Origin of the sequence: Actinoplanes auranticolor (assembly GCF_018332655.1) — a bacterium.
GTDB classification, from domain to species: Bacteria; Actinomycetota; Actinomycetes; order Mycobacteriales; family Micromonosporaceae; genus Actinoplanes; species Actinoplanes auranticolor.
This window is the reverse complement of record NZ_BOQL01000038.1, coordinates 1-56,216: the sequence shown is the minus strand read 5'-3', so window position 1 is coordinate 56,216 and position 56,216 is coordinate 1. Positions and strand designations below refer to the sequence as shown.

Here is a 56,216-nt window from a genome sequence, read left to right as displayed (position 1 = left end):
ACGCATCTTGCCCGGGACACCTCCGGAGCCCTCCGGACCGCACCTCGGACATCGGGAGTGGTGATGACGCCGAGCACGACCTATGACGTCTGCGATACCCCGCCTCAGCTGCTGAACAACCGGCACTACTGGCTCGGCTACGGTCACCTGTATCGGTTGGACGACCCCGACGTGACCATGTATCGCAGTGGTGTCGCACACCCGCTGCTCAACGGCGTTCTGCGCGTCGCCCGGGGCGGCTTCGCGCGGGCGAGGTCGCTGGCCGCGTCGTTCGGTGACCTGCCGTCGACGTGGTGGATCGGCGAGGACAGCTATCCGGGGCTCGCCGACGACCTGGTGGCCGCGGGCGGCACACAGGTCGCCACGATGCCGGTGATGGCCGCCCGGGTGGACGCCGTGCCGGACCAGCGCGCGGTGCCGGGCCTCACCATCGAGACGGTGCCGGCCGCCGGCCTGCGGGAATGGGTCAGCACGTACGCCCCGTCGATGGGTGTCGCCCCCGACCAGCAAGAGGCGAGCCTGGCCATGGAGGCCGGGCACGCCGAGACACCGGCGCACCTCGTCCGGTTCGCCGGCCGTGTCGACGGCGAGGTCGTCGGCACCAGCGCGTTGCTGGACCGGGCCGGGGTGGGCGGCATCTATCTCGTCAGTACCACCGAGGCCCACCGGCGCCGGGGAATCGGTGCAGCCCTGACCGCTGCCGCCGTCGCCGAGGCGGGCAGGCGGAACCTGCCGATGGTGACGCTGCAGGCCAGCCGGCTGGGGGAGCCGGTCTACCGGCGGATGGGCTTCACGACCGTCGCGCACTACCGGCTCTTCACGCTCTGAGTCCTCCGGTGTGACCGTCGGACGGCGAAGCCGGCGCTCCTGTTCAAGGAGGCGGTCCTGTCGGACATTTCTGCGGGAAGGTCCTGCCGTGTCGGGAGTACCGGCAGGACCGGAAAGGAACGGCAGTGGAGCAGACCCGGATCGCCGTCTGCGGTGACATCCCCCTGAGCCGGGCGGGGCTGGTCACCTATCTCGACGCACAGTCCGGCTTCGCGGTCCTGCCGGACGGCCGGCTCCACGAGGCCCAGGTGATCGTGGTCAGCGCGGAACGGCTCACCACCGGCGTCGTCGCACGGCTGCGGGAGGCGGCTCGAAAGATCGGCGTACCGGTCGTCCTGCTCGTCGACGAACTCAGCGAGGCTGAACTGCTCCTCGCGGTGGAGTGCCGGGTGGTCACCGTCCTGCCCCTGCGCTCGGTCACCGCCGAGCTGCTGGCGCGCAGCGTCCAGGTCGCGGTCGCCGGGGGAGGCATGATGCCGCCGAAGCTGCTCGGCGACCTGGTGCGGCATGTCCGGCATCTGCGGCAGGAGCCTTCGGGGCCGTACGGTCTGGGCGCCGCCGGACTGACACCTCGCGAGATCGACGTGCTCCGCCTGCTCGCGGAAGGCTTCGACACCGGCGACATCGCCAGCAAACTGTGCTACTCGGAGCGCACCGTGAAGAAAGTCGTCTCCGCTGTGACCAGGCGTTTCGATCTGCGCAACCGGCCACACGCCGTGGCGTTCGCGTTGCGGGCCGGTGTGATCTGAGCGGCGATTTCGTACCGTCGTCGCCCGGAGTGATCGTCCGATGGGGGCTGTCGTCCCGGCTGCCGCGTCTCCCAAGTCTTGAGTGATCCGCGTCAACACCTGTGAGGGACCAGCAGTGAGCAAGAGGGTCGCGCTGACGGTGGCTTTCAGGGCAATGCTGAGCACTCAAGGTGGTGCCGCGTCCACCGGTGCATGAAGCTTCATCCATGGACGTCATACAGTCGAGCAGCCGCCCTGGCGCATCGCAGGCCCTCTTGAACAGCCACACTCTGGGGAGTTCCTGTGCCTGACATCCCGCAGCCGATCGACTCCGGACAATCCGGACGCCGCTACTTGATCCGCGGCGGGGCCGTGATGTCGATGGACCCGGCCGTCGGCAACTTCGACGTCGCCGACGTGCTGGTCGAGGGCAGCAGAATCGCTGCGGTCGGCCCGGGTCTCGACGTACCGGACGCGGACGTCATCGACGCTCGCGGGCGCGTGGTCATGCCCGGTTTCGTGGACACTCACCACCATCTGTTCGAGACCGGGCTGCGTGCGTTCCTGCCCAACGGACTGCTGTTCAACGACGGTTCCGGCTCACCCAGTGCCGATCCGTCCTACATGGACCACATCATCGGCCGCTTCGCCCCGGCGTACCGGCCGCAAGACGTGCACATCAACATGCTCTACGGTCGGCTGGCCCAGCTCGACGCCGGAGTCACGACAGTGCTCGACACGTCGCAGATCCACCACACCCCAGAGCACAGTGACGCCGCATTCCAGGCGCTTACCGACGCCGGCGCGCGAGCCGCCTTCGGCTACTGGCCGGGCGACGGCCGCCCCGAGTCGCGGTTCCCGCAGGACGTCCACCGTCTCCGGGAGCAGTACTTCTCCTCGGACGACCAACTGGTGACCATGGTGATGGGCGGCGAGATCGCCTACGGTCACGAAGCCATCACCGCCACCTGGACGATCGCCCGGGACCTGGACCTGCTCATCGCCGCGCACGCATTCTCGATGATGATGCGGTCGACACTGGAGGACCTCGCCCGCGGTGGCGGTGGCACCGGCGCCGACCTCGGCTTCGGCCCGGACGTGCTGCTCATTCACATGACCGACGTGACCGACACGGTGTGGCCCGCGGTCCGCGACGCGGGTACCAGGGTGTCGCTCGCCGTCCCGATCGAGATGGCCATGCGGCACGGCACACCACCGCTGCTGACGATGCAGAAGTTCGGCCTCGAGCCGTCGCTCAGCTCCGATGTCGAGACCACGATGGCCGCCGACCCGTTCACGTTGATGCGCTCCACCATGACGCTGCAGCGCATGCTGGTCAATCAGATGGTCTTCGACCAGGGTGATCTCACGCCGCAAAATTTCTGGCCGACGCCGGTGTCGGGCACTCCGGAGTTGCTCCTCGACCGCGACGTGCTGCGTTTCGCCACCGTCAACGGCGCCGAGCATCTGCGTCTGGGCGGCCGCACCGGCTCACTCACGCCCGGAAAGGAGGCGGACATCGTGCTCCTGGACGGGACCGCGCTGAACACCGCGCCGATGAACAGCGTGCCCGGGGCCGTGGTGACGCTGATGGACCGCACCAACGTGGAGACCGTGATCGTGGGCGGCAAGATTCGCAAGTGGAAGGGGACGCTGCTCGACGTGGACCTGTCCCGCCTCCGTGGCGATCTTGAGGCGTCCCGCGACCACCTCTTCGAAGCCGCAGGAGTTAAACGCACCCTCTTCCCCTAGCCTGTGCATCCACGTCTGCCGGGTCTTCGCGGCCCTACGGTGGAAGCATGGCCCCCACACGGATCCGTCTCGTCGGCGCTCATGAGATCCGCATCCGCCTCGGCGAAACCAAGTCGGTGAAGACCTACGCTGCGGGCGCCTCGATCGCGGACATGACTCGATCGGCTGCGCCACTACGTCCAGCGGGTCACGCCGTCCTGCCTGTTGTGCCAGTCGTTGAGGTACTTCGGATCAGCCTGCTGTCTTGCTGCACCCGGATGAAGTCGTCATGGCTCGATGCGGCGAGCCGCCGCATCGAACGAGCGACGCAGGAGCGGGTCCCGATCCGTTGTGGATGTCGCACCTCACCAGCTTGGGCAGTCAAGTGGCCCTCCAGGCGGCCGCAGCGGTGTGCCGGACGGTCATGCAGCGCCGTCATGCAGGCGTGCCTGGCCGCTTGGTGACTACGAGGCTTGCAAGTAGGCCAGGTGCAGCCCCTTGCCGACCGCCACGGTCTCCGCGGCGAAGCGTCCGTCCGCAGCGATCAGGCGCAGAACACCGGCCACCTCGTCCGGATGGGAAAGCACGTTGTCGATGGCCAGCAAGCCGCCCGGGCGCAGGACACGGGCGGGGTGTGGCCACCAGCGTGTGTACTCGACGCGTTCGGCGTCCAGGAACAGCAGGTCGACGCTGGCGTTCGCGCGGCCGACCAAGAAGCGTCCGCCGTCTGCGATCTCTCGCTGGACGCTCACCGCCGCCCGGTCGAGGTTCTCCACGACGCCCGGCCATTCCTCGACGTCGACGGTGGTCACGTGCCCGCCGGTGTCCCGGGCGGCGGCGGCCAGCCAGATTGCGGAATATCCGTTCGATGTGCCGATCTCGACGATGTCGCGGGCGCGGGCGATCCGCAGGACCAGCGTGAGCAGGGCGGCGGTCGCCGGCTCCAGGTTCCGCAGGCGGCGCCGCCGGTCCGGCTCGGCCGTGTCGTGCGCACGGCCCTGCTCGAACAGTTCGGACAGCAGGGTGCGAAGCCGGTCATCCACGTCTCGCATTGTCGCAGAGCGACCCGTGGAGCGCGGCGGGCGCGGCCGTCCGGCCTCAGCGTCCCTGGCCGAGCTTGACGCCGTAGCGGTGCTGGGCCAGCCGGTATTCCTCCAGACGCGGACCATCTCGTCGTCCGTCTCCTCCTGGGTCGACCGGATCGGCGTGCCAGCCGGGGATCGCCGGATGGCCAGGATGGTGGCGGTCCCGGCCAGCACGATGGAACCGGTGCTCAGCTGGGTGAGCGCGGCCAGGATGAGCCAGGTCCACCGGTCGGCTTGTTCCGGGGTGCGAAGTTTCGGGGTGGTCCAGCCCAGGCTCTGTTTGGCGAAGCGGAACGTGTGCTCAATGTCGAACCGGCGCAGATAGGCCCGCCAGACCCGGTTCAGGTCCAGGCTCGCCGGGTCGTCGCCGTGCCACCACAGCCACACCGTCTTCGGTTCCCGGTCACGGCGGCCGGGCAGCCGGGACACGCGCAGCCGGATCAACGTGCCCTCAACATTGGACAAGGCTCCGCCGGGTTCGCGGTAGGTGCGCTGTTTGGGGTGCAGCTGGTGCCAGGCGGCCACCGTCACCTGGCCGTAGACGTCGTCGGTGATCTCGAGGGCGGCATCCGGCCGCGGCCAGGTCGACGGATCCGCGCAGGCGACCTTGGCGCCGTGCCGGCGCGGCGCACTTCTACGGCATGCGATCTGGCGTGGTGGGCACTGATTAGAGGCTGCTTCCCATTGAAGGGTGGAGTTGGCCGTGCCGGTGTGGAGTAGGCCGTGGGGGTTGGCGCCGCGTCGGGCGGGTAACGGTCAGGCCCATGCCTGATCTGTTCGCCACGCCGTGGCCGTTGGGGACCAGTGTCGCGGTGTTCGCCATCGCCGGAATCTTGACGGTCGTGGCGAGTATTCGTCTGGTCGGGCTGGGTGACACCCTGGCCGATCGCACCGGCTGGGGTGAGGCGTTGTTCGGGGCGGTGTTCTTCGGGCTTGCCACGTCGCTGTCCGGCATCGTCATGACGGCGGTGACCGCCGCCGCGGAGCAGCCTCAGCTGGCCTACAGCAACGCTGTGGGCGGCATCGCCGCGCAGACCACCGCTCTGGTGGTCGCTGACGCCTTCTATCGCAGGGTGAATCTGGAACACGCGTCGGCGTCGCTGTCGAACCTGCTGTTCGGCTGCCTGCTGATCGCCCTGCTCGCGCTGGCGTTGCTGGCGACCTTCACACCGGACGTCACCGTCGCCGGTATCCATCCCGTGTCGCTGGTGATGGTCGGCTGTTACCTCGGCGGGATCAGTCTGGTGCGCCGCTCGGATGCCACCCCGATGTGGAATGCCGTCGACACCAGCGAGACCCGCACAGACGTCCCGCAACAGCAGGATCCGCTGGAGCGGCACTCCACACGGGCGCTGTGGGCTCAGTTCACCGGAGTCGGTGTCGCGGTCGCTGCGGCCGGCTGGGCGGTAGGCACCGCCGCCGAGGGCATCGTCGAGGTCACTGGTCTGCGCGCCGGGTTCGTCGGTGGTGTGCTGATGGGTCTGGTCAACGCCCTGCCGGAGACGGTTACGGCGGTCGCGGCCGTGCGCCGCGGCGCGCTGACCCTGGCGGTGGCGGCAATCCTCGGCGGCAACTGCCTGGATGCGCTGAACTTGGTCATCGGTGACGTCGCCTTCGGCGGGGGGTCGCTGTATCACGCGGCCGGAGCCGACGAGCTGTTCGTCACCGCGGCCGGGCTGTTCATGACCGCCGTGGTGTTGTCCGGGATGCTGGTGCGCCAGTCCCGGGGCTGGGGCCGCCTGGGCTTCGAAGGGGTCCTGCTGCTGGGCAGTTATGCCGCCATCGTCGCTGTCCTGGCCACCTGAGCTGCGATGCGGGCGGCCGGGTCCGGCGGCGCAGGCGTTGGACTGTGACGGTCTCATGACAATGCACCCGAACGGCGGCCTGGCGCGTTTGACGTATGCAGAGAGTCGGGCAAGGGAGGGGCGACAACGGACGCGGATACTCGAGGAGCAGACAGCGTGGAAATCTCCGGCATCATCACCGCCCTCATCATTGGTCTGATCATCGGCGCACTGGGTCGACTCGTCGTCCCCGGCAAGCAGAACATCCCGATCTGGCTGACCCTGGTCATCGGTGTGGTCGCCGCGTTCCTCGGGACCTTGATCGCCGCTGCCGTCGGCGTTGCCGAGACTCCCGGCATCGACTGGATCGAACTGGCCCTGCAGATCGGCCTCGCTGCGGCCGGCGTGGCGATCGTTGCCGGCGCCAAGGGCCGCAGCCGGGTCCGATAGCGCGACGGCACCTCATCCCGCGTACCGCGCTCGGTCGACTCGGCAGGTGCTCCGGCCGGCGGCACCCTGAGCGGTCCCGCCGGCGGGAGCCCGTGACGGGTCTACGAAGGCGCGGCTCAGCTGACCAACGAGATTGGGCGTACGAAGGCGGCAGCGGACGGCAGCACCCGAGCGGTGGTGACCGCGCTGGGGGCCGAACCTGGGCATCGCGGTGAGCAAGTTCGTGGGTGCTCGATGCCGGGTCGACCGCTTCGCCGGCGACCTGGGCGGTCACGCCGGTCATCTGCTCGGCACCCGACCACGACGACGACGCCGGCCCGCCGATCGGCGGGCCGGCGTCGTCGCAGCCGCCTCAGTACCGCGGCCGTCTCAAGGGGACAGCAGGAGTCTGAGCTGCTGGGCAGTGGCTACCAGGTGTCGGCGCGGCGTAGGCGTCTTGGGCAGCGGTCGGGGTCGTACAGGAGCCGGTAGGGAGGGGTGGCCCAGGCGCGGGTGAAGGCGGACAGCGATTCGGGGTCAGCCCACGACCCTCACGCAGCAGGTCCGCCGACCGGGTCACCACGGTGACGACGTCCGGGTGGGGGCAGCTCCAGCGTCAACTTCATGTCCGGGCACAGGGCGCCGACGAGCCGCCCCCGACCGGCTCACCAGCGAAGCCGCCGGACCAGAACAGCAATCGACGGTACGACGACAGCGACGAACAACCATCCCCCGACCACGTCACTGGGCCAGTGCACAACCAACGCGACCCGGCTGATCCCGACCGCGAGCGCCCACCCGGCGGCGACCGCGACCAGCAGGACCCGGGCCCATTGCGCACGCAGCAGCGGCCAGCAGATCAGCACCGCGACCAACGCGGCGGTCGCCGACGCCGTGGTGTGCCCGGACGGGAACGACCAGCCCGACGACGGGGCGAGCCGGTCGGCGGGACGTGGCCGGTCGATGCTGGTGAGCACGAGCCATCGCAGGCCGGCGGTGCCCAGCATGGCCACGACCAGCATGAGCGCCTGCCACCACCGGTGCCGCCAGATCAGCAGCAGGGTGGCGACTGCCGCGACCGGGGTGATGGTGGTGGTGTTGGCGGTCCAGGTCACCGCGTACATGACCGACCGCCAGGCCGGATGCGCGAGCGCCGCGTCGTAGGCGCCGGCGCTGACCCAGGCGTCGAACTGGACCAGCGGGCCGAAACGCTGGACCACCGCCAGGGTCAATAGCAGGAAAGCGGCGGCGGCCCCGGCCACCAGCCACCAGATCGGGCCACCGGCGGGCCGGCGCAGCGGGACGACGCCGACCTGGTGCGGGGCTGGGGCTGGTGCTGGTGGATCGTGGCGCACGGTCACCCTCTCCTGCTCGCTACTTCTTTTGGCGGCTTTGCGTTCCATCCCGGCGATGACGCGGTCGATGACGGTTTCGCGTTCGAACTCTGAGCCGATAGCCAATGTTCGGTGTTGGCCCCTCCCAGTCGTTGGCGCTTCGCGCTGGCAAGGTTCTGCTACCGGGCCCCGCAGCAGACCCGCCGCGTCCCCTCTTCGACCTCGGCGCCGGCCACGCCGGTCTCGCCGGAACACCGCCAGCCGAGACCAGGGGTCTTCGCGTCCTGCTCGCGCACCGCGGCAGCGCCGCCCGGCGGCACCGCCCACACGACGGCGTGGTGCGCGATGGCAACGTTCTCCGGTGCGAATCGGGTCCCGGTCAGGAACACCGTCTTGGTCAGACCCGGATCGATCATCTGGCACCGGTACACGTCCGAGCCGCCGTCCTCCGGCAGCGCGGGCGTGTAGGCCTCGGCCATCCTCATGTCGAGGAACCGCTCGCCCGCGTGCGCGCTGTGCGGGCCGGCCGCGGCAGGCCCCGCACTGTTGTCGGAGTGCGACCCGCAGGCAGCGACAGGGAGCGCCTCGCCAGCGCCCTGGTGGCCGCCCCGAGCTTCAACCGCCCGGGCGGCGCTTTCCTGACGGTGCTGCATCGACTGCCATCATGAGCCTCCTACACGCGGGTTACCTCGCTTAGCTGACGCCGACTTCATACCGAGCGAATCTGAGACGACCCTTAAAAAGCTCCTAACACGATCTCCTGAAACCCTGGTAAATAAGGGGTTCGGATGGTCAGTCTCATGGTCGAGCTCGATGAGAGATGCTCGGGTCCGGCGTGGTGGAGTGACACGAGGAAGGGCCTTCGGTGCGAGCAAGGGTGACTAGCCAGAGCTCGAACTCCGAAGGCCCAACCCTGTCTGTGTACCTTCCCGCCGGGACGGCTGCATCGACCACCCCGGCCACCCTCGTTGACCACCTACCATCGGCCAGGCCCCGGCACTACCCGTCCGACACCAGCGACGCCGAATGGGCCGTGCTCGCCCCGCACATACCCGCCGAGGCCGTCGCCCGGTCCGGCCGCGGCTACGACGCCGGGAAGAAAGTGAACGGCCGCAAACGGCATATCGCGGTCGATACGTGCGGGCTGCTGCTCGCCGTCCTGGTCACCGCCGCCGGCGTGCAGGACCGCGACGGCGTCCGGCCGTCCATGGGTTCGGTCGGTGACTCGTACGACAACGCGCTGATGGAGAGCTTCTGGTCGACGCCGAAGATCGAACTGGTCTACCGCACGAGCTGGCGGACCGCGACGAGGCTGAGAACGCGATCTTCGGATACGTCGACGGCTGGTACAACACCCGCCGCATCCAGAGAGAACTCGGCTACCTGAGCCCCGACGAAGACGAGACCGCTGGCACGCCCGGACCGAAACAGATAACCTCACCACTGCCTCGACCGGAAGCAGGTAGCCACCGCTCCGTGGAAGCGGGGGGAACTCAGGCCGACGGGAGTCGTCGGCAGGCCGTGTGACCTATCCCGCGCGTACGTAGCCTCAAGTCGAAGTCTCGGCCGTCGATGGCAGCGACGTGATGCTTCTTCGTGGGCGGCCGTTGTGGCAGCGGTGGCTTCTGTGCGGCGGCGTGGTCGGCGCTGTGTATCTGGCTCTCCCGTCGAACAATCCGTGGGCGTGGGGGCTCTACAACGTGTTCGGGTTCGCCGCGGCGGTCGCCATCGTGGTCGGGGTCCGCCGCAACCGACCGCGCCGGGCCGGACCGTGGTACTGGTTCGCCGCGGCGCTGGCCCTTTGGGCGGCCGGCGACGTCGTCTACCAGGTGCAGTACTTCGTCTGGGACTGGCAGACCTTCCCGGCCCCGGCCGACGCGCTGTACCTGCTGGCTTACCCGATGTTCGCGACCGGCGCCTTTCAGCTCATCAAGGGCCGCATCTCCGGTCGTGACCGGGCCGGCCTGCTCGACGCGGCCATCGTCTCCACCAGCCTGTCGCTGTTGTGCTGGTCGTTCCTGATGCGGCCGATCGCCGCCGACGAGTCCCTCAGCGTGATCGAGCGGCTGGCCTCCCTCGCCTACCCGGCGGGAGACCTGTTGCTGCTGATCATGGTGGTGCGGCTGATCACCACGCCGGGTGCCCGGACCGCCAGCTACCGCCTGGTGATCGCGGCGCTCGCCGCCGAGTTGGTCAGCGACATCGGCTACGCGGTGGTGAACCTGTTCGCCACCTACAGCGACGGCATTCTCGACGCCGGCTGGATCGGCATGTATCTGCTCTTCGGCGCCGCGGCCCTGAACCCGTCGATGCGGGCACTGTCGGAGATCGCACCGGACCGGGCGGAAAGGTTCACCACGGGGCGTCTCACCCTGCTGGCGGTCGCTTCGCTGCTGGCCCCGCTGGTCCTGACGGTGCAGGGTCTGACCACACCGGCCAACATCGACTGGCCGGCCATCGCGCTCAGTTCGGTCGTGCTGTTCCTGCTGGTACTCGCCCGGATGGCCGGCCTGATCTCCCGCGTCCAGGACCAGGCGGCCCAGCTGCGCGCGTTGGCCCACAACGACGCGCTCACCGGGGTGCCGAATCGCCGAGCCTGGGACCTCGAGCTCAGCCGGGAGATGGCCAAGGCGGTCCGCAGCGGTGAGCCGGTCGTCGTCGCCCTCATGGACATCGACCACTTCAAGCGGTTCAACGACGCCCACGGCCACCCGGCCGGCGACCGGCTGCTCAAGGAGGCCGCGGCCGCCTGGCGCGACCAGCTGCGTACCGCGGACCTGCTGGCCCGCTACGGCGGCGAGGAGTTCGGGGTGGTGCTGGTCGGCCAGTCCCTGGAGACGGCGATCGCCGTTCTCGACCGGATGCGTGCGGTCACCCCCCACGGCCAGAGTTTCTCAGCCGGTGTCGCGCTGTGGGACGGCCGGGAAATCCCCGAGCAGTTCGTCGCCCGGGCGGACGAGGCGCTGTACCGGTCGAAGCACGCGGGCCGCAACCGGGTCACCGCCGCCGCGCCAGTAGCGACAGCACGAGCCAGTTGAGCCTGATGGTGGCGGCAACGTGCGGCAGGTCGTGCACCCGGACGGTGGGTAGCGCCCGGCGTCCGCGGCGAGGCGGCGCAGCTGGTCGAGCACGTACTGCGGCCGCAGTGGTTGCCCGTCGGGCCGGGCGAAGACCAGGTTGAGGTTCTCGTACTGACCGGGCGCGGCGCTGGCGCAGGCCGATCTTCGCCGCGCTCGACGCCTGTCACGACGGCGTTCGCGACTGTTGACGGCGGCTCAGCGGGGCAGATCGCGGGTCAGGACCTTGCCCGTCGCGTTGCGTGGCAAGGACGGGAGAAACACCACGTCGCGCGGTACGCAGAAGCGGGCCAGGTGACGGCGCACATGGTCGCGGACCTGCTCCGGACCGAGGATCTCACCCGGCTGCGGCACCAGGTACGCGGCCAGCCGCTCGCCGTACCGGGCGTCGGGCACGCCGATCACCGCCACCTCACGAATCTGGGGGAGGCCGGCGAGCAGGTTCTCCACTTCGGCGGGGAAGACGTTCTCGCCGCCGGACACGATCATGTCGTCCTCGCGGCCGTCGACGAAGACCCGCCCGGCCGCGTCGAGGTGGCCGAGGTCGCCGGTGGCCAGCAGGCCGTGGTGCCGTTCCCGGGAGGTGCCGTTGGAGTAGCCGTCGAAGAGCATTTCGTTGCCGACGAAGAGCCGCCCGACCGTGCCGGTGGGTAGCGGCCGGCCGGCCTCGTCGAGCACCACAGTCCGGGTGCCGTGCGGCGGCCGGCCCGCCGTGTTCGGCGCTGCCCGCAGGTCGGCCGGGGTAGCGATGGATGCCCAGGACACCTCGGTGGAGCCGTACACGTTGTAGAGGACGCCGCCGTACCGGTCCATGAACCGGGTGGCCAACCCGCCGGGCAGCGCGGATCCGCTGACGGCGACCACCCGCAGCGGCGGGCGGCGGCCGGCCGGGACCTGCTCCATCAGCTGCTGCAGCATCACCGGGACGGCGATCATGGCGGTGCACTGTTCCCGCACCATCGCGGCCGACACGGCGACCGGCTCGAAGCGGCGGCGCAGCACGACGGTGGCCCGCAGCGCCAGCGCGATCTGCAGGCCGGCGTACCCCCAGGTGTGGAACAGCGGCGCGGCGATCAGCACGCGGTCGCCGGCGCGCAGCGGGATCCGGTCGATCATCGAGCACAGCGGGCCGAACCCGCCGGGCGTACGCCGCAGGGCGCCCTTGGGCACGCCGGTGGTGCCGGAGGTCAGCACGATCGTCCGTCCGGCGTGCTCCGGTGGGGTCAGCTCACCGGGCGGGGCCTCGTTGATCAGTTCGTCGAGCCGCGCCGCGCCGATGCCGTCGAGGCCCTTCGGCAGCTCGAACTCGTCGTCGTGGATCAGCGCCCGCAGCTGCTGCTCCCGGGCGACGGTGCTGAGCTGAGGTCCGGACAGCCCGGTGTTGATCAGCACCGCGTCGGCGCCGAGCGAGGTGACCGCGACCAGGGTCTCGATCATGGCGGCGGAGTTGCGGCAGAGCACTCCGACCCGGTCGCCGGGCTCGACGCGGACCGTGCCGCGCAGGGCGCGGGCCAGCCGCCCGGCCCGCTCGAGCAGGTCGCGGTAGGTCACCGCGCGGCGCTCGTCGACGACGGCGACCCGTTCCGGGTCGCGGGCGGCGGCCTGCCGGAGCTCGCCGGCGAGGCCGAAGCCCCACCGGCGCAATGCGGTGAGCTGCCTGATCAGGTCGGCCGGTGGGCCGGGACGGAGCAGCCCGCGCCGGGCCAGGGTGGCGAGGACGAACGGGACGGCCATACCGGTGCACCTCCAGGGACGGGTCAGCGGATCGGCATCCCGGAGATCGCGCGGGAGATGACCAGCCGTTGGATCTCGGAGGTGCCTTCGAAGATGGTGTAGATCTTGGCGTCGCGGTACATCCGTTCGACCGGGTGGTCGCGCAGGTAGCCGGCGCCGCCGAGGATCTGCACCGCCTTCTCGGTCGTGGCGACGGCCACCTCGCCGGCCTTCAGCTTGGACATCGAGCCCTCTCCGGCGGTGAACGGCCGGTCGTTGCGGCCCATCCACGCGGCCCGCCAGACCAGCAGCCGGGCGGCGTCGATCTCCATCTTCATGTCCGCCAGGGCGAACGCGATCGCCTGGTTCTCGATGATCGGCCGGCCGAACTGCACCCGGTCCTTGGCGTAGCCGAGCGCGTACTCGTAGGCGGCGCGGGCGATGCCGATCGCCTGGGCGCCGACCGCTGGGCGGGACAGCTCGAACGTGCGCATGGCGGCCTGCCGGCTGGCCCGCTGTCCCGAGCGGGCGCGGGCCAGGCGCTCGTCGAGGGCCTCCTTGCCGCCGAGCAGGCAGCTGCCGGGCACCCGGACGTCGTCCAGAAAGACGTCCGCGGTGTGCGAGGCCCGCAGACCGAGCTTCTTGAGTTTCTTCGTCCCGACCAAGCCGGGCGTGCCGGGCGGGACGATGAACGCGGCCTGGCCGCGCGAGCCGAGCTCCGGGTCGATCGAGGCGGTGACCACGTGGATGTCGGCGATGCCGCCGTTGGTGGCGTACGCCTTCTGCCCGTTGAGGACCCACTCGTCCTTGGCCTGGTCGTAGACGGCCCGGGTGCGTATCGCGGCGACGTCCGAGCCGGCCTCGGGCTCGGTGGTGCAGAACGCGCCGACCTTCGGGTCGGCGGCGTCGCCGAAGCACTGCGGGACCCACTCGACGAGCTGTTCGGGAGTGCCGGAGCCGTAGATCGCCGCGACCGCCAGCGAGGTGCCGGAAATCGCCATGCCGATCCCGCCGTCACCCCAGAACAGCTCCTCGTTGGCCAGCGGCAGCGACAGCCCGGTCGGATCGGACCACATGTTGATCAGAAACTCGAAGCCGTAGAGACCGATCTTGGCCGCCTCCTGGATTACCGGCCACGGGGTCTCCTCGCGTTCGTCCCACTCGGAGGCGGCCGGGCGGACGACGCCTTCGGCGAAGCCGTGCACCCACTCGCGCAGATCACGCTGCTCCTCGTTCAGATCGAGCCAGAACTCCACGGCAGATCAGCCTTTCCTCGGAGAAACCTACTGGCGCGTTAAGTTACGGCGGGGATGCGTAGTCTGACAAGGGTGTCGACCACTCGCACCTTCAAGCGACTACCCCGTGAGATCCGTGAGCAGCAGGTGCTCGACGCCGCGGTGCGGGTCTTCTCCCACCACGGCTTCCACACCGCGTCGATGGACGAGATCGCTGAGGTCGCCGGCGTCTCCAAGCCCATGGTCTACGCCTACCTGGGCACCAAGGAAGAACTGTTCATCGCCTGCCTGCGCCGGGAGGCCACCCGGCTGATGGAGGCGATCGCCGACGTGGTCGACCCCACCCTCGGCCTGAGCGACCAGCTGTGGTCGGGCCTGCGGGCGTTCTTCGCGTTCGTCGGCGCACACCGCGACGGCTGGGCCGTGCTCTACCGGCAGGCCCGCGGGCAGGAGCCGTTCGCCGCCGAACTGGCCGCCATGCGCCGGCGCATCGTCGACGTGATCGCTGACATGCTGGACCGGGCCGTGCGGGCCGAGGGGCGCCAGATCCACGGCATTGATCTCGAGGTCAGCGCGTACGCCCTGGTCGGTGCCGGGGAATCGCTCGCTGACTGGCTGGCCGATCACCCGGACGCCGACCCGGACAAGACCGCCGGCCGGCTGATGAACGTCGCCTGGCTGGGCGCCGCGCAGCTGCTCCGCGGCGATGTCTGGGCCCCGGGCGGTTCCGAGCCGCCGGTCACGTCCCGGGACGCGGCGTGACCCCGGCGACCGAGCCGGTCAGGTGGGGGCGGCCGGAGTCCGCCGCACGCAGGGCGAAGTCCCAGCCGCCGCCGGCGGTTCGCGCCGCGGCGAAGTCGACCGCCGCCGGCAGCAGGACGGGCAACTTGAAGGCGACATCCACGCTGTAGGCCGGCGGCAGCCGCCCGTCGAGGGCGGCGAGACATCGTGCCTTGGTCCACATCCCGTGCGCGATCGGGCGGGGGAAGCCGAACAGGCGCGCGCCCAGCCGCGAGGTGTGGATCGGGTTGTGGTCGCCGGAGACGGCGGCGTAGTCGCGACCCGCCCGGACCGGGACCCGCCAGCGCGCGGTGGCGGCCGGCCCGGGTGGTCGGTCGCCCCGGCTGCCGCCGCCCTCGCCCGGTCGATCTTTGCGGAGGTACGTGGAGACGCCGCGCCACACCTCCTGCCCGTCGACAGTCGCCGAGCTGATGACGTCGAACTGCTGTCCCCGGCCGTGCGGGCGGAGGTCGGCCGCCCGCACGGACAGGTCGAGCCGGCTCCCGGCGTCGATCGGCCGGCGCACCGTGATCCGGTTCGCGACGTGCACCAGGCCGGCGAGCGGGAACGGGAAGTCCGGAGCGGACATCAGCCGCATCGCGAGCGGCCCGGCCAGCACGTGCGGATAGGTGGCCGGCAGCGCGTCGGCGAGTCGGAAGCCGCAGACCCGGTCGTAGCGAACGAGATGCTCGGGGTCGATGACCGCCTCGCGGCGGATCACCATACGGTCGGGCAGCGCGGTGCCGCGGCGGCGGGGGAGCAGGCCAAGAGCGATCCGGGCGTACGAGGGTCCGGGCCGCCCGGTCAGATCAACCACCATCTCAAGCTCCCACCAGGCTCTGGCCGCAGACTCTGACCACGGTGCCGGTGACCGTGCCGGAGCCGGGCGAGGCAAGCCAGGCGATGGTCTCCGCCACGTCGATCGGCAGGCCGCCCTGCGCCATGCTGTTCATCCGCCGGCCGGCCTCGCGCAGCAGCACCGGCATCCGGGCGGTCATCGCGGTCTCGATGAAGCCGGGCGCGACCGCGTTGATGGTGATCCCCCGACCGGCCAGGTCCGGGGCGCACGACTGCACCAGGCCGATCAGGCCCGCCTTGGCGGTGGCGTAGTTGGTCTGGCCCCGGTTGCCGGCGATCCCGGCGATCGAGGCCACGCCGACGATCCGGCCACCGTCACCGATCAGCCCGCGCTCCACCAGGACGTCGTTGATCCGCTCCGGGCCGGCCAGGTTCACGTCGAGCACCGAGTCCCACCGGGCGGCGTCCATCCGGGCAATCGTCTTGTCGCGGGTGATCCCGGCGTTGTGCACCACGACGTCGACCCCGCCGGTCAGGTGGGCGGCCAGTCGCTCCCCGGAGTCCGGCGCGGTCAGGTCCAGTTGCAGGGCCCGGCCGCGTACCTCGTTGGCCACGTCGGCCAGAGCGTCGCCGGCGGCCGGCACGTCCAGCGCGATCACCTCGGCGCCGTCGCGGGCCAGCACCCGCGCGGTGGCCGCTCCGATGCCCCGGGCCGCTCCCGTGACCAGGGCGGCCTTGCCGGCCAGCGGCCGGTCCCAGTCGGCCGGCGCGGTCGCCGGGCCGGCGCCGACCCGGATCACCTGACCCGAGACGTACGCCGAACGCCCGCTGAGCAGGAAGCGCAGTGTCGACTCGATGGCCTCCTCGCCGCCCGGTGCCACGTAGACGAGCTGCGCGGTGACACCGCGACCGAACTCCTTGCCGATGCTGCGGACCAGCCCTTCCAGCGCACGCTGCGCGGTCGCCTCCCGTGCCGGGCCGCACAGCTCGGGCGCGGTGCCCAGCACCACCACCCGGCCGGAGCCGAGCACCGAGCGGGCCGCCGGGTGGAAGAAGTCGTAGAGCGCCCGTAGCCCGGCCGAGTCGAGGATCCCGGTAGCGTCGAAGATCAGCGCGCCGTGGCGGGTGCCGCCCGCAATGGCGCCGCGCACGTCGGTGCCGGCCCGGTCGAGCAGGTCGCGGACCGGGCAGCCCAGCCGCCCGCCGGGCGCCGCACCCAGCAGCACCGGTCCAGGCGCGAGGGGAGCACCCGGGTCGTGGCGGCGCAACCGGGGCGGATCGGGAAGCCCCAGCCGCCGCACCACGGTTCGGCCCAGGCCGGTGTTCGTGAAGCTCGCGTATGTGTCACCCATGCGAGTAACCTACTCGCCAGTAGATTACTGACAAGCTCCCGGAGGAGTGCCGTGCAGAACACGCGCCGCGTCGCCGTCCTGGGTGGGAACCGGATCCCGTTCGCCCGGTCCGGCAGCCGCTACGCCCACGCCACCAACCAGGACATGCTGACCGCCGCCCTGGACGGGCTGGTCGCCCGGTTCGGGCTGGCCGGGCAGCGGGTCGGCGAGGTGGTCGCCGGCGCGGTGCTCAAGCACTCCCGCGACTTCAACCTCACCCGCGAGGTCGTCCTCGGCTCCCAGCTCGACCCGCACACCCCGGCGTACGACATCCAGCAGGCCTGCGGCACCGGGCTGGAAGCCGTCATCCTGGTCGCCAACAAGATCGCGTTGGGTCAGCTGGAGGTCGGTATCGCCGGCGGGGTGGACACCACCTCGGACGCGCCGCTGCAGCTCAACGAGGACATGCGGCGGGCGCTGCTGGAGCTCAACCGGGCCCGCAGCCTCGGCGCCCGGCTCCGAGCCGCCGCCAAGCTCCGTCCCCACCAGGCCTTCCGCCCGGAGATTCCGCGCAACGCCGAGCCGCGCACCGGGCTGTCGATGGGCGAGCACGCCGCCCTCACCGCGTTGCGCTGGAACGTCGACCGCGAGTCGCAGGACGCCCTGACCCTCGCCTCGCACCAGCGCCTCGCCGCCGCGTACGACCGGGGCTTCTTCGACGACCTGGTCACGCCGTACCTGGGGCTGACCCGGGATCAGAACCTGCGCCCGGACACCGACCTGGACCGGCTCGCCGCGCTCAAGCCGGTCTTCGGCGCCCGCGGGGCCACCATGACCGCGGGCAATTCGTCGCCCCTGACCGACGGTGCGTCCACCGTGCTGCTGGCCTGCGAGGAATGGGCGCAGGCGCACTCGCTGCCGGTGCTGGCCTACTTCACCGACTGCGAGACCGCCGCCGTCGACTTCGTGCACGGCGACGAGGGACTGCTGATGGCACCCACGTACGCCGTACCCAGGATGCTCGCCCGTCATGGCCTGACCCTGCAGGACTTCGACTTCTACGAGATCCACGAGGCGTTCGCCTCGCAGGTGCTGGCCACGCTGGCCGCCTGGGAGTCGCCCGAGTTCAGCAAAGAACGGCTGGGCCTGGACGCTCCGCTCGGCTCGATCGACCGGGACCGGCTCAACGTCAACGGCTCATCGCTGGCGGCCGGCCACCCGTTCGCCGCGACCGGCGGCCGGATCGTGGCGAACCTGGCCAAGCTGCTCGCCGAGAAGGGCTCCGGCCGTGGCCTGATCTCGATCTGCGCCGCCGGCGGCCAGGGCCTGGTCGCCATCCTGGAACGCTGACCTCGCCCAGCGGGGTCAGCCGCAGCTGGAGGTCCGCGCCTCCCCGTTGAAGGTGTCGATGTTCTCCACCTTCCAGGATCCGTCCTGGCGCACCGCGTTGACGGCGAACATCGCGCCCGCGGTGGAGGTCTGTTTCGTGGCGGTGCTGGTGTCGCTCTGGGTGGCGAAGACGAGCACTCGCGCCCGGTTGCCGGTCAACATCTGCACCCCGCTGTTGGTGACCGTGACCGTGACGACCAGCCGCTGCTGGGGCGCATGTTGCCGGACCACCGCGAACAGCTGGTCGTACTGGCAGACAGCCTTACCGGTCAGCAGGCTCCGGGCCGCCTGCTGGGTCTTGTCGAGGTCGTTGTAGTTGTACGAGAAGAGCGTGTTGACCGCGGTGACGACCTGACCGTTCGCCTCGCTGGTGGCGGCGTTGTCGGTCAGCGCGATGTTGGTGCCCGCCGCGGCGCGCACCTGGTGTGCCTGCTGGGCGAACCACGCGGCCAGTCCACTCAGGACCACAGCGCACGCGCCGAGCACCAAGACCTGTGTCCTGGGCCGCCGAAGGGCAGATTGTGCAGCCGGGGGCTCCGGTTGCGTCGCCGAGGACTCCGGTTGCGCGGGTGGGGGTTCCGGTGGCGGGGTGGGATCGGTGAGCGGCCGGCGTCGCACCATCCGCCGGGAAACGGTCCGCCGAGGTGGGCGGGTGGGTGTCGGCATGCGTGCTGGTTCCTTCCGTACGCGGGCTCAGGCCGCGGAAACCGGTACTTGTCCGATGGAGCTGAGCTTCCAGGTCGACCCGGTCCGCGTGAGCTGGCCCGCCAGCCGTTCCCGCTTGGTGGTCGGCTTGCCGGTCGCCGGGGTCACCGTCAACTCGATGGCCACGATGACGCTCGCCTTGCCGGCACGCTCGTCCAGCTCGGTCACCGCGCCGTCGAGGATCTTCGCCGTGGTGATGGTCTTCGCCTTCTGGATCTGCGTGAGGAAGTTCTGGCGGCCCTGGTTGAGCTGATCGCGCAGGGTGCCGGTGGTGGAGTCGATCCAGAGATTGATGCCGCTCCCAGCCGTGCGGTAATCCAGCGTGTTGAGATTCTGGATCGCCTGCTCGGCGGCGCGCAGCACCTCGTCGCGGGTCTGCGAATACCGCAGCGAGTCGTCGTGCGCCGCCGACCACCACGACCAGCCCGTCCACCCGGCGGCGCCGGCGGCGACCAGAGCGAGGACGAGAGCCAGCACCACCAGCAGGTGGCGGGGACGCGTCTCGCGGGTAACGGTCATTTGACAACCCCGTTGGCCCGCTCGTGCAGCCGGCGGGCCCGCAGCACCAGTTCCATGGCGAAGCGGGAGTCGGGATCGTCGAGCTGCTCGCCGAGACTCTGCTCAAGCTGACGCATGCGGTAGCGGACGGTCTGCGGATGCACGCGCAGTCGCTCGGCGATCTTGGATGCCGAGCCGCGCGCGTCCAGCCAGGCCTCGAGCGTCTCGACCAACCGGTCCCGGCGGTGGGGGGTCATCTCCCGTACCGCAGCGAACTCGCGGTCGGCGAGCTGCTCGACGAGCGCCCAGTCGGAGAACAGCAGCATCTCGCAGAGATGTTCCTCGCACAGAATCACCGGCCCGGTATCGATCGCGCCGGACTCGGCCAGCGCAAGCGCCTGCCGGGCCCAGCGCAGAGAGTCCGCTGCCGCGCTCAGCCGCACCGTGGGACCGATGGCCAAGCGACTGCCGGGGAACTCCGCGACCAGGCGGGTCCGGCGGTCCGCCGAAGGCCGACCGGGCACGAGCAGGTATGGCTCGACGCAGTCCAGGTCGGACAACACGTCGTCCGTGGGCGGCGTCGCATCCCGGTTGCGGAGGCACACCGCGATCATGGTGACTTCGTCGGGCACCGTCCAGCCGGCCAGGTTGGCCAGGTCCTTCACCGCGCTCTCGGGGGCGGGCGGGGACTCCAGGATCAGCCGAAGCAGCCGACGGCGCCATTGGTTCAGCGCGTCGGCGTTGCGTGCCTTCGCCTCCATGTACCCCTCGACGGACAGCGTGGCCAACTGGTCGATGTAGCCGAGCAGCGTGTCGGCGAGCTGGAACATGATCGACGACAGCAGGCCTTCCCGTCGGCCCACCTTCACGGCCCGTTGCCAGGCCAGCCGGGCGCCGACCCGGTATGCCGCCTGAAGGCTGTCCAGGCTGCGGTCCTCGTTCGCCTCGTACCGGCCGAGCCGCCGGAACACCCCGTCCCAGCCTTCGTGGGACGCGGACGGGTCCGCGATCTGGTCGATGAAGGACTCGAGCGCGTGCTCGACGCCCAGCCGCATGGCCTGGCCGTACGGGCCGTCCATGGGGCGGGCGTACTCGGGAATGGTCTCGCGGATCTCGGTGATGATCTCGGTGGCCAGGCTCGGCAGTTCGGCCCGCATGATGACGGCCAGGTGGCGGGGGAACACCTCCGGCGGCTTCGCCCGGCTGCTCCTCGTGGCGTGGCTGTCGGCCTGCAGTGGACGGGTCATCGACGTCTGCCCCTTTCCGACACCAGGCGGCCGGTTCGACGTGGCATCGAACATAGTCCATGTCGGTCGACTTGGCGCAAGTTGCCCTCTATACCGGTCATAGCTAGCAAATCCGACAGGCCGCTCCGGACCCCGTCCCGGGGCTGAATTGCGCGTGCCGTGACAATCCGCGTCGGCACTTCGTGCTGGAAGTGATAAGAAACGGCGGCCCGCCGGGCACTCGAGCAATTCATCGGCGTCTCTGCTTGTGGCCCTTTGTAACCCGTCAGTAACATACCGCCGAGGCCGACTCCGAGCTACTGACGGCCCGATATCCCAGGTCCTGCCGACGGCGCCGGGCGGACTCGGGAAGGGGCCGGCGGAGCGGGCTACAGCGAGGCCGGCGACCATTCGGTCGCGGGCATTTCCCCAGGAGAGTGCCAATGCGCGTACGGAAAGCAAGTGTTCTCCTCGTCGCGGCGATGGCCGCGTCGGCAGTCGGCGTCAGCGCCTCACCAGCCGCCGCCGCAGCCGACATCAACGCCACCTATCCGATCAACGGCGTCAGCCACATCAACTCCAACGACTCCGACCTGCCGCTGGGTCCGGGCAGCCTGCACGCGACCGTCGACCTGGACAGCGGCGCACTCACCGCCGGCGTCTCCCTGCCCCCGGCCACCGGGAACTTCAAGGAACTCGGCATCATCCCGGTGAGCGCGACGGTCGAGCTCACCGAGGCGGAGCCGACCACCGGGTCGCTGAACCTCGACACCGGCGCGATGCAGAGCACGTCGCACATCACCCTGCGGGTGACTCGCCTCACCATCGCCGGCCTGCCCGCTCCGGTCGGCAGCCGCTGCCGGACCGTCCGGCCGGCCGAGATCCCCTTGGCCTCGCAGTCCGGGTTCAGCGTGCTGCGGGGTGGCGTCGTGTCCGGGACGTACACCATCCCGCCGTTCGAGCACTGCCTGCTCAACACCGGGCTGATCAACCTGACCATCCCGGGGCCGGGTAACACGCTCACCCTGACCCTCGGCCCGGCCGTCCTCGGCTGAGCCGGCAGTGCATCCCCCACTGAGGAGGTAAAGATGAGAATGCGCACCCGCGTGGCCCGCATCCTGTTCTCGAGTGCCGCTGCGACCAGCGCGGCGGTCCTGATCGGCGCCGGCGCGGTCCACGCCGCCGACACCGCGGCCACCATCACCGTCACCAACCCGGCGGCGGGCGGCTCGTACAGCGCCGTCACCTCGCACAGCTCGTTCCTGGATCTCAACACCGGCATCTCGCTGACCTGTACCAGCGGTGGCGGCCAGAACTACGGCTCGCAGGCCACCGGCGCGCTGCCCAGCCAGTCGGGCGTCGCGCTGCCGGCCACCTTCGCCACCGGCGTCGGGAGTCTGCTGTTCAACACCGCCGGCGGCTGCACCAGCCTGCTCGGCTCGGTGACCTCGATCGCGACGGACACGCCGTACGAGATCGTCATCCAGAACTACCCGGGCGTGAAGTCCGACGGCGTCACCCCGGCGAACGGTGACGGCTACATCCACATCAAGAACGTCAACGTGTCGATGCCGGCCTGCTCGTTCACCGTCTCGGGTGACGCGCCGGTGTACTACGACAACGCCACCCAGTCGCTGAACGTCACCCCGGACATCGCGCCGGAGTACGGCACCTCCACCACCGGCGACGTCACGTTGCCGCACGGGCCGTTGACGATCAGCAACGTCAGTGGCTGCCTCGGTGAGGTGAACAACGGTGACATCGGCGCCTACTACGCCACCGCTGACGCTGAGAACCCGTTCGGCAACGACACGCCGTACGTGCTCGACTCTGCCCTGCAGATCACCTCGCCGTAGTCGGGATCGGAACCACCGCCGCGTCCCGGTCGCCCCGGCGACCAGGGCGCGGCCCCACCGAACGGGGGAATTCCGTGCCGGGTAAACGCATCCGCTGGCTGACCCGCGCGGCCATAGTCGCGGTGCTGCTCGCGGCGGCGGGCACGCTGACCTCCGCCGCGCCGGCCAGCAATCACCGGGCCGGTCGCGCCGCTCCGGCCGGTCCGCTCACGGCGGCCCGGGCCGCGCCACCCACCCCGCCCGCCTGCAGCGCGTTCCAGGTGCCGGGCCAGATCCAGCAGCTGGGCTGCGCGTACGTGGTCGGCTACTCCAACGTCACCAAGCTGGACGGCGCCGCTCTGCTCGGCTCACCCGACCCCGCCCTGGCCAGCGTGGTCATCACCGCGAACCGGAGCTTCTGCGTGCCGTCCACCATCCCGATCGGCCTGTGCGTCATCCGCGGCGGCGTCCGGCACACCGTCACCGACTACCAGTTCATGCTGGAGCCGAACGGCATCACCCCGGGCCTGTCCGAGGGGGAGTTCCCACCGGCCACCGCGACGTTCCTGACGTTCGGTTTCGTGCCGGTCAGCGCCACCATGCACCTCAGCCTGCTCGCTCCGATCACCGGCTCGGCGGAGACCACGCAGGCGAACGGCCAGCACACCCTCGTCTCGACCACGCTGTCCGGCCGGATCTCTATCCGGCTCACCGACGTCAAGGTGAACGGCGTGCCGCTCGCCGCGGGCGCGGACTGCCACACGACCGAGCCGGAGACCGACAACTTCACCCTCGTCGGATCGGGTGACAACAGCACCATCCCGCCGACCGGCTACACCGTCGCCCGCGGCGGACCGCTTACCGGTACGACCACCATCCTCGCGTTCACCGGCTGCCGGGGCGCCGACGGGGAGGATCTGAACCCGTTGTTCACCGCGCCGCTGTCGGGGCCGAACAACTACGTCAAGATGATCCAGGGGAACCTCTGCTCCCCGGAGACCGCCGGCGCCAACGGATGTCCGCCCGAGATACCGGCACCGCAACGATGACGCCTTTATCGTCGATTGACAATCTTGCCATTGGCTCTTGTCTATCTGTGACAAGTTTGGCCGGGCAAAAGCCGTCCGGCGGGTGTCGTCTTGTGCCGTGATGTTGCCGGAAGTAACGTGCCGGCAAGAACGTACTGCCGAGTAACCTTCCTCCCCGATAGGCCGGAGACTGCAATGGGCATCGAAGTGGAGGCCGACGGTCTGACGAAGTCCTTCGGTCGGCACACGGTGTGGCGAGACGTCTCATTGACCCTGCCTGCCGGCGAGATCTCGGTCATGCTCGGTCCTTCCGGCACCGGAAAGACGGTCTTCCTCAAAACCCTCGTCGGCCTGGTCCGGCCCGAGCGCGGCCGGGTCGTGATCAACGGCGTGGACATCGTCTCCTGCCGGGAGCGCCAGCTCTACCGCACCCGGCGGCTGATGGGGGTGATGTTCCAGGACGGCGCGCTGTTCGGCTCGATGAACCTGTACGACAACATCGCCTTCCCACTGCGCGAACACACCCGCCGCAACGAACGGCAGATCCGGTCCATCGTCGAGGAGAAGATGGCGATGGTCGGCCTGAGTGGAGCCGAGTCCAAGCTGCCCGGCGAGATCTCCGGGGGTATGCGCAAGCGCGCCGGCCTGGCCCGCGCGCTGGTCCTCGATCCCGAGTTCATCCTGTGCGACGAACCCGACTCCGGACTGGATCCGGTGCGCACCGCGTACCTGTCACAGCTGCTGATCGACCTCAACGCGCAGATCGACGCGACCATCCTGATCGTCACCCACAACATTCAGATGGCTCGGACCGTGCCGGACAACATCGGCATGCTGTACCGCCGGCAACTGGTCACCTTCGGCCCTCGCGAGGTGCTGCTCACCAGCGACGAACCGGTGGTCGCTCAGTTTCTCAACGGCCGGCGCAGCGGTCCCATCGGTATGTCCGAGGAGAAGGACGCGGCGGCCACCGCCGCGGAGGCGATGACTGAACCCGACCTGGACGATGTCCGCGGCGTCGTACCGCAGCTGACGCCCACTCCGGGCCAGCCGTACCGGCAGGCGGCCGCGCGTCGGCAGGAGCGGGTGATGCGGATCCTGCACCAGCTACCACCCGCGGCCCAGCAAGGCATCCTGGCCGGCCGCCATGAGGTGTCCCATGAACGCACTGGCTGAAACCGGCCGGGTGTTCACGCTGGCGGCTCAGGTCGCCCGCATGTCGTTCACCACCCGGCCACAGGTCCGCGAGACCGTCGAGCAGTTCTGGTTCATCGCCAGCGTGACGATCCTCCCGGCGGCGCTGGTCTCGATCCCGTTCGGCGCGGTCATCGCCCTGCAGGTCGGTTCGCTGACCCGGCAGCTGGGTGCCGAGTCGTTCACCGGGGCGGCCAGTGTGCTGGCCATCGTTCAGCAGGCCAGTCCACTGGTCACCGCGCTGCTCGTGGCCGGCGCCGGTGGCTCGGCCATCTGCGCCGACCTGGGCGCTCGCACCATCCGGGAGGAGATGGATGCGATGGAGGTGATGGGCATCTCGCCGGTCCAGCGCCTGGTCGTGCCCCGGGTGCACGCCGCCATGGGCGTCGCCGTGCTGCTCAACGGGCTGGTCTCCACCGTCGGTGTCGTCGGCGGGTACTTCTTCAACGTCATCATGCAGAACGGCACGCCGGGGGCGTACCTGGCCAGCTTCTCCGCCCTGGCGCACCTGCCCGACCTGTGGGTCAGCGAGATCAAGGCGCTCATCTTCGGCTTCATCGCCGGGGTGGTCGCGGCCAACCGGGGAATCTCCGCCAAGGGTGGCCCCAAGGGGGTGGGTGACGCGGTGAACCAGTCCGTCGTACTGGCCTTCCTCCTGCTGTTCTTCGTCAACCTGGTGATCACGGCCATCTACCTGCGCGTCGTACCGCCGAAGGGCGCATGAGGTGACACACGCATCGGGCGCGCGGGGACCGTCGTTGGTGGACCGCGCTATGTCCCCTGTGGACACGCTCGGTGACTCACTCGTCTTCTACGTACGGGTCGCGCTGTGGGTGCCTCGCGCGCTGTTCCGGTATTCGAAGGAAATCCTGCGTCTACTGGCCGAGGTCGCCTTCGGCAGCGGCGGTCTGGGCGTGATCGGTGGCACGGTCGGCGTGATGGTCGCGATGACCATGTTCACGGGCACCGTCGTCGGACTTCAGGGGTACGCCGCGATGGATCAGATCGGCACCTCTGCCTTCACCGGCTTCATCTCGGCGTATTTCAACACCCGGGAGATCGCGCCCCTGGTGGCCGGTCTGGCCCTGTCCGCCACGGTCGGCGCCGGCTTCACCGCCCAGCTCGGGGCGATGCGCATCTCCGAAGAGGTGGACGCGCTGGAGGTGATGGGTGTCCCCAGCCTGCCCTACCTGGTCACCACCCGGATGCTGGCCGGATTCATCGCCATCATCCCGCTGTACGGCATGGGGCTGATCAGCTCGTATGCCGCCTCCCGGTGGACGACCATCCTGTTCAACGGGCAGTCCGCCGGCACCTACGACCACTACTTCGCGCTGTTCCTCCCGCCGCAGGACGTCCTGTGGTCGATCGGCAAGGTGCTCGTCTTCAGCGTGCTGGTGATCCTGACCCACTGCTACTACGGCTACCGGGCGAGCGGTGGCCCGGCCGGCGTGGGAGTCGCCGTGGGTCGCGCCGTCCGCAATGCCATCGTGCTGATCAGCCTGACCGACTTCTTCCTCAGCCTGGCGATCTGGGGAGCCACCACGACGGTGAAGGTGACCGGCTGATGATCAAGCTGAGCCGCCGCCTGGCCGGGTTCGCGTTCCTCGCGGTCGTCGTGCTGCTGGTGTGGCTTGTCGTCGCCCGCTATCAGGGGCGGTTCACCCCAGCGGCCATGGTCTTCGTGGAGACCACCAGCGCCGGCAACAACATGCACCCCCGTGCCGAGGTGAAGGCGCGCGGCGTCGTGGTGGGCGAGGTCCGCCGGATCACGTCGACCGGCGACGGCGCCCGGCTGGAGCTGGCGCTGCGGCCCGACCAGTTCCCGCTGCTGCCGGCCGACGTCTCGGCCCAGCTGCTGCCGACCACACTGTTCGGCGAGCGGTACGTCGCCCTGGTCCTGCCCAGCCGGCCCGGCCCGGCCCGGCTGGCCGAGCACGCGGTCATCCCGCAGGACCGCTCGGCCAACGCGATCGAGCTGGAGCGGGTCCTCGCGGACCTGCTGCCCCTGTTGCAGGCGGTGCAGCCGCACAAGTTGTCCGTGACGCTCACCGCCATCGCCCAGGCGCTGGACGGCCGTGGCGCCCAGCTCGGTACGACGCTGCGTGACCTCAACGCCTACCTGACGGAGCTGGAACCTTCGCTGCCACGGCTGAACGAGAACATCAGCCGGCTGGTGGAGGTGGTGAACAGCTACGCGGACGCGGCACCCGACCTGACTGATGCGCTGACCCACCTGAGCGTCACCAGCCGGACCCTGGTCGAGCAGCAGAACAATCTCCGCACGCTGTTCGCCTCGGTGACCTCGGCCGGAGGTGACCTGAACTCGTTCCTGGCGGACAACCGGGACACCGTCATCCGGCTGTCCGCCAACAGCCGGCCGACGTTGGCCGTGCTGGCCAAGTACGCGCCGGAGTTTCCGTGTGTCCTGCAACAGCTCTCCGACACGGCGTCTGACATGGACAAGGCCCTCGGGAAGGGTACGTCGGAGCCGGGGCTGCACGTGAGGCTGCACGTCACCCCGTCGCGTGGGGCGTACCTGCCCGGGAAGGACGAACCCGCGTACCAGGACAAGAGCGGGCCCGCCTGCTATCCCACGCCGTACACGCCGACCATGTCCCGCCCGGACAGCCTGGCCAACGCCCCGCAAGAGAGCGCGTACCTCAACGAACTGATGGCCGCCTCGCTCGGCGTCGCACCGCGGTCGCTGCCACCCTGGAGCAGCCTGCTGGTCGGCCCGGTCTTCCGCGGCAAGGAGGTGACGCTGACACCATGACGAAGAGCATCGCCGGCCCGGCCATCAAGGGCACCGTGTTCGCCGTCGTCACCGTGATCACCACGGCCATTCTGGGTCTGAGCATCGCCAACACCAGCGTCGGCGAGACCCGGACCTACCGCGCCCAGTTCACCGATGCGACCGGCCTGTCCGACGGCGATGACATCCGCATCGCCGGGGTACGGGTCGGCCAGGTGACCGGCATCCGGGTGGTCGACCGCCGGGTGGCCGAGGTGCGGTTCACCGTCGACGCCACGCGTACCCTGCCGGCCTCGGTGACCGCCACCATCAAATACCGCAACCTGGTCGGGCAGCGCTACATCACGCTGGCCCAGGGCGTGGGCCCCGTCGGTGAGATCCTGGCGCCCGACCAGACCATCCCGCTCGGGCGCACCACGCCGGCGCTGGACCTCACCGCGCTGTTCAACGGCTTCCGACCGCTGTTCCAGGCGCTGGCCCCCGAGGACGTCAACCAGCTGGCCAACGAGGTCGTCCAGGTCCTGCAGGGAGAAGACACCACCGTCGACAGTCTGCTGGCCCACACGGCGTCACTGACCTCCACCCTGGCCGCCAAGGACGAGGTGATCGGCCAGGTCATCGACAACCTCAACGCGGTCCTGAAGACCGTCAACGCGCGCGGCGACAAGCTCTCCACACTGATCAGCACCCTCCAGGAGCTGGTCTCCGGGCTGGCCCAGGACCGGAAACCCATCGGCCAGGCGATCGACGCGATCGGCGATCTCACCACCACCACGGCCGGCCTGCTCCGAAGCGGACGGGAGCCGCTGCGTCAGGACATCGTGTCGCTCGGCAAGGTCTCGGCCACCCTGTCGGAGGGCTCCGAGCTGGACACGTTCCTTCAGCGCCTGCCGGTGAAGATGGAGAACATCGGCCGGACCGCCTCGTACGGCTCGTGGCTCAACTTCTATCTCTGCTCAGCGACGGTCAGCGGGGTCTCCACGTCGGACGGTAGTCCACCGCCGACCGGGCTCCCGGTGACCGAGGCGAGGTGCCGATGAGCCGCCCCAGCCGCCATCCCGTCCTCGCCGGCGTACTCGGCCTGGCCCTGGCCGCCGCGCTCGCGGTGCTCGCGTTCAACGCCGACAACCTCCCGATCATCGGAGGCGGCACCACGTACACCGCCGACTTCACCGAGGCGGCCGGACTGCGCACAGGCAACGAAGTGCGGGTCGCCGGAGTGAAGGTGGGCACCGTTACCCGCGTGGCGCTGCACGGCGGCGTGGTGCGGGTCGGCTTCCGGGTCAAGGACACCTGGGTCGGCGACACCAGCACCGTGGCCATCCGGATCAAGACCCTGCTCGGCGACAAGGTGCTCGCTCTCGACCCGCTCGGCGGGGCATCGCAGAACCCGCGGACCACCATCCCGGTCAGCCGGACGACCTCGCCGTTCGACGTCACCGAGGCGTTCGGGCAGCTGTCGGACACCGTCAGCCAGATCGACACGGACGCGCTGGCCCGCAGCTTCGACACGATGGCGCAGACCTTCCGCAACACGCCCGACTCGGTGAAGGGGGCGCTGCGGGGACTGTCCGACCTCTCGCGCACCATCTCCTCCCGCGACACGCAACTGGCCCAGCTGCTGACGGCGACCAAGCAGATCACGGGGCGGCTGGCCGACGACAACGCACAGTTCCAGGCGCTGCTGGCCGACGGCAACCTGCTGCTGGCCGAGGTCCAGCGGCGGCGCGACGCGATCGGCGCGCTGCTGACCGGCACTCAGCAACTGGCCGTGCAGATCTCCGGGCTGGTCGCCGACAACACCGCGACCCTGGGCCCGACGCTGGCGGCTCTGGACCGGGTCACCGACGTGTTGCAGCGCAACCAGGACAACCTCACCCGGGCACTCGCCCTGGCCGGCCCGTACTACCGGATGGTGGGCAACGCCATCGGCAACGGTCGCTGGTTCGACGCGTACCTGTGCGGCCTCGTGCCCGACTCGTACCTGCCGGCCGGCACCGCGCCGTCGAGCGGATGTGTGCCGCCGAGGACAGGGAGCACGCGATGAGTCCGACGTCGTACCGGGCGGGTCGTATCCTCGCCGCTGGTCTCGCGGTGCTGGTCGCCTTCACCGGCTCGCTGGCCTGGCTCGTGATGCGCGACTTCGGCACCAAGCACATCGTCGCGTACTTCGGCGAGGCGGTCGGCGTGTACGCCGGCTCGGACGTGCGGGTGCTCGGCGTACCGGTCGGTGCCATCACCTCGGTCAGTCCGCAGGGCATGCGGGTACGGGTGGGGATCACGATCGACCGCGATGTCGAGGTGCCGGCCGGCGCGCTGGCCGCGGTTGTCGCGCCCAGCATCGTCAGCGACCGGTACGTCCAGCTCAGCCCGGCCTACACCGGCGGGGCGAAGATGGCCGACGGCGACGAGATACCGGTCGAGCGCACCGCCACGCCGGTCGAGCTCGACCAGCTCTACGAGAGCCTCAACCGACTGGCCACGGCGCTGGGACCGAACGGCGCGAACCGCGCCGGCGCCCTGTCCGAGCTCCTGGAGACAGGCGCCGCCAACCTGGACGGCAACGGTAGAGCACTGGGAAGCAGCATCGCCGACCTCGGCAAGGCAACCCGTACGCTTTCGGGTTCTCAGGGAGACCTGTTCGACACCATCGCCAACCTCGAGCGCTTCACGGCCATGCTCAGGGACAACGACGGCCAGGTACGCAAGGCGGAGACCCAGCTGCGCGACGTGGCCGGCTTCCTCGCCGACGACCGGCAGGAACTCGCCGCTGCGCTCCGCGAACTCGCGACCGCCCTGCTCCAGGTGCGCGACTTCATCCGGGACAACCGCAGCCGGATCACATCGAATGTCGACAAGCTGGCCTCGATCACCGACACCCTGCTCCGGCAGCGCACCTCGCTCGAAGAGGCACTGGACGTGGCGCCGCTGGCGCTCACCAACGTGCTCGGCGCCTACAACCCGGCCACCGGGTCCTTCGAGGGAAGGGGAAACCTGCGAGAGCTCGGTCCGGACCAGCCACCCGTAGCGGTGCCGTCCACGACGGCGCCCGCCCTGCCCCTACCCCCGGTGGGCACCGTCCAAGGCACTCCGGGAGGCCGCTGATGAATCGTTGGCCCCGCTTGCTCGTCCTGCCCGCCGTGGTGATGCTGCTCTTCGGCTGCGGCCCGGGCGCCTTGTCCGGCGCTTCCGACCTGCCGCTGCCCGGCGGCGCCGATCTCGGCCCGCACCCGTACCGGGTCGTCGCCGACTTCGCCGATGTCCTCGATCTGGTGCCCCACGCGGCGGTACGGGTGAACAACGTGCCGGTCGGGCGGGTGGCGAAGGTCGAGCTGCCCGACGGGAGCTGGACCGCGCGGGTCACCATGCTCGTCAACGGATCCGTCCGCCTGCCGGCCAACGCCGTGGCCCGCCTGCACCAGTCCAGCCTGCTGGGCGAGAAGTACATTCAGCTGGCCGCACCCGCCGACGGCTCCGGCGCCGGGACGCTGAGCGACGGCGCCGAGATCCCGTTGGCCCGGACGAACCGCAACCCGGAGGTGGAGGAGGTCCTCGGTGCCCTCTCCATGCTCCTGAACGGCGGCGGGATCGCCCAGCTGCGCACCATCACCGTGGAGCTGAACAACGCGCTGGACGGCAACGAGCCGGAGATCAAGGCGCTGCTCAAGAACATCGACACGCTCATGTCCAGTCTGGACGGCAGTCGAGCGGACATCACCGCCGCGATCGACGCCCTCAACCGCTTCGCGGGCGCGCTGGCCCAGCGAGACCAACAGATCGGCGCCATTCTGGACGACCTCGCCCCAGGGTTGCGGGTGCTGGAACAGCAGCGCGGTGAGCTCGTCGCGATGCTGCAGTCGCTCGACTCCCTGTCCCACACGGCGGTCGACACCATCGAGCGGAGCCAGGCCGACCTCGTGGCCGACCTGAAGTTGCTGGACCCGGTGCTGCGGCAGCTCAGCAACGCCGGGCAGGCCCTGCCGCAGGCGCTGCAGATCTTGTTGACCTACCCGTTCACCGACGCCACCCTCGACACGATCAAGGGTGACTACCTCAACGTGTATCTGTCACTGGTCGCTGCGCCCGGCACGACCGTGATCCCGCCGCTGACGCCCGGCGACGCCATCGCTGCCGCAGCGCGGAAGGTTCAGGGCCGCCACCCGCCGGCCTCGACCACGCCGAGCACACCGGGAGCCAGCGCTCCACCACTCCCGCTGCCCATCGTCAGTTCGACTCCGCCGTGGGGGCCTACGCCCTCGACGGCGACCTCACCTTCGCAGATCGGCCCACCCTTGCAGGCAGGTCCGCCCTCGGCGTCCGCACCGGAATCGCCGCCGGCCGGTTCCTCGCCACCCAGTGCCTCGACGCCCGAGCCCTCGACGCCCGAGCCCTCGACACCTTCGGCCTCGTCGGAACCATCCGCAGGAGGTGCCGGCTGATGCTCACGCTCGGTGCGAAGCTCAAGATCGTCCTTTTCGCCGTCCTCGGTGTGCTCGTGGTCGGCTTCATCGGGCTGCGCTATGCCGACCTGGGCCGCTATGTCGGTCACAGCGGCTACTACGTGGTCCACCTCGAACTGGGCGAGTCCGGCGGCATCTTCACCAATGCCGAGGTGACCTACCGGGGGGTGACGGTCGGACGCGTCGGCGCCATGCGGCTGACCGCCGACGGCATCGAGACCGACCTCAAGATCGATGATTCCGCGCCACGCGTCCCGGCCGCGGTGCAGGCCGTGGTGGCCAACCGGTCGGCGGTGGGAGAACAGTACGTCGACCTGCGCCCGAAGAGCGACGGCGGACCGTACCTGGCCGCCGGAGCGCGCATCGAGCGCGCCGACACCCGGCTTCCGCTGCCGGTCACCACGATGCTGACCTCGGCGGCGGGCCTGGCCGCCTCCGTACCCAAGGACGACCTGCGCACCGTGGTGGACGAGCTGGACCGGGCACTGGCCGGCCAGGGCGGAAACCTGCAGATCCTGCTGGACACCGCCGGGGACCTGACCCGGGCCGCGTCGGACAACATCGGTCCCACGACTCAGCTTCTCGAGAACGGTCAGGTGGTGCTCCGGACGCAGCAGGAGTCGAGCGATGCGCTGCGCTCGTTCAGTCATGACCTGAACCTGCTCGCCACCCAACTGGACAGCTCCGACCCGGACCTGCGGCGCCTCATTCTCGCCGCCCCCGCGGCCGCGGACCAGGTGAGCGGGATGCTGAACGACACCGATCCGGGCCTCGGCGTGCTGCTGAGTAATCTGCTCACCACCTCGGACATCGCGCTGGTCCGCCGCGACGGGCTGGAGCAGGCACTGGTGACGCTGCCGGCCGTGGCGGCGGCCGGATCGACGGCCATCACCGCGGACGGTATCGACATGGGGCTGGTCACCACGTTCTTCAAGCCGCCGCCATGCGTCAGTGGGTACGGCGCAACGAAGTACCGCAACGGTCTCGACATGACGCCCGCCCCCAAGCTGAACACCGCGGCGTACTGCTCGCTGCCGCCCAGCACCGGCGTCGGCGTGCGCGGCTCGGCGAACGCGCCGCGGGGCAAGGGATAGGCGCCGGGCGACCATCCACTGGCGTGCCCTCAAGTTTGTTCTTTCACCCGTGGCGGTCGGTGGGAACCCTGGTCGACCATGGAAACAGCCCTTGGTCGATGGTCCTCTTGTCGAGGGAAGAAACATCAATACCGTGTAGATGTTTCCCCGCGCGGCTCTGTTGCGTGGACTGATTGGATGATCGGGCAGGGTTGCCCGATGAAGTCCGCGGCTCGGTCGTACAGAATCTGCGCCGCGGCCACTACGAACTCGAAGTCGACGCCCGCCCGACACTGAGGATCGCCGCGGCGTTCACCGAACTCGCCCAAGGGATCTGACACCTGCCGGGCTCCCCATACGGCCACACCGAGGACCGTGACGCCCCTCCCGTCGGTGCGGCGATGACCCGGCCCCGGCGGGCGTTCACTGAAGCACGCTGGGTCAGCGCCTGCCCAGTTCCGCACGTCCGGGGACATGCGGCCGGAACGCCCCCGCGCGCGGTGTGACGCGTCGGCGGTCCGGCCCTTCGTGCGCCTGTGCCGCCGCTACCGCACCACGTCGTACGGGCTGAACCGGTCACCGCGGGCGAGCCTCCAGGACCGGATCTCGGGGTAGCGGCCGACGCGGTCGCCGTTGCCCCAGATCTTGGTCGGCGCGCTGCTACCGCCGTCGAACCGCGGCCAGCCGGGGCGGCCGGTGTGGGCGAAACGAGTCCACGCCTCGCGCACCTCGGTGCCCAGCCTGAGGTCCTCGGCTGTGGGCGGCTCGGCGAAGACGAGGCTGTAGGTTCCCGGCACCCAGTTGCCGAAGATCAGGGGCACGTCCATGCCGTGCAGCGAGCCGCGAATGCCGCCCACCCCGACCACTTCGTGGACGAACTCGTAGAAGTAGGTGCGTCCGCCCGCCCGGGCGTGCGCGGTCGCCAGTGCCATGTGCGGCATGCGGAAGGTCCAGTCCGACTGGACCATCTCGTACAACTGCTCGTCACCCTTGCCGGGGAACGCGTTCCGGTACGCGGCGGGATCGCCGTGCGGCGCGAACATCTGGAGGGCCTGTTCGAGTTCGGCTGGCCCGATCCGGCCCGTGCGGCCGGCCAGCGCTATGAGCAGACGACTCTCGTCCCGGGTGTGCCCGAAGATCACCTCGACGTCGCGCCCGGCGCCGGTGGCCAGCGCCTGGTAGGGATCGTGGGGCAGGACCACGCCGTCGACGACCGGGCCGTACACGCCTCCGATCGCGGCGATCTGTCCCCAGCGGTCGACGAACGACGGCATCCGAGCCTGTACCCGCGCGCCGTGCTCGACCAGGCTCTGCGCCGGGACACGGGCCAGCTCTGTGCGGCTGAAGCCCACTCCGGCGGAGGAGGCGACCTCATTGCCGATCTCGTAGGCCAGCCGTGGCGCGAGGTAGGGACGCGGCATGCTCTGCACGACAGCCCGGTGGAACAGGCCCCTGGCCGAGGGCATCGCGAGCAGCGCGGCCACGCAACCCGCTCCGGACGACTCGCCGAAGACGGTGACCCGACGGGAATCACCGCCGAAGCCGCCGATGTTGTCGCGGACCCAGCGCAGGAGTGCCACCTGGTCGAGCAGGCCGCGGTTGGCGGGAGCGCCCGGAATGTGGGTGAAACCGTCCACTCCGGTGCGGTAGTTGAACGTCACCACGGCCACCCGGCCCTCGCGGGCCAGCACGGAGCCTTCGAACGTCGGTTCGTCCGCGCTGCCACGGGCGTAGCCGCCACCGTAGATCCACACCATGACCGGAACCGGTTCGGTGACACCCGGCGGCAGCCAGATGTTGACGGTGAGCCACTCGTCACCGGCGGGGACGGCGGTGTGGGGCGGGCTCTGGGGCACCGCGGGCCCGAACGAGGCCGCTTCCCGCACTCCCCGCCAGGCCAGGGGCGGAACCGGCGCCGCCAGGCGCAGGTCACCCACCGGGGGCCGGGCGTAGGGAATGCCCAGGAAGGCGCTGCCGCCGTCGGTGGTCCGCGTGCCGCGGACCCTTCCATACCTGGTCGTCGCTTCGGGCGCGGACGACCTCCCACGAGCCGGTCCAGTGGCCGGGGTGCCGGTGGCCGACGCGGGGCGGGCGCCGCCGAGTCCCAACGCTGTCGCGGCGGTGGCCGCGCCGAACATGCCGAGCAGGGTTCGCCGGCCGACCTGCGAAGCTCTTGAATCGTTCACGGTCACTCCGCTGTGAGGGGGAAGGATGACGTCGTCGCGGCCGCGGCAGTGGTGGACGAACGCCGGCGGTCACGGTGTCCAAGACTGACGCCATCGGATCCGCAGAGCCAGGACCCGTGCTGCCTGGCCCTGGCATGCCCCCTCACCGCTGACCGGCATGTCCCGGGTCTGAGTGGTCGCTCCGGGGGTGCCGGGCCGCACCGCTGGCACACTGGTGTGATGGTGCGGGAACGAGAGAGTGCCGGAAGCGCGGAACTGGGGCGGTTCCTTCGCGCTCGCCGCACTCAGATGTGCCCGGAGGACGCCGGAGTCGTCGTCGGGCCGGGCGTACGCCGCACCCCGGGATTGCGCCGCGAGGAGATCGCCGTACGGGCGGGCCTGAGCGTCGACTACTACACCCGGCTCGAACGGGGCAGGGAGCACCGGCCCGGTCCGGCCGTGGTCGACGCGCTGGCCACCGCGCTCAATCTCGACCCCAGCGAGCACGCCCACCTGATCGGCCTGGCCGCCCGGGTGGCCAACCTCGCGCCACCGCCGGCGGCGCCGGCCGACGAGAAACCCTCCCACGGCGTCAGCCTGATTCTGGAAAGCCTGCGACCGTACCCGGCGCTGTTGCTCAGCCGCACCACCGACGTCCTCGCGTCGAACCCGGGCGGGTTGGGCACGCTTCCCGGCATCGAGGACTGGCCGCAGGAGCGGCAGAACCTGACCCGGTACAGCTTCCTGCACCCGGCCGCCCGCGGCCTCTTCGCCGACTGGGACGCATCCGCCACCGGCTGCATCGCCCGCCTGCGCGCCCTGGCCGGCCTCGAACCCGACGCCCCCGACCTGGTGCTGCTCGTCGACGAGTTGCGTTCGTGCAGCGCTGAGTTCGCCCGGCTGTGGGAACGCTACGAGGTGCGCCCACACCGCCGGGACACCAAGACCCTGCACCACCCCCGCGTCGGCACCGTGACGCTCGGCATCCAGTCCATGCGGATCGAGGGCACGCCCGGACACAGCCTGCTCATCTATCACGCCGAGCCGGGCACGGTCGATCACGACACGATGGTGTTGCTGGACGGAGACGACCCCGACCAGGCCGGGTAGGGCTACCAGGGATGGGGCGGTAGTCCTTCAGAAAGCAGCCGTACCCGTCCTCGTCCTGGTGCTCACTTGTGGATCGGGCCCGAGGTTCCCGTCAGTGGCCTGCCGGTGGCGTTGGAGCGCACCGCGATGATCTCCGCCGCCACGCTGATCGCGGTCTCTTCAGGGGTCCGGGCGCCCAGGTCGAGCCCGAGCGGCGAGCAGAGCCGGGCCAGGGCGGGCTCCGCCAGCCCGGCCTCGCGGAGGCGTTCGAGGCGGTCGGCGTGTGTGCGGCGGGAGCCCATGGCGCCCACGTACGCCAGGGGCAGCTCCAGGGCAATGCTCAGCGCAGGGACGTCGAACTTGGCGTCGTGAGTCAGGACGCAGACCACCGTGCGCGTGTCGAGCCGGCCTGCCGATGCCTCGGCGGCGAGGTAGCGGTGCGGCCAGTCCACGACCACCTCCTCGGCGCCGGGGAAGCGCTCGGCGGTGGCGAAGACCGGCCGGGCGTCACAGGCGGTGACCCGGTAGCCCAGGAACGATCCGATCCGGGTCACCGCCGCGGCGTGGTCGGTGGCCCCGAAGACCAGCATGCGGGGCGCCGGTGCAAACGAGTTGACCAGCACGGTGACTCCGCTGCCCGGCCGCCGGCCGCCCGGGTCGTAGTGCAACAGCCCGGTACCGCCGGCGGCGAGCAGGCCCCGCCCGTCGGCGGCCGCAGTGTCGTCGAGGCCGTCGGCGCCGAGGGAACCGTGCCGGGTGTCCGGGGTGAGCACCAGGTGCCGGCCGATCCGGTCGGGCGGGCCGTCCACACAGGTCAGCAACGCCACCGGCCGCCCGGCGGCCACCTCGTCGGCGAGCACTGCCAGCTCCGGGAAGCCCGCCGGTTCGACGAAGACATCGATCGTGCCGCCGCAGGGCAGGCCCACCTCAGTGGCGTCGTCGTCGGTGACGCCGTACCGCGCCGTCCGGGGTTGCCCGGAGCCGGCCACCTCCCGGCACAGCTCGTAGACCGCGCTCTCGACGCAGCCGCCGGAGACGCTCCCGGCCGCAGTGCCGTCGGCCCGGACGAGCATCGCCGCGCCGGGCTGGCGGGGCGCGCTGGACCAGGTGGCGGCGACCGTCGCCAGACCGGCCGGCTCGCCGCGGCGCCACGTGGCCACGAGGTCGTCGAGGATCTCACGCACGGCCGCGAACCCCCCTCACAGTCCCAGCACCTTGTCGGGCGTGATCGGCAGGTCTCGGATGCGCCGTCCGGTGGCGTTGTACACGGCGTTGGCGACCGCCGCGGCCACGCCGACCATGCCTACCTCCCCCACGCCCTTACCGGCCATCGGCGCCAGCGGGTCCGGGTGGCCGAGCCAGGCGACCTCGATCGGCGGGATGTCGGCGTGCACGGGCACGTGGTACTCGGCGAGCGTGGCGTTGAGGACCCGTCCGGTCCGCTCGTCGAAGATCGTCTCCTCGCTCAGCGCCGAGCCGATGCCCATCACGATCGCGCCGCGGAACTGGCTGGTGGCTGTCCTCGGGTTGATGATGCGGCCGGTGTCGAACATGCCGAGCCACCGCGACACCCGGACCTCGCCGGTGACGTCGTGGACCCGTACCTCGCAGAACTGCACCCCGAAGGAGTGCATCGCGTGCTGAGCCGTCTCCGTCGGCGGCGAAGCGGCGCCCTCGCCGGTGAGCTCGTCGCGGCCGGCCCGGCGCAGGATGTCCGGCCAGGACTGGCCCGCCCCGCCGTCTCGCAGGTAAATGCCGCCGTCGCGCAGTTCCACGTCGTCCGTGCCCGCACCGGCCAGGGGTGAGTCCGAGGACGTGAGGCGCAGCAGTTCCGCGGTGAGCGCCCGGGTCGCCGCCACCACCGAGGCGATGATGCTGACCGTCTGCGCGGATCCGCCCGCCGGCACCGCGGCCGGGTGGCGGCTGTCGCCGTACTCGAAGTGCACTCGGTCCAGCGGCAAGCCCAGGTGGTCGGCGGCGTACTGGGCCTGGACGGTGGCAGTGCCCATGCCCATCTCGTGCGCTGCGGTGCGGACGGTCGCGTGCCCGTCCGCGCTGACGGTGACGGATGCGCGGCCGCCGGGCATCCGGGTGTAGGGGTACGTGGCGGTAGCGACGCCCTGGCCGATCCACCACGGCCCGTCCCGCCGGGAGCGTGGTGCCGAGCTGCGCTCGGCCCAGCCGAAACGTTCGGCCCCCAGCCGGTACGCCTCGAGCAGGTGCCGTGCGGAGAACGGTTTGCCGGTGGTCGGGTGTGCCGCGGGTTCGAACCTGGTACGCAGGTCGAGCGGGTCGACGTCGAGCTGCTCGGCCAGTTCGTCGATCGCGCACTCAAGGGCGAACGAGCCCACCGACTCGCCGGGCGCCCGCATGGACGAGTTGGCGGGCGTGTGGAGCTCAACGACGCGCTGGTCGATGCCGAACGTGTCGGCGCCGTAGAGGACGCGGGCCGGGAATGTGCACTGCTCGGCGAAGCCATCGCTGATGCCGGTCGTGGTCGTCGCCTCGTGGATCAGCGCCGTGAGCGTTCCGTCCGCCCGGGCGCCCAGCGCGACCCGTTGCTCGGTGCGGGTCCGCCCGCCGGTCACCCGGAAGACGTCGGAGCGGGACAGGACCAGCCGGACCGGGCGTTGCGCCAGCCGCGCGGCCGCGGCACACAGGATCTGATGGCTCCACATCATCTTGTTACCGAAGGCGCCCCCGACGAACTGGGAGACGACGCGGATGTTCTCGAGATCGAGGCTGAAGACTTCGGCGAGGGTGGCCTGGGAGTGGGTGATCGCCTGGGTGGCGTCCCACATCGTCAGGCTGCGGTCGTCGTGCCAGGCGACGGTGGTGGCGTGCGGTTCGATGGCGCAGTGCGTGTGCCATGGCGTCCGGTAGACCTGGTCGACGCGCGTGTCAGCGGCCCGTAGAGCCGCCTCCGCATCCCCGATCATCACCGCGGGTGCCTCGCCCTGGACGTGGTCGGGCTGCGGCGCGCCGGCCTTGAGGTCGTCGAAGACCAGCCGTGCTTCGGCGAGGGCGTAGCTGACCCGTACCAGGGAGGCGGCGTGGTCGGCCTGCTCCGGTGTCTCGGCGACGACGATGGCGACCGGCTGGCCGTTCCATCGGATCCGCGCGTCCTGCATGACCGGCGCACGGGTGAACGAGGCGCCCCGCAGTGTGATCAACAGCGGGGCGATCCGCATCGCCGGCGCGTTGTGGTGCGTCATGATCGCCACCACGCCGGGAGCGGACCGCGCCTCGGTCAGGTCGATGCCGGTGATCTCGCCGGCGGCGACTGTGCTGCAGACGAGTTTGGCGTGCGCCGTTCCCTCGACCGGCACCTCGGCGGTGAACGCTGCCGCGCCGCTGACCTTGGCGGGGCCGTCCCGCCGCGGTACGGCCCGGCCCACCACTGGATCGGCGTTCATGACAGCTCCTCGAGGGTGGAAACGATGACCCGCCGCATCAGGGGGATCTTGAACCCGTTGTGCGTCAGTGGTCGCGCGTCGGCGAGTGCCACGTCGGCCGCCCGTTCGAAGCTCGCTCGGGTCGCCGGGGCGCCGGTCAGAACGGCTTCCGCCGAGGCCGCCCGCCACGGTTTCGCCGCCACGCCGCCCAGCGCCAGACGCGCCGACACCACCGTGCCGTCGCGGACCTCCAGCAGCGCGGCGACGGAGACCAGCGCGAAGGCGTAGCTGGCCCGTTCCCGGACCTTCCGGTATGCCGAGCGCGCCTCGGCCGGCGGCGCGGGCACGCTCACCGTCGTGATGAGCTCGCCCGGTTCCAGGGTGTGCTCGACGTGCGGGGTGTCGCCGGGCAGCCGGTGCAGGTCCCGCAACTCGACCGTGCGCTGTCCGGCCGGCCCGGCGAGGTGGACCCGGGCGTCCAGCGCGGCCAGCGCCACGGCGAGGTCCGACGGGTGGGTGGCCATGCAGTGGGGGGATGCGCCGAGGACGGCGTGCATCCGGTTGTGGCCGTCGACGGCGTCGCAGCCGCTGCCGGGCTCCCGCTTGTTGCAGTGGGCGCCGGCGTCATAGAAGTAGAGGCAACGAGTGCGCTGCATGAGGTTGCCACCGACCGTGGCCATGTTGCGGATCTGGCCCGAAGCGCCGTTGACGATCGCCTCGGCGATGATCCGGAAGTCACGGCGGACGACCGGGTCGGCGGCCACGTCGGTGTTGGTGGCCGCCGCCGGGATCCGGAGCCGGCCGTCCGTGCCGATCTCGATGCGAGCCGGCAGCCGGGAGATGTCCACCAGTGCCGCCGGGCGTTCGATGTTCTGCCGCATCAGGTCGACGAGATTGGTGCCGCCGCCCAGGTACACCGCGCCGGGCGTCGTCGCGGCCGCCGCCACCGCCGACGCCACATCGTCGGCCCGTTGGTATGTGAAGGGCTTCATCGTGGCCCGCCCACGTAGGTCTCCTCGATCGCGGCGACGATGCCGTTGTAGGCGCCGCAGCGGCACAGGTTGCCGCTCATCCGCTCCCGGATCTCGTCGGGGGACAGGTCGAACGACGCGGCGCCGATCTCGGGCGACACCCGGCTCGGCACCCCGCGCGCCACCTCGTCCGCCATGCCGATCGCCGAGCAGACCTGGCCGGGCGTGCAGTAGCCGCACTGGAAGCCGTCGTGGTTGATGAACGCCTCCTGCAGCGGGTCCAGGTCGCCGTCCCGGCCGACGCCCTCCACGGTGGTGACGGTACGGCCGTCGGCCTGGGCCGCGAGGGTGAGGCAGGCCAGCACCCGCCGGCCGTCCAGGAGCACGGTGCAGGCGCCGCAACCGCCCTGGTCGCATCCCTTCTTCGGGCCGTGCAGGCCGGCGTCGGTGCGCAGGTGGTCGAGCAGCGAGCGCCGGGGGTCGGTGATGGCGATCTCGTGCGGCGTGCCGTTGATGACGATCACGGAGATTTCACCTTCTCTGGGTCACGGGAACAGCGGGGCGGCCGCGGGCTCGATCCGGCCCAGACCGCGCTGCCAATAGATGAGGGGCCGTGCTTCGGAGCTGCTGCGTAGGTCCGCGACGGCGAGGAGGACCAGCTGGTGGTCGCCCACGGCGATCTCGGTGTCGATCTGCGCCTCCAGCCACAACGCAGCGCCGGGCAGCAGGGCGGCGCCGTCCGGCGTCTCCACCGGATCGAGGCCGGCGAAGCGGTCGCCGGTGCGCGAGCTCAGCTGCCGGACGAGGCCGCCCTGCTGCTCGGAGAGCAGGCTGATGCCGAGCGTGCGCGAGTGACGCAGGGACCGCCAGGTCCGCGATCCGGACCGGACGGAGAGCAGAGCGCGCGGCGGGTCGAACGAGACGCCCGTCTCGAAGGTCGAGGCCACCATGCCCACGAGCTCGCCTCTGACGCGGGCGGCGACGGCGGCGAGGGAGGTCGGTGACCAGGTGAAGGCGTCCTCCACGTCCTGCCGCGTGGACAGGGGCATCCGCTGCATGCCGGGCTCGTCCGCGCGGTGGGGCGCCTGCGTCGCCGGTGCGGTCGCCGCCATGTCAGGAGCTCGTCGCCGACGCCGGCAGGAGCTTGCGGTTGCCCTCGACGAACGTGATGCGGGCCCGCAGCGAGTTCAGGCGGCTCCTGGTGTAGTAGTCGTCGAGCAGATCCTTGCGGCGCAGGTGCGGGTGCGTGTCGAGGAACTGCGCCGAGGTCTGCTCCGGGTCGTCGATCTCGCCCGCGATCAGCTTGATCCAGGCCTTGGTCCGCGTCATGTGCAGCATGAACGGCAGCGCGCCGAACCGGTACGCGAGCCGCCGGAGGCCGCGGATGAACTCCTGGGCGCCCCGGGCCTCGCCGTGTTCGCGCACCAACAGGTAGGCGACCCGGAGGTGGTCCTCATGCGGGAACACATCCAGTCTGCCGCTCCGGAAACCGGCGAGGAGCTCGTGATCGTTCATCGGACACCTCCAGTTAAGCGGACGAAGTCGTCCGTTTCATGGACCACCGTAGCGTGAAGCGGACGGAATCGTCCAGCTAGACTTCGCGCTATGGGTAGCGGTGGCACTGACACGAAGACCATGCGCAGTGACGCGGCGCGCAGCCGCGCGGCGATCCTGCGCGCGCTCGACGCCATGTACGCCGAGGAAGGTTCCGTGCCGGGGATGCATGCGCTGGCCGCCCGAGCGGAGGTCGGCGTGGCGACCCTGTATCGCCACTTCCCGGCCCGTGAGGACCTGCTGACCGCACTCGCCGTGGACCGGCTGATCCACCTCGTCGAGTTCGTCGACCAGGCCGGCGCGACGCCGGACACGGCCCAGGCGGTACGGAACTTCTTCGGATCGGTCGCGCGTGCCGGATGCGACCCGGCGCTCGTGGCCCACCTGTCAGCGGCCTCGGCCGACAGGGCTTCGCAGGAGTTGCTCACCCGCTTCGAGCGCGGCATCGACCACCTGCTGGAGCGCGCCCACGCCGACGGGGTCATCCGGGCCGACGCCCAGCGGGAGCATGTCATCGCGCTGCTGCACGGCCTCCTTGCCACGGTCGCCCACCTCGGCGACCGGTCCGGCGGCTGCGACCTCGCCGTCGACATCCTGGCCCGGGGCCTGGCCGCGCCTCAGTAGACCGGCCGGTCCCCGATCCACGAGGTCGGCCAAGGTGTCAGCGACGGCGGCGTCGAGCTGGTCGGCCTGCCCTGCTCACCATCCACGCCGGTGAGCAGATCATCGTCCTGACCGGTGACGGCGCATCGGCTTGGGCTTCACGGCGCCGCAGACCCATGGTCGCGGGCGTACATGCTGCGGTAAGCCGAAGGGGACAACCCGCAGCGCCGGCCGAAGCGCGTGCGGAGGTTGGCTGCGGTGCCGAGACCGCTCCTGCGGGCGACCTCATCGATCGGGGCATCCGTCTGTTCGAGCAGCTGTTTCGCGTAGTCGATCCGCGCCAACGCCAACCATCTCATCGGAGACATCCCTGTCTCCGCGATGAAGTGACGAATGAACGTGCGCTGGGACAGGTGCCCATGAGCCGCGAGTTCACGGAGAACGAGCGGTTCGGCGAGCCGCTCCAGCGCCCAGGCGCGGGTAGCGGCCAGTGAAGCGCCATGGGAAACGGGGAGATGGCGCTTGATGAACTGTGCCTGGCCACCGTCACGATGCGGGGCGGCCACAGCGTTGCGTGCGGCCTGATTGGCGACCGTCGCTCCATAGTCCTTTCTGACCAGGTGCAGGCAGAGGTCGATGCCCGCCGACGTGCCGGCCGAGGTGAGCACGGTTTCCTCATCAACGAAGAGCACGTCTCGATCGACGACGACATCCGGATGCTCCTGCGCGAGACGCTCCGCCTGAATCCAGTGCGTCGTCGCCCTTCGCTGTCGGAGGATCCCCGATTGAGCAAGGGCGAAGGCGCCGACGCAGAGTGACACCACACGCTTCGATCGCTGGAGACAGTCACGCAGCGCGTCGGCCACGGACGGCGGCAGGCCCCGCTCGAAGGCGTACGCCGGGACGATCACCGTGTCTGCCTTCATCAAGTCTGTCAGCGTGCCGGCGCCGGTAAGCCCAAGACCGCTGTCGGTGGTGACGCCTGCCTGCGTCGGTGTCACGACCGACACCGCATACAGGTCATCGAGTGACCGGAAGATCGTGATCGGCATGCCGAGTTCGAACGACATAACTCCATCGAGAGCGAGCAGTGTGACGCGGTGTGCGGCCATGGTGGAAAGCTACCTCGATGGCAACGAGGCGCCCCGGCTGGTTCGCGACACGGGGATCTTGGTCGGGCGCTCATCTTTCAGTCTCCCCACCGGGCTGCGATGTTCTCGTCCTGGCTCATGTTCTCGGTCGTGAGGAGATAGAGAGCCAAAGAGGCCAGCGGCGCCTTGGCGGGGTTGGCTTTCGCCTGCCCCACGATTGCGGCCTTCATCGACGACGCGGTGCGCAGACGCGGGTAGCGGCTGTGCAGGTCGGTTGCCATGTCGTCGGTGACGAAGTCCGAGTCGGCGCCGAAGTCGACCCCCGACGAGACGGCGGTGACGCGGCACAGCAGGTTGCGGCGGTGCGCTATGCCGGTGGAGGTATTCAGAGCGATGGCGTCCCAGATCCGGTCGATCTGTGCCTGGTCGACTCCCCGGCGCTGCAGGAATTCGCCGGCGAGGTCCGCGCCGGCGACCTCGAACCGGTCGGATCGCCGTGCCCCTTCGCGGCCCAGTCCGACGTCGTGCAGCGTCACTGCGTAGAACACGTCCAGAGGGTGGTAGTCCTCGTGTTCTCGCATGCGCCACCGGTCGACGAGAAGCTCGGCATAGACATACGAGCGGATGCAGTGGTTGGCCACCGGCTCGGGTACCGCCGAACGCAGGAAGGCAAGGGTCTCGGCGGCGAAGGGTTCCGACAGCAACGCTGGGATCGGGATCATGCACAGACTCTGTCCAGCCGGCGAGACGATCACCAGCGGCTGGAATGCCAATTTCGGCGACATCCTTGCCACGACGAGGATCGGGCCCCGGCCGGGAGTGACAAAAAACTGTCGCTGAGCGGCAACGTTGCCCGTAGCCGGTTGATGGACGACGCCGCGATGATCGGACAACGGCGACCGGTACGGCTTTCGTGGAGATCCATGCCCTCCGGTGAATCGCCGGCACCGGACTTCATGCAGAGCGCTCTCCGTGGGGAGGTCCCTTGTCCGAAGAACCATTCAGGGTGGTGGCCGGTGGGCCCGACCGACCGAAGATCGCAGCCGGCCTCCTCGTCTTCGACGGGGTCACCTTGCTCGACGTCATCGGTCCACACACGGTGTTCGCGCTCGCGGGCATGGAGATCCAACTGGTCTCCGAGACATCTCTGCCGGTCACCACGGACACCAGCATCCGCCTCTCGCCCGATGTAACGATTGATCGGTGTCCGCAGGACCTCGACATCCTGTGCGTGCCCGGCGGCGGTGTCGCCGACGCCATGCGTAGCGTCACGGTGCGGGACTTCTTGTGCGACCGGGCCTCGACAGCGCGATACGTCACGTCGGTGTGCAGTGGGGCGCTCATCCTGGCGGCGGCGGGCCTGCTGGACGGCTACCGCGCCGCAACGCACTGGGCAACTCGTGACGTCCTCGCACGGTTCCCCGTCGAGGTGTCCACCGAGCGGGTCTGCACGGACCGCAACCGGATCACCGGAGGCGGCATCACCGCGGGCATCGACTTCGGGCTGACAGTCGTAGGAGAAGTCCTGGGACGAGAAACGGCCGAATTCGTCCAACTGGGCATGGAGTACGACCCGCAACCTCCCTTCGACGCCGGTTCACCGGAGAAGGCCGGCGCCGCACTGACAAGCCTTTTCACGACCGTGACGAAGCCCGTCTTCCAACCGGTACTGGACGCCGCGACAGCGGTGCTGGATCGACGGTCGCAGGAGTGACCTGTGAACCATTCTGGAAAGACTGCGAGGAAACGAGAAATGGCCGGGAACGCGGAACCAGTTCTGCAACGATCCACCGACGGCCCGACACTGCACGTGGGCATGCTCCTGTTCGACAAGGTGACGATTCTGGACTTCGTCGGCGCGCATACCTTCTTCGTGGTTTCCGGAATGAAGGTCCACCTCATCCATGAGACGCTGGATCCCGTCATGTCGGACACCGGGGTTGCGATCATCCCTAATGCGACTCTCGACGACAGCCCAGAGGTCTTCGACATCCTGCTCGTCCCCGGCGGCGACGTCAGCGATCTGCTGCGCGACCGGAGAAAGTTGGACTTTCTCGCGGACCGTGGAGCGAAAGCGCAGTACGTGGCGTCCGTGTGCATGGGAGCCATCGTCCTCGCCGCCGCGGGCCTGCTGGACGGATATCGTGCAGCGACACACTGGGCCACGCGGGGCGAGTTGGCTCGCCTCGGCATCGAAGTTTCCACCGAACGGGTCTGCATCGATCGCAACAGGGTAACCGGGGGCGGCCTGACCGCGGGCATGGATTTCGGCCTGACGTTGTTGGCTCGAACCCTCGGTGAAGACGTCGCGAAGCTCGCCCAACTGGGTATGGAGTACGATCCAGCTCCGCCTTTCGACGCCGGCAACCCGGAACGCGTCAGCGCCGACATCATGAGCCAGTTCCAGGCCGTCGGTGGTGACGTCGAACAACGTCTTTCGGACGCGGTCTCGCACGTACTGGGCAACCGGGGTCTGCTCTCGCATTGACCACGACGCGGCCGGCCGCCGACGACCTCGCAGGCGACGCCCAGGTAGCGGCCGCCTACAGCGCTTGCGATCCGATGGTTGCGGATACCGAGCGCGGCCCTGCCGATCGGGGGTGTTCCTGCTGGGGCTGGTCGTCGTGGGGTTGCGCAGCACGCCGATCGTCAACAACATGCTGGCCGGGTTCGTCGGCCCGGTGGCGTTCTTCGCCGCGGAACCCGAGCACCCGCTGCCCGGCATCGCCACCCTAGTGGCGGCCGGCGCCATCGGCGCCCTCGCGGCCTTCACCTGCCAGATCCTCCAGCGGCGTTTGGCCGCGTGACCCCGTACCTCGCCGGAGGCGCGGGGGATGGGGGCGGATCCGGCATAGGATTTAGCGCCCGTGTGTCGGCGAAGCGGAATCGGTCATCGCCGCTCTCGGCGAGTACCCGGGCGCCGACGGGTCGACCGAGGCCCGCGAAGCTGGTGATGATCTCGGCGTCCGGGTGTTGATCGAAGAATGTTCTGCGGCCGTGGCCGGGTCTTCGGCGTTGAGGCAGGCCGTGCCCAAGGCGCGGAGCGAGGCCAGGGCTTGCCGTCCCATGGCCGGCCCGACCAGGGGTGGCAGGTGTGGCGACGGGGTGGCCGGGGCGTGTCAAGGGCCTGGCCGAGCCGCGTAAGACCGCTACGTTGCGCGCGGGTGTGGACGCAGTCGGTCCGGGAGGAGGAGGCCAACAGCGCCGTCACCGAGTCCGGGCACGACCCGGCTCGAAGCGAGCCACGCCGCTCTTCTGGTGCGCACGCACTAGGACACGCGGGCGACTCGTCCGGATGCACCAGGCCGGAACGGTCGCGCGGGACGACGCCCAGCGGGCCACCGGACGGAAGTGTGGGAGGCACTTCCCAGGTCACCCACGAGAGGAACTTCCGTGTCCACAGCTGCGGTTTCGCCGGCGCGTACGGTCGCGCCGGTCCGTCCAGGAAGGCGGTCCATCGGTGCCCTCGGCATCCTGGCACTCGCCCTCGGCACCCTGCAGTCGGTGGTGGAGCCCGCGCTCCCGCTGCTGCAACGGGAGTTGGGGGTGGGCCCGGCCGAGGGGGCGCTGGTCGCCAACGCGCTGCTCATCACCGGCGCGGTGCTCGCCCCGGTCGCCGGGAAGCTCGGCGACCGCTACGGCGGCAAGCGGGTGCTGCTCTGGCTGATGGCGGCGGTCTCGGCCGGTGGCCTGCTGGCCGGCCTGGCGCCGAACCTGCCGGTGCTGCTGCTCGGCCAGGTCCTGCAGGGCGTCATGGTGGGTGCGCTGCCGCTCTCGTTCATCCTGGTACGCCGGCATCTCACGGCCGGCGAGTCCCAGGCCGCCATCGGGGTCGTCCTCGCCCTGTTCACCGGTGGTGGCATTATCGGGATGTCGGTCGCCGGGCCCATCGCGCACGGGCTGTCCTGGCAGTGGATCTTCGTGCTGCCGACCATCGTGATCGTCGCGGCGACTATGGCTGTGGCCCGCTTGATGCCGCCCGACCCGCCGGCGCCGTCCGGCGACCCGGTCGACTGGCCCGGCGTCGCCCTGCTGAGCGCCACGTTGCTCGCGCTCATGCTGGCTCTGGTGGCGGTGCCCGGCGGTGGCCTGCCGCCGCTGGCGGTCGGTGCCATCGTGCTGGTGGTGGCCGCCCTCGCCGCCGGGTGGGTGATCGTCGAGCGCCGCGCGGCCACGCCGATGGTCGATCTGCGAATGCTGGCCAGGCCGGCGATGCGCTCCTCGATCGTGCTCACCTTCCTCATGTCGATCGCCTTCGGGATGGTGGTCATCCTGCTCCCGCAGATGTTCGCGGTGTCCGCCGACGGGTACGGCTTCGGGCTCAGCACCACCGACATCGGACTGCTCCTACTGCCCGGCGCCATCGCGGGAGCGGTGAGCGACTCGGTCGGCGGCATCGCGGCGCGGCGCTTCGGCCCGCGTGCCGTGGTCGTCGCGGGTATCGGCGTCACGGCGGTCACCATGGTCGCCCTGGCGGTCCTGCACGACGCCGCTTGGCAGCTGGCCGTCGCGAAGGTGTTGACCGCGTTCGCCGCGGGCGCCGGCACCACGGCGCTGCTCGCCAGCACCGCCTCCGCCGTCGCCACCCGGGACACCGGCATCACCACCAGCCTGCTCGTGGTGACCCGCCTCTTCGGCACCATCGTGGGCGCCCAGGTGGGCGGCACGATCCTCGCCGCGGGGACCGGCCCGGCGTCCGGTGCGCCGAGCGAGGCCGCCTTTGCGACGGGGTTCGTTGTCGCCGGCCTCGCCAGCGCCCTGTCCCTTGTCGCCGTCCGCGCCACCCGGAAGAGAGTCACGGCATGACGGGCGAACCGAAGCGCACGGTTCTCATCGTGGGAGCCAGCATCGCCGGGCCCGCGCTGGCGTACTGGCTGCACCGGTCCGGATTCGCGGTCACCGTCGTGGAGAAGGCCGGCGCGCCGCGTGCCGGTGGCTACCCGATCGACGTCCGCGGCACAGCGATCGAGGTCGTGCGACGGATGGGCATCCTGCCGCGGCTACGCGCGGCGCACGTCGACATGCGGCTGTGCACCTTTCTGGACGCCGACGGTAGCGAAGTGACCTCGCTGGCCCCGCATGCCGTCGCCGGAAGCGTCGAGGGGCAGGACCTCGAGGTGCGTCGGGGCGATCTGACCGCGAGCCTCCACGGGCTGGTCCGCGACGACGTGGAGTTCCTGTTCGGCAACTCCGTCGCGACCCTCGACCAGACCAGGCAGGGGGTCGACGTGACTTTCCGCGACGGGCGGCAGCGTACGTTCGACCTTGTCGTCGGCGCCGACGGCATGCACTCACAAACCCGGCGGTCCCTGTTCGGTCCCGAGGAACAGTTCCACCGCCACCTCGGCTACGGCATCGCCATCTTCACCATGCCGAACACCCGTGGGCTCTCCCACGAGTTCCTGGTGTGGAACACCCCGGGCAGAGCCGCGGGACTGTACGCCGTCGGCGACAGCCCCGAGCTGCACGCGTTCCTGCACTTCCACCAGCCCGAACCGCCGACGCGGGCGCTGCGGGACCCGGCCGCCCAGCGGGAGCTGATCGCCTCGGTGTACGCCGGTGCGGGGTGGGAGGTGCCCGGGATCATCGAGGCCATGCGCGACGCCGAGGACCTGTTCTTCGACACGGCCGGTCAGATCCGCATGCCGCACTGGTCCAGCGACCGCGTCGCGCTCGTCGGCGACGCCGCGTACGCGCCGTCGTTCCTCACCGGGCAGGGCTCGAGCCTCGCGCTCGTCGGCGCGTACATGCTCGCCCACGCCCTGGCCACGCACGACGACCACACCGCCGCCTACGCCGCCTGCGAACGCGCCCTGCGCCCGTTCGTGGCCGCCAACCAGTCGCTGGTGGACAACGGGGGAGCCGCGCTCTTCCCCATCACCGCCCAGGCTCTCGAGCAACGCAACGCCGCGCTGCGTGCGCTCGCCGCCCTGCCCGCGGCGCCGGTCCGGCCGGCTCACTCGGCCCTCGCCCTGCCCGAGATGCCGTGAGATGCGGCGGCCCGGCACCACGATCACTGTGGGCCGTCCGGCGTGGTGTGCGCCAGACCGGTCCGGTACGCGATGACGACCAGCTGGGCCCGGTCGCGGGCCTCCAGCTTCGTCATGGCGCGCTGCACGTGGGCCCGGACGGTGAACGGGCTCAGGAACATCCGCTCGGCGATCTCCTGATTGGACAGTCCGGTCGCCACCAGCGCCACCATCTCCCGTTCCCGAGCGGTGAGCAGTCCGAGCTGTTCGCTGTGCCGCTGCGGGGCCTCGTCCGGGGTGGCCAGGAAACGGGCGACCAGGGACCTCGTCGCGGCGGGGGACAGGAGGGTGTCCCCGGCGGCGATCGTCCGTACCGCGTGCAGCAGCTCGCCGGCCCCGATGCCCTTGCCGATGAAGCCGCCGGCTCCCGCGCGCAGTGCCTGAGCGACGTACTCCTCGGTCTCGTACGTGGTGAGGATGAGGATGCGGGTCGCGCGCAGGTCCGGGTCCGCGCAGATCTCCGACGTGGCGGTGAGGCCGTCCACGCCGGGCATCCGGATGTCCATGACCACCACGTCGGGGCGCAGCTCGCGGGTCAGCCGCACCGCCTCCCGGCCGTCGGCGGCCTCACCGACCACCGTGATGTCGTCCGCGCTGTCGAGCAGCAACCGGAACGCGTCGCGCAGCAGCGCCTGGTCGTCGGCGAGCACCACCCGGAGCGTCACCGCGTACCCCCGTCCGCTCCGTCGCCCGGTACGCCGCCGGGCTGGAGCGGGAGATGGGCGTCCACGCGGAAGCCACCCTCCGGGCTCCGGCCCGCGGTGAGGCTTCCACCGACCGCGGCGGCGCGTTCCCGCATCCCGATCAGCCCGTAGCCGGGCGGACGGTCCGGCGCGGTACGTGTCCTCCCTCCGTCGTCGGCGATGGTGATGGTCACGTGGTCCTGATGCCAGGTGAGGCGGACGTCCGCGCTGGCGGTACCGGCGTGCTTGGTCACGTTGGTCAGGGCCTCCTGAACGATGCGATAGGCGCTGAGGTCCACACCGGGCGCCAGGGCCCGGGCCGTGCCGTCCCGGTGCACCGACACCCGCAGGCCCGCGCGGCGGAAGGACTCGAGGAGCGCGGGAAGCTGGGCCAGGCCGGGCGCCGGTTCGGCCGGCGCGGCCGGGTCCCCGGACTGCCGCAGGAGCCCGACCGTCGCCCGGAGGTCGTCGAGTGCCTGGCGGGTGGTCTCGACGACCTGGTGCAGGCCGGCCCGGGTCTGCTCCGGCCGGGCGTCGAACAGGTGGGCGGCGACCGTGGCCTGCGCGTTGGCCAGCGTGATCTGGTGGGCCACGAGGTCGTGCAGCTCGCGGGCGATGCGGATCCGCTCCTCGGCCACCCGGCGGCGGGCCTCGCGGTCCCGGCTGTCCTCGGCCCGCCGGGCCCGTTCCTCCATGGCCGCCAGATAGGCCCGACGGTTGCGCACCGAGCTGCCGAGCACGCCGGCCACCAGCGGGACCGCCGCCACCGCGCCGATCCGCCCGGCATCCTGCCAGGAGAGGTCGTCCCACGACGGGCTGGAGGCGACCAGGAGCGCCGCCGAGGCGAGCAGCGCCGCGCCCGCCGCACGGGCCTCGGCGCTCGTGGCCAGCGCGTAGTGGTAGGCCGCCACGGCGACGGGAGCCGCGACGAGCGGGTTCAGCGGAAGTCCGAAGGGCTGGACCAGCACGCCGAACGCGACCGTGGCCAGCAGGACCGTCAGGGGCGCCCGGCGCCGCGCCGACAGCACACCGCAGGACGCCGCGGCCATGAGGTACACGGCGGCAACCGGCGGGGAGAGGCTGCCGTCGGTCTGCACCACGCCGCCGAGCACGTAGACCGCGAATGTCGTCGCCGTGACCGCCGCTTCGCGCCACCACCGTGCGCCGGGGCCGTCGCCCTCGGTGACGGATGGTTCAGCGGCGGCCGGCGGTGAGCGGAGAGGGCCGGAAGGTCCGTGCACGGCCCCAGGATAGGGGCCCCGCTCGCACCGCACTCTGTCGTCCTGCCGCCCGGCGCTCACGGCCTCCCGGTAGCCGAGGCGCTCGCAGAGCCGGATCGCGCCGTGGTTGGTGGTTGCGACCTGCAGGAACGGGTGCTCGCCGCGCGCGTGGATGTGGTCCACGGTGGCCCCCACCACGTGCGCGGCCTCGAAGACCTGATACTTCGATGGGGACCGCGCCGAGCCGACGCCTGCCAGGCGGAGAACAAAGCGGTCCACCTGGCGCGCGTAGCGCCTTCTCCGGCCCTGATGTTCTCGGGGAGGTCCCACGGGGTGGGCCGCACACGCGACTGTGAGCCGGCGTGAAGGGAAACAGCCGCGCGATGACGACTCATACACCACCTATCGCGGACGTGGGTTCTGGGCCAACGACACCATCATCGAACTACGGCGGTGAAGCGGTCGCGGTTGGCGTCAATCCATGAGGGCAGTGTGGTGGCCGAGCGGCCGGTGATCCGCTCGGTGTGTGCGTCTGCCTGCAGGACCGTCGCGGTGACCCGGGCGATGTCCTCGGTGTCCGTCCAGGGGATGGCGCCACGTCCGGTTGTCTGCGGATACCAGCCCCGGGCGATCGGCCCAGCTGATTGCAGCGGGTTCGACATGAACGCGGACGAGCGAAGGATCGTCCTGTCGGCCGGCATCGCGGTCACGGGGGCTCAGTGAAGTGGACCGAGTGCCCAGGCCGGAGCCCGAGCATGGTTGTCGTCGACCGCATACTGGTGGCATGAGTAGGCTTGATCAACTGGCTGCCATCGGATCGTCGTACGACAGCGCGGCGTCCAACTACTCCGCTCTTGTCCTTGAGGACCTGTCGAAGCAGCCGGTGCAGCAAGGACTTCTGGCCATCTTCGCCAAGCTGGCCGTCGGCGGACGGGTCGCGGATGTGGGGTCCGGACCCGGACAGCTGACCGCCTTCCTGCACTCTCTGGGCCTCGACGTCTTCGGCATCGATCTTTCGCCCAAGATGGTCGAGCAGGCCAAGTCGAACTTTCCCGAGCTCCCGTTCGAGGTCGGCTCGATGGACGAGCTGACGCAGGCCGACCGCAGCCTGTCGGGCGTTCTCGCGTGGCTGTCGATCATCCATGTGCCGGACCTGGAACTCCCGCAAGTGCTCCGGGAGTTTCACCGGGTGCTGGTTCCTGAGGCACCGGTCCTGCTGGCCTTTCAGATGGGTGACGGGTCGAAGCACCTCACTGAGCAGTGGGGCGCCGACATCGATCTCACTCTGTATCGCCGACGACCCGATGCGGTGAACGAAATGCTGGCTGAGGCCGGTTTCCATGTGGTGATGACCACGGTCTTCGAGCCAGTCGGCCGGCCGGGTATGCAGGTCGCGTGCATCATCGCCCTCCGGACGTGACGGATCAACTCGGCGCCGGATGCGGCGTAAGGGGTGAGCGCCGATGCCGACGCACCCACGTCTCGGCGAGCAGGGCGTATGTGTAGCCGTCGAGCCAGCCTAACTCGGCGTGCCAGGAGACGCCGACGCCGTGCTGCTCACGACGCATGCCGACCTTCTCAAGGATCTTCACCGAGGCAAGGTTGTCGGCGAAGCAGCCGGCAGTGATCCGCCGCAGGCCCAACCGGTCGAACGCGTACGCCACCATCGCCGTCACCGCCTCGGTGGCGTAGCCATGGCCGTTGTAGGCCGGATCGAAGATGTAGCCGAGTTCGGCCTCCGTCCGCGCTGGCATGCCGGGCTGACCCATACCGTCGACCACATCAAGCGAGACGGTTCCGATGACCACACCGCCGAGCACCACCGCCTTGCTGTGGTCGTCGGGGTCTTCCGCCGCGCGCCGCCACGCCGCCCGGAAGGACGCAGGGTCGACCTCCGTGCGCAGGAGCCAACGAGTGACTTCGGGCAGATTGCGGTACTGCAGGATCCGGTCGACGTCCTCGTCACGCACCGGGCGAAGCTGAAGGCGTTCAGTGCGAAAGGTGGTGCTCTCCATGAGCCGGGAGGCTAATGGGCGCAGAGCGGCGACACACGCAATTTTCCAGCTCCGGCCGGGTGCAGCTCACCTCACCCAACTCGCATTGTTCTGCCGCCGACAATGCGCGCGACCGCGAGTCGTAGGCGGCCTGTCCGTGCCCGGACGGCTGCCTACGGGGCCTGGAGGTCGGCATTCGATGCTGCAACGCTGGCAGGCCGCGCGTCATAGGACCGGCTCCGAGGCCACCTCGACGGACTGGAAGTGCACTGTGCGCCCGGAGGCCGCCGCGGCACGGGAGTTCGCCCCGGGCGACCGAGCGCCCGGGATGGCCGCCCTCCAGCTGTGACAGTGCACCGCCCGTGTTGGGGCGTGTCACGGCCGGGCCGCGTCGTGGATGCTCCTGAGTGCAGGGACCGCCGACAGAGCTACCCACAGAGTGGACACGGACACGCCGATCGCGCCGGTCACCATTGCTGTGAACGGGTCGGCCTGTGTCGCGATGACGCCTCCGATGGCGGCCCCTACCGGTATGGCACCCCAGGACACCAGACGGTAGGCGGCGTTGACCTGGCCGCGCAGGGCTTCGGGTGTGGCCGCCTGGCGCAGGCTGACGGCGTGGACGTTGGCGATGCCGATGCCGATGCCCATGACGACGAAGATCGAGCACAGTAGCGCGAGAAGCCCGGATTCTGAACCCGTCTGGTCGGCGAGCAGCACGCCCAGGGGTGCGCCGTTGCCGAGGGCCAGGGTGACGAGCAGTACTCGGCCGTACCCGAAGCGAGCGGTGAATCGGGCACCGAACCAGGCGCCGGCGAATGAACCGATGCCGCCGGCGGTGAACACCGCGCCGATGGCCACGGGACTCAGGTGGACTTCGCGGACGGCGTACAGCATCAGGCCGAGCAGCAGGATCTCGTTGAAGAGGTTGAACGTGGCGGCCTCGCCGAGCAGCGGTCGGACGAAGCGTTGGCGGACGGTGAAGCCGATGCCGCGGAGCAGCTCGCGGCGTGCCGAAACGCGAACGGCCGGCTGATCGTCGGCCGGCTGATCGTCGGCCGGTTGGGCGGTGTGAGCGTTGAGGCGGATCCGGCTCAGGGAGATCGCCGACAGGAGGTAGCCGCCGGCGTTGAGCAGTAGTGCGACGGGCGCGGACAGGGCTTGGACGAGCAGGGCACCGATACCGCGGCCGCCGATCTCGGCTGCGGACTGCGTCGCGGCGAGTTTGCCGTTGGCGTCGACGATCTGATCCTCGGAGACGATCTTCGGCAGGAGTGCGAAGTCGGCGATCTGGTAGATGACGGTCAGCACGGCGGCGGCGAAGACCACGACGTAGAGGGTCGGCATGCCGGCCGTCCCGGTCCACGCGGCGACGGGAAGAAGCGCTACGAGCAACGCGCGCCCCAGGTCTGCGCCGATCATCAGGCGTAGGCGGCTGTGCCGGAACCGGTCCACGAGCAGGCCGGCCGGCACGGTGGCCAACAGGAACGGCAGGAACTGGGCGATTCGTAAGGTGCTCGCCTGCGCGGCGGAGGCGGAGAGCGTCACCAGGGCGAACAGCGGCAGTGCGATCTCGGCGACCTCGTTGCCGAGCGTTGAGGCGGCAGACCCGCGCCAGAGCCGCCGGAAGTTCCGGCTGGACCAGGCGGGGGCCGGGCGTTCATGGGCGTCTGTCACTTCCTCCGTAACCGGCTTCATGGCCAGTCAGGTTATTGCTAACCGATTGAGGGCACAAGCCGGTTACTATGAAGGCATGTCAACCGGCCTCTCAATGACGGCCCCGGATCGGCTGGAGCCGATCCGCCGATTCGTCAACACTCTCGACATGGAAGCCGGCACGGACGCCCTCCAGGACGCTGCCGGGTTGCGGGGCTGGCTGAACGCGGCCGGCCTGCGGCCGGACCGACCAGTCAGCGACGACGAACTTCGCCGAGCCCGTGAGCTACGGGAGGCATTACGTACGGCTGCCTCGGCCAACCACAACAAGGCCGCCCTGCCTCCTGCCACGGTGGCAGTCCTGGACGACGTCGCGAAGCGGGCCGGCATCTCGCTGTCGTTCACCTCGGGTCGCGAATGGCGCCTGACGGCCCAAGCGGACGGCGTCGACGGCGCGTTGGGCGAGCTGGTTCTGCGCGTCGTCGAGTCGATGACTGCCGGCACTTGGCCGAGACTCAAGGTGTGTGCCGGCGACGCTTGCCGGTGGGCGTTCTACGACAGTTCACGCGCCGGTACCGGCAAGTGGTGCTCCATGAAGCTGTGCGGCAACCGCGCGAAGCAAGAGGCCTGGCGCAACCGCCGCCGCACAACCGGATAGCCGCTCCGGTCGGCGATCGTGATGAACGGCGACCACAGCGAGTGCCGGTCGGGGCGCCAGGGTGCAGAAACTCTGAGTGCCCGTCCGGAAAC

General features: G+C 70.2%; 54 protein-coding genes and 2 pseudogenes. 31 read left to right on the top strand and 25 right to left on the bottom strand.

Annotated elements, in window-relative coordinates; all coding sequences use genetic code 11:
• Positions 1–63 precede the first annotated feature (63 nt).
• From Aau02nite_RS23840 to Aau02nite_RS23830, 3 genes are all read left to right on the top strand, one after another.
• Positions 64–828: a GNAT family N-acetyltransferase gene (locus Aau02nite_RS23840; protein WP_212990777.1), complete on the top strand. Its 765-nt coding sequence runs from the start codon at positions 64–66 to the stop codon at positions 826–828.
• Between the two features lie 125 nt (positions 829–953).
• Positions 954–1,577 (top strand): helix-turn-helix transcriptional regulator, encoded by a 624-nt coding sequence (locus Aau02nite_RS23835; protein ID WP_212990776.1) that lies wholly within the window; start codon positions 954–956, stop codon positions 1,575–1,577.
• Between the two features lie 282 nt (positions 1,578–1,859).
• Positions 1,860–3,308, top strand: a complete 1,449-nt coding sequence (locus Aau02nite_RS23830; protein ID WP_212990775.1) for an amidohydrolase family protein — start codon at positions 1,860–1,862, stop codon at positions 3,306–3,308.
• Positions 3,309–3,751: 443 nt separating this feature from the next.
• Here Aau02nite_RS23830 and Aau02nite_RS46640 read toward each other — a convergent pair whose 3' ends face one another.
• Positions 3,752–4,927, bottom strand: coding sequence for a class I SAM-dependent methyltransferase (locus Aau02nite_RS46640; RefSeq protein WP_345478724.1), 1,176 nt, complete (start codon positions 4,925–4,927; stop codon positions 3,752–3,754).
• 209 nt (positions 4,928–5,136) lie between these two features.
• Between Aau02nite_RS46640 and Aau02nite_RS23820 the strand changes: the two genes are divergently transcribed.
• Both Aau02nite_RS23820 and Aau02nite_RS23815 read left to right on the top strand, forming a co-directional pair.
• A complete protein-coding gene (locus Aau02nite_RS23820) occupies positions 5,137–6,177 on the top strand; it encodes a sodium:calcium antiporter (RefSeq protein ID WP_212990774.1) in 1,041 nt (346 codons plus the stop codon).
• 156 nt (positions 6,178–6,333) lie between these two features.
• Entirely contained in the window at positions 6,334–6,606 is a 273-nt protein-coding gene (locus Aau02nite_RS23815) for a GlsB/YeaQ/YmgE family stress response membrane protein (protein ID WP_212990773.1), read from the top strand.
• Positions 6,607–7,250: 644 nt separating this feature from the next.
• Here Aau02nite_RS23815 and Aau02nite_RS23810 read toward each other — a convergent pair.
• Both Aau02nite_RS23810 and Aau02nite_RS23805 read right to left on the bottom strand, forming a co-directional pair.
• Positions 7,251–8,045 carry a phosphatase PAP2 family protein gene (locus tag Aau02nite_RS23810; protein WP_212990772.1) on the bottom strand — a complete coding sequence of 265 codons (795 nt, stop codon included), beginning with the start codon at positions 8,043–8,045 and terminating at the stop codon, positions 7,251–7,253.
• A 53-nt stretch (positions 8,046–8,098) separates the two neighbouring features.
• Positions 8,099–8,572: a hypothetical protein gene (locus Aau02nite_RS23805; RefSeq protein WP_212990771.1), complete on the bottom strand. Its 474-nt coding sequence runs from the start codon at positions 8,570–8,572 to the stop codon at positions 8,099–8,101.
• Positions 8,573–8,991: 419 nt separating this feature from the next.
• Between Aau02nite_RS23805 and Aau02nite_RS23800 the strand changes: the two are divergent.
• Positions 8,992–9,120, top strand: a pseudogene (locus Aau02nite_RS23800) (transposase); the annotation flags it as partial.
• Between the two features lie 448 nt (positions 9,121–9,568).
• Positions 9,569–10,957 carry a GGDEF domain-containing protein gene (locus Aau02nite_RS23795; RefSeq protein WP_212990770.1) on the top strand — a complete coding sequence of 463 codons (1,389 nt, stop codon included), beginning with the start codon at positions 9,569–9,571 and terminating at the stop codon, positions 10,955–10,957.
• Positions 10,958–11,194: 237 nt separating this feature from the next.
• Here Aau02nite_RS23795 and Aau02nite_RS23790 read toward each other — a convergent pair whose 3' ends face one another.
• Complete coding sequence (locus tag Aau02nite_RS23790; protein ID WP_212990769.1) at positions 11,195–12,730, bottom strand: AMP-binding protein; 1,536 nt, start codon at positions 12,728–12,730, stop codon at positions 11,195–11,197.
• Between the two features lie 23 nt (positions 12,731–12,753).
• On the bottom strand, positions 12,754–13,965 hold the full coding sequence (locus tag Aau02nite_RS23785) for an acyl-CoA dehydrogenase family protein (protein ID WP_212990768.1): 1,212 nt from the start codon (positions 13,963–13,965) through the stop codon (positions 12,754–12,756).
• A gap of 72 nt (positions 13,966–14,037) precedes the next feature.
• On the opposite strand from Aau02nite_RS23785, the gene Aau02nite_RS23780 reads away from it, so the two are divergent.
• Positions 14,038–14,706, top strand: coding sequence for a TetR/AcrR family transcriptional regulator (locus Aau02nite_RS23780; RefSeq protein WP_212990767.1), 669 nt, complete (start codon positions 14,038–14,040; stop codon positions 14,704–14,706).
• Here the strand turns inward: Aau02nite_RS23780 and Aau02nite_RS23775 are convergent.
• Together Aau02nite_RS23775 and Aau02nite_RS23770 are read right to left on the bottom strand one after the other, a co-directional pair.
• The gene (locus Aau02nite_RS23775; protein ID WP_212990766.1) at positions 14,684–15,544 is read right to left on the bottom strand and encodes a MaoC/PaaZ C-terminal domain-containing protein; all 861 of its coding nucleotides are present in this window, start codon (positions 15,542–15,544) and stop codon (positions 14,684–14,686) included. The genes Aau02nite_RS23780 and Aau02nite_RS23775 overlap by 23 nt on opposite strands.
• Before the next feature lies 1 nt (position 15,545).
• Complete coding sequence (locus tag Aau02nite_RS23770; protein WP_212990765.1) at positions 15,546–16,874, bottom strand: 3-oxoacyl-ACP reductase; 1,329 nt, start codon at positions 16,872–16,874, stop codon at positions 15,546–15,548.
• 51 nt (positions 16,875–16,925) lie between these two features.
• Between Aau02nite_RS23770 and Aau02nite_RS23765 the strand changes: the two genes are divergently transcribed.
• Complete coding sequence (locus tag Aau02nite_RS23765; protein WP_212990764.1) at positions 16,926–18,203, top strand: acetyl-CoA C-acetyltransferase; 1,278 nt, start codon at positions 16,926–16,928, stop codon at positions 18,201–18,203.
• 15 nt (positions 18,204–18,218) lie between these two features.
• Here Aau02nite_RS23765 and Aau02nite_RS23760 read toward each other — a convergent pair whose 3' ends face one another.
• The 3 genes from Aau02nite_RS23760 to Aau02nite_RS23750 form a co-directional block, all read right to left on the bottom strand.
• Positions 18,219–18,731, bottom strand: coding sequence for a hypothetical protein (locus Aau02nite_RS23760; protein WP_212990763.1), 513 nt, complete (start codon positions 18,729–18,731; stop codon positions 18,219–18,221).
• Positions 18,732–18,935: 204 nt separating this feature from the next.
• Entirely contained in the window at positions 18,936–19,466 is a 531-nt protein-coding gene (locus Aau02nite_RS23755; protein WP_212990762.1) for an Rv1363c family protein, read from the bottom strand.
• Positions 19,463–20,692 (bottom strand): PucR family transcriptional regulator, encoded by a 1,230-nt coding sequence (locus Aau02nite_RS23750; RefSeq protein WP_212990761.1) that lies wholly within the window; start codon positions 20,690–20,692, stop codon positions 19,463–19,465. The genes Aau02nite_RS23755 and Aau02nite_RS23750 overlap by 4 nt, the downstream gene beginning before the upstream one ends.
• Before the next feature lie 422 nt (positions 20,693–21,114).
• On the opposite strand from Aau02nite_RS23750, the gene Aau02nite_RS23745 reads away from it, so the two are divergent.
• The 12 genes from Aau02nite_RS23745 to Aau02nite_RS23690 all read left to right on the top strand — a co-directional run bounded on the left by Aau02nite_RS23745 (position 21,115) and on the right by Aau02nite_RS23690 (position 33,037).
• Positions 21,115–21,726, top strand: a complete 612-nt coding sequence (locus Aau02nite_RS23745) for a hypothetical protein (protein ID WP_212990760.1) — start codon at positions 21,115–21,117, stop codon at positions 21,724–21,726.
• Positions 21,727–21,759: 33 nt separating this feature from the next.
• Entirely contained in the window at positions 21,760–22,527 is a 768-nt protein-coding gene (locus Aau02nite_RS23740) for a hypothetical protein (RefSeq protein ID WP_212990759.1), read from the top strand.
• 74 nt (positions 22,528–22,601) lie between these two features.
• Entirely contained in the window at positions 22,602–23,555 is a 954-nt protein-coding gene (locus Aau02nite_RS23735) for a hypothetical protein (protein WP_212990758.1), read from the top strand.
• Between the two features lie 174 nt (positions 23,556–23,729).
• Positions 23,730–24,710 (top strand): ABC transporter ATP-binding protein, encoded by a 981-nt coding sequence (locus Aau02nite_RS23730; RefSeq protein WP_212990757.1) that lies wholly within the window; start codon positions 23,730–23,732, stop codon positions 24,708–24,710.
• A complete protein-coding gene (locus tag Aau02nite_RS23725) occupies positions 24,694–25,452 on the top strand; it encodes an MlaE family ABC transporter permease (protein ID WP_212990756.1) in 759 nt (252 codons plus the stop codon). The genes Aau02nite_RS23730 and Aau02nite_RS23725 overlap by 17 nt, the downstream gene beginning before the upstream one ends.
• Before the next feature lie 49 nt (positions 25,453–25,501).
• Positions 25,502–26,296, top strand: a complete 795-nt coding sequence (locus tag Aau02nite_RS23720) for an MlaE family ABC transporter permease (protein WP_212990755.1) — start codon at positions 25,502–25,504, stop codon at positions 26,294–26,296.
• Positions 26,296–27,504 carry an MCE family protein gene (locus tag Aau02nite_RS23715; protein WP_212990754.1) on the top strand — a complete coding sequence of 403 codons (1,209 nt, stop codon included), beginning with the start codon at positions 26,296–26,298 and terminating at the stop codon, positions 27,502–27,504. The genes Aau02nite_RS23720 and Aau02nite_RS23715 overlap by 1 nt, the downstream gene beginning before the upstream one ends.
• On the top strand, positions 27,501–28,523 hold the full coding sequence (locus Aau02nite_RS23710) for an MCE family protein (protein ID WP_212990753.1): 1,023 nt from the start codon (positions 27,501–27,503) through the stop codon (positions 28,521–28,523). Before Aau02nite_RS23715 ends, Aau02nite_RS23710 begins: the two co-directional genes overlap by 4 nt.
• Positions 28,520–29,530: an MCE family protein gene (locus tag Aau02nite_RS23705; protein ID WP_212990752.1), complete on the top strand. Its 1,011-nt coding sequence runs from the start codon at positions 28,520–28,522 to the stop codon at positions 29,528–29,530. Before Aau02nite_RS23710 ends, Aau02nite_RS23705 begins: the two co-directional genes overlap by 4 nt.
• Positions 29,527–30,588: an MCE family protein gene (locus tag Aau02nite_RS23700; RefSeq protein WP_212990751.1), complete on the top strand. Its 1,062-nt coding sequence runs from the start codon at positions 29,527–29,529 to the stop codon at positions 30,586–30,588. The genes Aau02nite_RS23705 and Aau02nite_RS23700 overlap by 4 nt, the downstream gene beginning before the upstream one ends.
• Positions 30,588–31,922: an MCE family protein gene (locus Aau02nite_RS23695; RefSeq protein WP_212990750.1), complete on the top strand. Its 1,335-nt coding sequence runs from the start codon at positions 30,588–30,590 to the stop codon at positions 31,920–31,922. The genes Aau02nite_RS23700 and Aau02nite_RS23695 overlap by 1 nt, the downstream gene beginning before the upstream one ends.
• Positions 31,922–33,037: an MCE family protein gene (locus tag Aau02nite_RS23690; RefSeq protein WP_212990749.1), complete on the top strand. Its 1,116-nt coding sequence runs from the start codon at positions 31,922–31,924 to the stop codon at positions 33,035–33,037. The genes Aau02nite_RS23695 and Aau02nite_RS23690 overlap by 1 nt, the downstream gene beginning before the upstream one ends.
• A 524-nt stretch (positions 33,038–33,561) precedes the next feature.
• On the opposite strand, the gene Aau02nite_RS23685 is transcribed toward Aau02nite_RS23690, so the two are convergent.
• Positions 33,562–35,202: a carboxylesterase/lipase family protein gene (locus Aau02nite_RS23685; RefSeq protein ID WP_212990748.1), complete on the bottom strand. Its 1,641-nt coding sequence runs from the start codon at positions 35,200–35,202 to the stop codon at positions 33,562–33,564.
• Between the two features lie 219 nt (positions 35,203–35,421).
• Here Aau02nite_RS23685 and Aau02nite_RS23680 point away from each other — a divergent pair, with 219 nt between their 5' ends.
• Positions 35,422–36,291 (top strand): helix-turn-helix transcriptional regulator, encoded by an 870-nt coding sequence (locus tag Aau02nite_RS23680; protein ID WP_212990747.1) that lies wholly within the window; start codon positions 35,422–35,424, stop codon positions 36,289–36,291.
• A gap of 62 nt (positions 36,292–36,353) precedes the next feature.
• Here the strand turns inward: Aau02nite_RS23680 and Aau02nite_RS23675 are convergent, their stop codons facing one another.
• The 6 genes from Aau02nite_RS23675 to Aau02nite_RS23650 are packed head-to-tail and all read right to left on the bottom strand — an operon-like array spanning position 36,354 to position 42,151.
• Positions 36,354–37,454, bottom strand: coding sequence for an XdhC family protein (locus Aau02nite_RS23675; RefSeq protein WP_212990746.1), 1,101 nt, complete (start codon positions 37,452–37,454; stop codon positions 36,354–36,356).
• Between the two features lie 15 nt (positions 37,455–37,469).
• Positions 37,470–39,686, bottom strand: a complete 2,217-nt coding sequence (locus Aau02nite_RS23670; protein ID WP_212990745.1) for a xanthine dehydrogenase family protein molybdopterin-binding subunit — start codon at positions 39,684–39,686, stop codon at positions 37,470–37,472.
• Positions 39,683–40,657, bottom strand: a complete 975-nt coding sequence (locus Aau02nite_RS23665; protein WP_212990744.1) for an FAD binding domain-containing protein — start codon at positions 40,655–40,657, stop codon at positions 39,683–39,685. Before Aau02nite_RS23665 ends, Aau02nite_RS23670 begins: the two co-directional genes overlap by 4 nt.
• Positions 40,654–41,160, bottom strand: a complete 507-nt coding sequence (locus Aau02nite_RS23660; RefSeq protein ID WP_438841167.1) for a (2Fe-2S)-binding protein — start codon at positions 41,158–41,160, stop codon at positions 40,654–40,656. The genes Aau02nite_RS23665 and Aau02nite_RS23660 overlap by 4 nt, the downstream gene beginning before the upstream one ends.
• Before the next feature lie 21 nt (positions 41,161–41,181).
• Positions 41,182–41,748 carry a flavin reductase family protein gene (locus tag Aau02nite_RS23655; protein WP_212990743.1) on the bottom strand — a complete coding sequence of 189 codons (567 nt, stop codon included), beginning with the start codon at positions 41,746–41,748 and terminating at the stop codon, positions 41,182–41,184.
• A 1-nt stretch (position 41,749) separates the two neighbouring features.
• Complete coding sequence (locus tag Aau02nite_RS23650) at positions 41,750–42,151, bottom strand: hypothetical protein (protein ID WP_212990742.1); 402 nt, start codon at positions 42,149–42,151, stop codon at positions 41,750–41,752.
• 90 nt (positions 42,152–42,241) lie between these two features.
• Here Aau02nite_RS23650 and Aau02nite_RS23645 point away from each other — a divergent pair, with 90 nt between their 5' ends.
• Complete coding sequence (locus Aau02nite_RS23645) at positions 42,242–42,814, top strand: TetR/AcrR family transcriptional regulator (RefSeq protein ID WP_212990741.1); 573 nt, start codon at positions 42,242–42,244, stop codon at positions 42,812–42,814.
• A gap of 137 nt (positions 42,815–42,951) precedes the next feature.
• On the opposite strand, the gene Aau02nite_RS23640 is transcribed toward Aau02nite_RS23645, so the two are convergent.
• Together Aau02nite_RS23640 and Aau02nite_RS23635 are read right to left on the bottom strand one after the other, a co-directional pair.
• The gene (locus tag Aau02nite_RS23640) at positions 42,952–43,905 is read right to left on the bottom strand and encodes a GlxA family transcriptional regulator (protein WP_212990740.1); all 954 of its coding nucleotides are present in this window, start codon (positions 43,903–43,905) and stop codon (positions 42,952–42,954) included.
• 77 nt (positions 43,906–43,982) lie between these two features.
• Complete coding sequence (locus Aau02nite_RS23635) at positions 43,983–44,777, bottom strand: HD domain-containing protein (RefSeq protein ID WP_212990739.1); 795 nt, start codon at positions 44,775–44,777, stop codon at positions 43,983–43,985.
• Positions 44,778–44,869: 92 nt separating this feature from the next.
• On the opposite strand from Aau02nite_RS23635, the gene Aau02nite_RS23630 reads away from it, so the two are divergent.
• The 3 genes from Aau02nite_RS23630 (at position 44,870) to Aau02nite_RS23620 (ending at position 46,691) form a co-directional block, all read left to right on the top strand.
• On the top strand, positions 44,870–45,598 hold the full coding sequence (locus Aau02nite_RS23630) for a DJ-1/PfpI family protein (RefSeq protein ID WP_212990738.1): 729 nt from the start codon (positions 44,870–44,872) through the stop codon (positions 45,596–45,598).
• 102 nt (positions 45,599–45,700) lie between these two features.
• Complete coding sequence (locus Aau02nite_RS23625; RefSeq protein ID WP_212990737.1) at positions 45,701–46,372, top strand: DJ-1/PfpI family protein; 672 nt, start codon at positions 45,701–45,703, stop codon at positions 46,370–46,372.
• A gap of 112 nt (positions 46,373–46,484) precedes the next feature.
• Entirely contained in the window at positions 46,485–46,691 is a 207-nt protein-coding gene (locus tag Aau02nite_RS23620; RefSeq protein ID WP_212990736.1) for a hypothetical protein, read from the top strand.
• On the opposite strand, the pseudogene Aau02nite_RS46630 reads toward Aau02nite_RS23620, so the two are convergent.
• Positions 46,670–46,970 (bottom strand): annotated as a pseudogene (locus tag Aau02nite_RS46630) (transposase); the annotation flags it as partial. The gene Aau02nite_RS23620 and the pseudogene Aau02nite_RS46630 overlap by 22 nt on opposite strands.
• A 307-nt stretch (positions 46,971–47,277) precedes the next feature.
• Between Aau02nite_RS46630 and Aau02nite_RS23615 the strand changes: the two are divergent.
• Together Aau02nite_RS23615 and Aau02nite_RS23610 are read left to right on the top strand one after the other, a co-directional pair.
• Positions 47,278–48,690, top strand: coding sequence for an MFS transporter (locus Aau02nite_RS23615; RefSeq protein WP_246595384.1), 1,413 nt, complete (start codon positions 47,278–47,280; stop codon positions 48,688–48,690).
• Positions 48,687–49,874 (top strand): FAD-dependent monooxygenase, encoded by a 1,188-nt coding sequence (locus tag Aau02nite_RS23610; protein WP_212990734.1) that lies wholly within the window; start codon positions 48,687–48,689, stop codon positions 49,872–49,874. Before Aau02nite_RS23615 ends, Aau02nite_RS23610 begins: the two co-directional genes overlap by 4 nt.
• Before the next feature lie 23 nt (positions 49,875–49,897).
• Here Aau02nite_RS23610 and Aau02nite_RS23605 read toward each other — a convergent pair whose 3' ends face one another.
• The 3 genes from Aau02nite_RS23605 to Aau02nite_RS23595 all read right to left on the bottom strand — a co-directional run bounded on the left by Aau02nite_RS23605 (position 49,898) and on the right by Aau02nite_RS23595 (position 52,526).
• Positions 49,898–50,578, bottom strand: a complete 681-nt coding sequence (locus Aau02nite_RS23605; protein ID WP_212990733.1) for a response regulator transcription factor — start codon at positions 50,576–50,578, stop codon at positions 49,898–49,900.
• The gene (locus tag Aau02nite_RS23600) at positions 50,575–52,095 is read right to left on the bottom strand and encodes a histidine kinase (RefSeq protein ID WP_212990732.1); all 1,521 of its coding nucleotides are present in this window, start codon (positions 52,093–52,095) and stop codon (positions 50,575–50,577) included. The genes Aau02nite_RS23605 and Aau02nite_RS23600 overlap by 4 nt, the downstream gene beginning before the upstream one ends.
• A gap of 158 nt (positions 52,096–52,253) precedes the next feature.
• A complete protein-coding gene (locus tag Aau02nite_RS23595) occupies positions 52,254–52,526 on the bottom strand; it encodes a Rossmann-fold NAD(P)-binding domain-containing protein (RefSeq protein ID WP_212990731.1) in 273 nt (90 codons plus the stop codon).
• A 74-nt stretch (positions 52,527–52,600) separates the two neighbouring features.
• Here Aau02nite_RS23595 and Aau02nite_RS23590 point away from each other — a divergent pair, with 74 nt between their 5' ends.
• The gene (locus Aau02nite_RS23590; protein ID WP_212990730.1) at positions 52,601–53,236 is read left to right on the top strand and encodes a class I SAM-dependent DNA methyltransferase; all 636 of its coding nucleotides are present in this window, start codon (positions 52,601–52,603) and stop codon (positions 53,234–53,236) included.
• Positions 53,237–53,240: 4 nt separating this feature from the next.
• Here Aau02nite_RS23590 and Aau02nite_RS23585 read toward each other — a convergent pair whose 3' ends face one another.
• A complete protein-coding gene (locus Aau02nite_RS23585; RefSeq protein ID WP_212990729.1) occupies positions 53,241–53,831 on the bottom strand; it encodes a GNAT family N-acetyltransferase in 591 nt (196 codons plus the stop codon).
• Between the two features lie 178 nt (positions 53,832–54,009).
• Between Aau02nite_RS23585 and Aau02nite_RS23580 the strand changes: the two genes are divergently transcribed.
• Positions 54,010–54,159, top strand: coding sequence for a hypothetical protein (locus Aau02nite_RS23580; protein ID WP_212990728.1), 150 nt, complete (start codon positions 54,010–54,012; stop codon positions 54,157–54,159).
• 26 nt (positions 54,160–54,185) lie between these two features.
• Here Aau02nite_RS23580 and Aau02nite_RS23575 read toward each other — a convergent pair whose 3' ends face one another.
• Entirely contained in the window at positions 54,186–55,508 is a 1,323-nt protein-coding gene (locus Aau02nite_RS23575; protein WP_212990727.1) for an MFS transporter, read from the bottom strand.
• A gap of 55 nt (positions 55,509–55,563) precedes the next feature.
• On the opposite strand from Aau02nite_RS23575, the gene Aau02nite_RS23570 reads away from it, so the two are divergent.
• A complete protein-coding gene (locus Aau02nite_RS23570) occupies positions 55,564–56,124 on the top strand; it encodes a CGNR zinc finger domain-containing protein (RefSeq protein WP_212990726.1) in 561 nt (186 codons plus the stop codon).
• Positions 56,125–56,216 lie beyond the last annotated feature (92 nt).

Excerpts from the sequence above, each read along its gene's own strand:
- Aau02nite_RS23840 (WP_212990777.1), top strand. The coding sequence starts at position 64 with ATGACGCCGAGCACGACCTATGACGTCTGCGATACCCCGCCTCAGCTG.
- Aau02nite_RS23820 (WP_212990774.1), top strand. The coding sequence starts at position 5,137 with ATGCCTGATCTGTTCGCCACGCCGTGGCCGTTGGGGACCAGTGTCGCG.
- Aau02nite_RS23805 (WP_212990771.1), bottom strand. The coding sequence starts at position 8,572 with ATGCAGCACCGTCAGGAAAGCGCCGCCCGGGCGGTTGAAGCTCGGGGC.
- Aau02nite_RS23790 (WP_212990769.1), bottom strand. The coding sequence starts at position 12,730 with ATGGCCGTCCCGTTCGTCCTCGCCACCCTGGCCCGGCGCGGGCTGCTC.
- Aau02nite_RS23775 (WP_212990766.1), bottom strand. The coding sequence starts at position 15,544 with ATGGTGGTTGATCTGACCGGGCGGCCCGGACCCTCGTACGCCCGGATC.
- Aau02nite_RS23770 (WP_212990765.1), bottom strand. The coding sequence starts at position 16,874 with ATGGGTGACACATACGCGAGCTTCACGAACACCGGCCTGGGCCGAACC.
- Aau02nite_RS23755 (WP_212990762.1), bottom strand. The coding sequence starts at position 19,466 with ATGACCGTTACCCGCGAGACGCGTCCCCGCCACCTGCTGGTGGTGCTG.
- Aau02nite_RS23750 (WP_212990761.1), bottom strand. The coding sequence starts at position 20,692 with ATGACCCGTCCACTGCAGGCCGACAGCCACGCCACGAGGAGCAGCCGG.
- Aau02nite_RS23745 (WP_212990760.1), top strand. The coding sequence starts at position 21,115 with ATGCGCGTACGGAAAGCAAGTGTTCTCCTCGTCGCGGCGATGGCCGCG.
- Aau02nite_RS23740 (WP_212990759.1), top strand. The coding sequence starts at position 21,760 with ATGAGAATGCGCACCCGCGTGGCCCGCATCCTGTTCTCGAGTGCCGCT.
- Aau02nite_RS23730 (WP_212990757.1), top strand. The coding sequence starts at position 23,730 with ATGGGCATCGAAGTGGAGGCCGACGGTCTGACGAAGTCCTTCGGTCGG.
- Aau02nite_RS23725 (WP_212990756.1), top strand. The coding sequence starts at position 24,694 with ATGAACGCACTGGCTGAAACCGGCCGGGTGTTCACGCTGGCGGCTCAG.
- Aau02nite_RS23720 (WP_212990755.1), top strand. The coding sequence starts at position 25,502 with ATGTCCCCTGTGGACACGCTCGGTGACTCACTCGTCTTCTACGTACGG.
- Aau02nite_RS23715 (WP_212990754.1), top strand. The coding sequence starts at position 26,296 with ATGATCAAGCTGAGCCGCCGCCTGGCCGGGTTCGCGTTCCTCGCGGTC.
- Aau02nite_RS23710 (WP_212990753.1), top strand. The coding sequence starts at position 27,501 with ATGACGAAGAGCATCGCCGGCCCGGCCATCAAGGGCACCGTGTTCGCC.
- Aau02nite_RS23705 (WP_212990752.1), top strand. The coding sequence starts at position 28,520 with ATGAGCCGCCCCAGCCGCCATCCCGTCCTCGCCGGCGTACTCGGCCTG.
- Aau02nite_RS23700 (WP_212990751.1), top strand. The coding sequence starts at position 29,527 with ATGAGTCCGACGTCGTACCGGGCGGGTCGTATCCTCGCCGCTGGTCTC.
- Aau02nite_RS23695 (WP_212990750.1), top strand. The coding sequence starts at position 30,588 with ATGAATCGTTGGCCCCGCTTGCTCGTCCTGCCCGCCGTGGTGATGCTG.
- Aau02nite_RS23690 (WP_212990749.1), top strand. The coding sequence starts at position 31,922 with ATGCTCACGCTCGGTGCGAAGCTCAAGATCGTCCTTTTCGCCGTCCTC.
- Aau02nite_RS23680 (WP_212990747.1), top strand. The coding sequence starts at position 35,422 with ATGGTGCGGGAACGAGAGAGTGCCGGAAGCGCGGAACTGGGGCGGTTC.
- Aau02nite_RS23670 (WP_212990745.1), bottom strand. The coding sequence starts at position 39,686 with ATGAACGCCGATCCAGTGGTGGGCCGGGCCGTACCGCGGCGGGACGGC.
- Aau02nite_RS23665 (WP_212990744.1), bottom strand. The coding sequence starts at position 40,657 with ATGAAGCCCTTCACATACCAACGGGCCGACGATGTGGCGTCGGCGGTG.
- Aau02nite_RS23655 (WP_212990743.1), bottom strand. The coding sequence starts at position 41,748 with ATGGCGGCGACCGCACCGGCGACGCAGGCGCCCCACCGCGCGGACGAG.
- Aau02nite_RS23650 (WP_212990742.1), bottom strand. The coding sequence starts at position 42,151 with ATGAACGATCACGAGCTCCTCGCCGGTTTCCGGAGCGGCAGACTGGAT.
- Aau02nite_RS23645 (WP_212990741.1), top strand. The coding sequence starts at position 42,242 with ATGGGTAGCGGTGGCACTGACACGAAGACCATGCGCAGTGACGCGGCG.
- Aau02nite_RS23640 (WP_212990740.1), bottom strand. The coding sequence starts at position 43,905 with ATGGCCGCACACCGCGTCACACTGCTCGCTCTCGATGGAGTTATGTCG.
- Aau02nite_RS23625 (WP_212990737.1), top strand. The coding sequence starts at position 45,701 with ATGCTCCTGTTCGACAAGGTGACGATTCTGGACTTCGTCGGCGCGCAT.
- Aau02nite_RS23610 (WP_212990734.1), top strand. The coding sequence starts at position 48,687 with ATGACGGGCGAACCGAAGCGCACGGTTCTCATCGTGGGAGCCAGCATC.
- Aau02nite_RS23590 (WP_212990730.1), top strand. The coding sequence starts at position 52,601 with ATGAGTAGGCTTGATCAACTGGCTGCCATCGGATCGTCGTACGACAGC.
- Aau02nite_RS23585 (WP_212990729.1), bottom strand. The coding sequence starts at position 53,831 with ATGGAGAGCACCACCTTTCGCACTGAACGCCTTCAGCTTCGCCCGGTG.
- Aau02nite_RS23580 (WP_212990728.1), top strand. The coding sequence starts at position 54,010 with ATGCTGCAACGCTGGCAGGCCGCGCGTCATAGGACCGGCTCCGAGGCC.
- Aau02nite_RS23575 (WP_212990727.1), bottom strand. The coding sequence starts at position 55,508 with ATGAAGCCGGTTACGGAGGAAGTGACAGACGCCCATGAACGCCCGGCC.
- Aau02nite_RS23570 (WP_212990726.1), top strand. The coding sequence starts at position 55,564 with ATGTCAACCGGCCTCTCAATGACGGCCCCGGATCGGCTGGAGCCGATC.